Here is a 57,671-nt window from a genome sequence, read left to right on the forward strand (position 1 = left end):
ACCAATGTCAGCAATCCTAATGGTTGTGATTTCCCTTTCGACCACATCATCATAATTGAAAACATAATCGTCATTACACCAAATAACAACAATGTATTATCCAACCACATCAAAGTTGGTGTTGATTCTGGACGTTCTTCTGGTTTATTTAATATAAACTCCGTACGTTCAGCAACTGTTCCAAAGAGTTGACGTGCAGTTTTTCCGCTTTTTTGACCTTCTACTAAATATGGTAGAATTTCGTGTAACGCAAGCGTCTGTGCTTCTTCTGAAAGATTAGCAGCAACTAGTGATTTTTTTAAGTCAAAAATGTATTGTTCGTTTCTTTTGGTTAACTTTTGTTCAAGTTCACGATTTTCTGAAACGATATCTCGAAGTGTTTCTGATTCCATGTTTTGCGTCCTCCTCGCCCGTGGCAATGGGGCAGTCTTTACCTAAAAAGTATTCTACCATATTTTTTAGAGAGAAAAACAGTTTTTAGCGAATTTTTCCTATACATTGAAACGGAAAAGCATAACATCGCCGTCTTGAACAATATATTCTTTTCCTTCTAAACGAACTTTTCCAGCTTCTTTAGCTGCCTGCATGTTGCCATACGTATTCAGATCATCAAACGAAACAGTCTCTGCTCGAATAAATCCCCGTTCAAAATCAGTATGGATAATTCCAGCTGCTTGAGGGGCTTTGATTCCTTTACGGAAAGTCCACGCCCGAACTTCTTGTTCACCAGCAGTAAAGTACGTAGCTAATCCTAATAAGTCATAGGCAGCACGAATTAATTGATCTAAACCAGATTCTTCGATTCCTAAAGCTTCTAAAAACTCAGCCTTATCTTCATCATCTAATTCAGCAATCTCTTCTTCTGCTCTTGCACAAACAACAATCACTTCTGCTTGTTCATTTGCAGCAAAATCACGGACTTGCTGAACATAAGGGTTATTATCTGAATCAGACACTTCATCTTCTGAGACATTTGCGACATATAAAATCGGTTTTGCTGTTAATAGGAACAAGCTTTTTACGATTTTTTGCTCATCTTCACTAAATTCAATTGTTCTTGCAGATAGCCCTTCCTCTAAAACTGGTTTAAGCTTATCTAGAACAGCTAATTCAGCTACTGCATCTTTATCTTTCGTCTTAGCTATTTTAGCTACACGAGCATAGCGTTTCGTAATAGAGTCTAAATCAGCTAATACTAACTCTAAATTGATGGTATCAATATCCGCTAATGGATCCACACGGCCTTCAACGTGGGTAATATTATCATCATCAAAACAACGTACCACATGACAAATCGCATCTACTTGGCGAATATGACTTAAAAATTGGTTTCCTAGCCCTTCACCTTTACTTGCTCCTTTTACAATTCCAGCAATATCTGTAAATTCAAAAGTAGTTGGTACTGTTTTTTTAGGTTTCACTAACTCTGTTAAACGCAACAAGCGCTCATCGGGTACTTCAACCATTCCTACATTAGGATCAATCGTTGCAAACGGATAGTTTGCCGCCTCTGCTCCTGCTTTTGTAATTGCGTTAAAAAGGGTAGATTTCCCTACGTTAGGTAAACCTACGATTCCAGCTGTTAATGCCATTGATTATTCACTATCCTTTATCAGTTTTTTTTCCAAAATTTTTTTCATCTTTTTCTCAAAATCACGGCGTGTCATCATAACAATATGACCGCAGTTCGTACATTTTATTTTAATATCGGCACCCATTCGGATGATTTCCCAACGATTTGCCTGACAAGCATGGGGTTTTTTCATTTCTACAATATCACCAAGATCATACATTATAGACAAATCCTTTCTAAAATAGTAGTCGATATTTATGACTTGAGACATAAACATACAAGGATACAATACCATTTTTTTGCCAATCAAGCAAAAGCTATTTTTGCTCTACTCATTTTTAAATTAATAATAAATCCCAATAAATCAATATAGGAATTTACACTGCTCCTTTTTAAAATAGGATTGTATTTTCCATATTTATATTGGATAATAATAAAAAAATCAGAGGACGAGCTTTTTCTTGACTTCTTAGCTAAATAATAGTCCCTTCCACTGATATTTAAAGGAGTTTTACTGTGAGAAAATTTGACTTACTAGAAAAATTTGAAGTTTATCAAATGGACTTATTGATATATATGAGTAATGTTGGTGGCATTGCAACAAAAAAAGAACTCTTACATCATTTAGACATAGGAGAATATTTTTTATCTAAACTGATTGATAGTTTAATAACCTTAGCCAAACAAGCAGATAACCGCTTTTCCATTGTGGTAAACAAGCGTACGATAGAGTATCATACAACACCAAATTATTCTCTTCATACTCTTTATAATGAACTAATCATTTATGCACCAAAATATAGAATCTTAGAAGAATTATTGCTTTGTGGTACTATCGATGCTACTCGTTTATGCGAAAAAATTGGGATCAGTCATTCCACCTATTTCAGAAAAATCAACGAATTGAATAGCTTGTTAAAAGAATTTGACCTGTCGATTCAAAACGGCTGTCTACTGGGTTCTGAATTACAGGTTCGTTTTTTTTATGTGTCTCTTTATTTGACGACGGATCCTAACCACCAACTAAAAACACCAAATATTGATCCTAGGGTTTACGAAACAGTTAATAACATTCAGCTAATTTTAGGCAGCTCAATTTCGGTTTTATCTCAAAAAAAATTAATTATCTACTTAAGCCTTCTAAAAAGAAGACACGCTCAAAAAAGCATACAAGACTATAGCCGACAATCCCCTTTTTTTAGTAATAAAACAGATATCAATAGTCAAAAAAGATTTATACATGCGCTAAAAAATACACACCTATTTAGAAAAATCAATAACGTACTTGGATCTTTTTTAGTTTATTATTCCTTTAAGATGCTTCCTAACGAGACTATCTTATTGCTTTTGTTTATGTTGGGTAAAGAAATTATCCCTGCTGATTCTCATAGCTTAAAAGAACTCAACTTAATCGAAAGACAAAGCAATCTTTTTGTTGGAACGTTAAATAATGAATTTTTGAGTTTTTTGGAGACATGTTATCCTGGTAACTATTTGAATGAGGCAAACAGTCTCACTTTTCATTATTACCTAAATACTATTGGTTATCATCATTTACTATTCAATGGACATATTGACTATTTTTGGAATCCAAATTATACAGATGTTGAAAAAGCTAAATATTCTGAAATGATTGGTACGTTCACTAATTTCTTAAAACAAAAATACCCAGTACTTTTCGTAAACAATTCTCATGATACTATTTTAATGACAAAATACGCTCATGCAATCAGTTTTTATGAGGAATGTATCAAAACTAAACTCAGTGTTGGCGTGTTCATTGAAGGGGATTTACTATGCAAAACAAAATTTACGAATTGGTGGATCAAGCACGTAGAATTAAGAACTTTTGCACAAGCAGAACCATTAGAACCCAATAAGCTTTACGACCTGATTATTAGCAATGTCGACTGTTCCCACCTAAGCAAACGTGGAAAATATTTTTTCTTTATCGCTAATTACAACGAAAAAGTAGATATAGCTGATCTTGATCAATTGTTGTACACTATTTATTCTTCTGATATCACCCAATCATAAAGCTATAATGTTGTTATACTGCTTCATCGTATTCTAAGCTATGAAGCAGACATAATCTACTTACCCTTTATATGAATTCAAGCTTTTCTACTAGTTTACGTTCTTCTGTAAAAAATGAATTTGTATAACAATCAAGTGTCATTTTTGTTGATGAATGCCCTAAGAGAGAACTGATTGTTGCTATATTCCCTCCTGCTTCTAAACAACGTGTAGCAAACGTATGTCTTAACGAATGGAAAGAAAATTTTTCTAAGCCAATTTTTTTACGAATAATTTGAAAGCGATAGGCAATTGTTCTTGGTTCCAACGCTTTATACTTATTCGAAATAACATAGTCACTGGTTGATGTTTTTTTTAGCTCCAATAATTGCTTCTTTAAGGAATCAACAATTGGTATTTTTCGTTGTGAGTTATTGCTTTTAGGGGTTACTTCAACAATCGCAGTTTTTCTTCCAAATGCATCTTCAGTCTGTATTCTCAACAACGTTCGATTGACACCCAGCGTATTATTTTCGAAATCGATATCTTCCCATTTCAATCCACAAATTTCTCCAATTCGAAGCCCAGTCTGTAACGCAAGCATAATAGAAAAAAATTTTTGGCTGGTGTTAATTTCTTTCACCAACTTAGCTTGGTCTTTAACCGACAGCGCCTGAACGGTTTTTCTTTTCGTTTTCGGGAGTTCTATACCTGTACAAGGGTTTTCTGTCAATAGATGTAGGGATAGCGCCTTACTCAAACAGTTCTTCAACACTGAAAAAATGGACCGAATCGAGCTTGCTTTAAGTGTTTTATCCATTTCTTTGAACAAAGAATCAATATCTGCTGGTTTTAACTTTTGTAACTTGATTGATCCTATTTTAGATAATACATGAACCTCCATTTTATTTTTATAGCTGGCATATGTACTGCTCTTTACCTTAGGTTGAACGAAAGTCTCTAACCAATAATTTGTCCAATCTAACACTTGTCCTTCGTATGGAAGAAGATTCTTACTGTTGCTTACTTGATTTTGATATTTCATTAAAATAAGCTGCTGCTTTACCTCTGAATACTTGTATCCGTAGATATATCCATAATGAATTTTTCCATTTTTCTGTCTACCTTTTATGTATCGGCCTTCCCAGCGACCATCTTTTCTTTTATAAATATTTTCTCCTCTTCTTGCCATAAGTAGAATCCTTTCTAAAGTTTAATTTTACGCTTCTTAAATAAAATAAAAACTACTCTCATCCACCAATTTATTTGTTATTTTATTATATGAAAAACCAACATTTAAATAAGCTTTATTTCATTTTTAATTATTTTTTTATTATTTAATATCAATTTCCAGTTTTATTAATCCAGTATGCATTAATTTTATTTTTATTTTGTTTCAAAAATTAAGAAAAAATCAAAAATATTTGAGAGCCTTATACAATTTTATTTGTTATACCAACAAATAAAAAATACTATTACAATAAAAGGAAAGAGGTTTTATACATCTGAAACTGTTTTAGTTCCTTGTATACCACCCCTTTTTACCAAACGCCTCAGACTCATTCATCATGATTCATTTATTAGAATTGTGCTAATTGAATCGTTGGTTAACTTTAAATAATTACTTAGAAGGTTTTTCAATGCTGCATAGCCTTCCAATTTAACCAACAATTCCTCTGAGCAATACACCCAGTAATTGAAAATTGTAGATCCTAATACTACGATTTCTACAGTTTCCATGAACGGGCCTAAGTCTTTGATGAGCTCACGACAGCTTAACTTCCCAGCAATGATGATTTCATCTTTTCCTTCTAACTCTAACAACATCCATAAATAATCTATAAATTCCACTTTTGCTTTTAAAGTCAAAAATTGTTTTTTAGGTATCATTCGTTTCTTACTTAGTTCTCCGCTACCTGTGAAACACTTCAAAATTTCTAATTCGATCTTAGGAATAGGCTTTTTAAACGTTTTTTTTTCAGGTTCATCAATTTTTATTTTATCTTTTTGTATTGCTCTAATTGGTTCTTTATTTTTTATTTCTAAGGTTGTCGGTAATTGTTTTGATGGCTCAAGAATATATTTTTGAGCCAATGGACTTTCCTCTTTGGCTTCAGCTTTATTTAAAGATTCGGCATTTTTATGTGTTAATTGTCTGTCTGTTTGTTCTTTGTTTTCTGAATTTTTTTGACTCTCTTTCATTTTGTTTTCAGCTTGATTCATCTGTTTTTTGATTGTTTGGCTGACCTTCGTTAACTCATTTTTTAGCAACTCACCAGAACCTAAAACAATCGATTCATTTTTTATAAGTCTATTTTCTAATCCCTCAATTTTTTGAGTTAACTGACTGCATTTTTCTATAATGCCATGTATTTCTTCTTCTTTTCTTTTGAGCTGTGCATCTTGTTCTTGTTTGACAAACTGGTCATACGTTTCAAGGATTTCTTTCGTACACTCTTTTAATACCCGAAGATATTTGACTTGTTCCTGGTCAAAAAAACCGATCGTAAATGTTAAAACAATATACGCAGGTGATGCGAAGACATTGATTTTTTTTATAAGCAGTTCATCATTTTTTTTAGCCCAAATCTCTCGTACTCTTTTTGCAACTTGTTCAAGCTCCATTAATGATTGAATATCTTTTTTAAATATCAATTTACAAGACAGGTATGCTTCATGGGGGGTAATTAAATAGCTATTAAAAAGTTCTACTCCTAAAAGCCTCGGATTAACTTTTTGGTGAAGAATGTATTTTTTTATAATTTTTTTTTCCTGTTTTTTGGGGCTATGTTCTGTTTCCTTCATGTCCTCCAACTCCTAAAATTGGTGTGCTACAAATTTATTTCTCTTAGTTTAATAACTCTCTAGTCTGAACAACAACAATACTTTTTATATCTCTATGCCATTATCTAATAGCTCTCAATTATTTGTTCGTCCTTTTTTTCTTGAACGTCTAGAATTTAAATTTTTTTCTCTGACTTTATTCCTTTTGTTTACTTTTGGTGTTCTGATTTTTCTATAGTCTTTATTGTTTATTTCCCGTGTCTTCCTTCTATATAGCAAGGCTTCTTCATATTGCTTCTCCTTACGTTTTCTCAAGATCAGTAAAAATAATAAAGCCAAAAGAAGCAATACTAACGTAATTACACTAATAACCGTATAAAATAATATATCTTCTTTATCTGATCCAATGATAAGTTTGTTTATTTTTTTCTCTTCATCATCTTTAGTAATATCAATTTCTTTCGTCCATTTCCATTCTTGCTTAGTTTCTTTGGACTTAGCAGTCAGATGGACTTGATACTTTCCCGTTTTAAATTTTTGTTTTTCTTCTGCAATAATGAATGAAAAACTTGAATTAGGAGCCATGCGACAACCTGTTACTTTAGTTTGATTAACTATCTTATCTGAATTTTTTTCGTATGTTTTAGCTGTGTACTCAATATCTTCTAAATTGGTAGCTTGTTTATTTTGAATCATTGCTTTTATAACACTTTTATCTGATTCTTTTGAAGAAAAAATTCCCAATAAATCTAATTCTGCTTCAATAGGTGTATCTGTCTCTGTTAATTTTACAGCTACGATATAGGTCTTTTGCTTTTCGTTATTGTCTGATTCTATTAATTCATTATTTCTCTCAGAGGAAACAACTTTAATGCCTCCTAAGACCATTCCGTTAAATGAATCATCTGGCATTTTTAAATGAACTGCAGTCGTGATTTTTTGTTTAGGAGGAATCATTATTTTTGACTCAGTTGTTGCAATATCCTTGAAAGAAAGCTTCAAACTTTTGTCTCTTGGAATGCTCTTTGATCGATCAGAGTAATCTATTTCACCTACCTCATTTGTCGTAGCATCATTGATTTGCAGCGTAACTTTTTCTTCCTTATCGGAAGTATTTTCTAGCTCAAGTATCAAATCTTGTTCTTGGCCAGGTATCATTCTAAGATCATAGTAAGTTGCTTTTGAATCGTGTTGGTTCTTTGGTAAAATCGGCTTTACTGAAATAGCATACCCAACTTCAACTTGAATAATACTAGATGCCATGAAAAAAATGATTATCACAACAGTCCAACGTGTTATTTTCCATTTATTAGTCATTGCATTTTAAACTCCCTACATAAATAAAATCATATGTACATTTTTTAAGCGACACACCCTTATTACGAAAATTTTATGAATAACAGCTTTAGAAAATTGTAAAGAGTATGCCTAAGCTAACCGACTTAAAATCTCCGCTCACCTATTACTACTTTAGTAATAGGTATTACTGTTAGAAACGAGCTTTCTATGTAGTAATGGACTGGAAAAACCGACTATTTCCAATCCTCGCTATTTTTTAAAATAATCACTAGGCTCATAAACAATAAGCAATTTAAGCATCAATGATTGATTCCTCATTCAATACGATTTGTTCTAGCAAGTAATTTTCTCCCTGTATCAAATCAAAATAGGCCGCTTTATTTAATATGCTGTCATAATCCATTTTCATGATCCGAACATGAGGTTGGTGAAACCAAGATTTTTTTTTAATTTTTACTCTCGATTCAATTAACTTACACTCGTCTAAAATCAGATAAATTTCATTAGTGGAGACTGAATCTTTAAAACTTCTTACTTGTTCTCTTTCATAAGTTAATTGATTGTCCGAAATCGTCATCTTTTCAGATTTTGTAACTAACTCTTTATTCATTAGCCAAGATTGTTCCAAAAACTTGGCTTTTTGCAACAACTGAGAGTATTCTCTCAAATCAATTTTCAATATACGATCCCAATTTTCATTTTCATCATTACTTGATTGACTTAACTCTTTCATGGCTCTAGAAAGGTTTTGTCGTTCCATTTGATCAATTACAACTTCTAATTTTTTATTGGCAAGCCGCATTCTTTCTTTAGCATATCTTTCTCTACTAACAGCTTCTTCGATTTTCAGTAAGTAATTCGCATCATCATTGTCGTTGTAATCTAAAACTTCTGGTTCTTCTATTGGGATAGTATTATTATCCTGAAGTGGTTTAATAAACTTCGTTACTAATCTTTCAATTTCACCCACAAATGTTTCCAGTACATCATTACCATCATCAAATAATTGCTGATTCAACGACTCCAGTAAATTCACCATGAAGGGAAAACCTGTCTCTCTATAGGCAATAGGAACAAAATCAATGTAGTAAACTACACGTTTATCCTCTTTTTCCTTAGAACCGCCTATCCAGGCTATTTGAGGAAATGTATGAATCAGCTCATCAAGCACGGCAGACCAGTCGAGATCCACAAAATCTAAAGTAATCTCTACATGTTTAAAAAAAGAGATTATGGTATGAAATTCTTCAAAATATTCTTCTACATCTTTTTGAGGATAGGGGATTCGTTTATTTCTTTCTTGAAAAATCTCTTCACAAATATAATAAATATCCCGTAGCATATCGTCGTCAAAAAGACGCTCACCTACTGCTGGTGCAGCGGCTTGATAAATGTCAACCATAATATTTTGATAAACCACTTCTTAATCCCCTTTCTTTAATCTAGTGATTGGTCAGCTAAACGGCTAGCCTTACCTAACAAATCTTCCATAAGTACACTTGTTTCACTTTGTAGACGAAGTATTCTAGTATGGTAATTCGCTGCTTCTTGATTAATCATTTTCAATTCGATTGACGCTTCAGAAACTGCTTTTTTCGTCTCATGTCTTGCCGCTTCAACGGTTCGATCTGCTTCAATAGTGGCGCGTTCAATGATTTGTTGGGCTTTTTCTTTCGCTTCCATCAAGACTTCTGCAATTTGATTTTTCATTACGTCTTGTTGGCGTAATTGTTTTTCGTTCTCTCTACTTCTATTTCGTTCTTCTAATAATTGTTCTTCTAATTGTATTCTTAAATCTTCTGATTGCCTTTTTTGTTCTTCAAGTGAGTGGATTTTTTCTTTAGACTTGGATGAACTTGTCAGACGCATCGTTAATTGATCGATTTCTTGCTGTTTATTCTCAACTTCTGCTTTTAATCGCTCTGCCATTGTTTTTTGTCGTTGTAATTCTTTTTGAAATTGTTGGTTTTCATTAGTCAAATGTTCAATCACAGATGCTTGTTCCTGTTGTATTTCTTGCTCTTGTCTTCTCATAATAGTTTCCGAACGCTCTCTTTTAGTTGAAGTCTCTGGTCGATTTTTTTTAGGAGGATTATACGGTTCTTCTTCATATTCATCCTCATCGTACTCTTCATATTCGTCGTATTCATCAAACTCATCGTAGTACTCTTCATATTCATCATCGTATTTCTTTTTTTTTTTACTTTTTTTGTTAAATATCGCCAAATTTCCCGCTTCCCTTCTTATGCTATCCTTCTTTATTTACACACTGCCTACCAGTAGTTCTCTTATTCCTTCATCCCATTGTTCATCTAGCTCCACAAACTCTTGATTCAGATAGTAACCTATACCTTTTTTATTTAAAATAAATGGCTCAAAAATCGAGGTTTTATCCATAATTTTTTGTTTGATACGATTAATAAGATTACTCAACAAAGCCTGTTTATTTTTTTTCGTAGCATTTGTCCAAATGGCTTCACATAACGCCTGACTGGAAAAGACTCTTTGCTCCGACTTGATAAAATGTTCTAACACCTGATGCTCTTTTTTAGTCAACGGAATCAACCAATTATCAATAATCAGTGTACGGTCTTTTAATTGAAAAGAGTACTGCTTTTTCACTTTCACTCCATTTGAAAATGTCGCTCTATTTTGAGAGTAATCTTCATTTTCTACAGAATTTACTGCTCTCTCTTGTTTATTTTTATCTGTACGACTTGCAATCTCCTCAAAGATACTTGCCAACTTACTAGCCAAATCAGTGACCGATATCGGATAACGAACAAAAATTACATTAGTATTATTCATATACTTAGACTCATTGACTTGTTCTGATTCAAACGTTAAAACAACAATTGGCTTGTTCAGTAACGCTAGGTTATCTAGAAACGACTCTTTTAACCCACTATACATAGACTGTTGATAAATAATAAGATCAAAGTTTTGTAGGAAATAAAACTCTTTATCTCTAGGGTGAGTTAATATATCCTTTGAAACCATGATTTCATAATCCATATTCAACAAACTATTTTGCAACAGTCCGTTTGCACTTAATGTGTCGGTCAATATAATAATTTTTTTCCTCATAACTGGAAAATCCCCCTTTTAATGTGTACTAAGTAATGCCAACCATTCGTGTTTGTTAAAATTCCTCGGACAAATATACATCGCACAGATTTCAAATCTTGTACTATATACAAACTGTATTTCTAGACTAGTAGGAATTTCCTATTCTTATATAGAATAAGAAAAAAGATGATTCAAATACTATTGTGTATACATTTTAGTTTGTCTGGTGACGGTTAAATGACGGTCTAATAAAAAAAGGGAGCAAAAAAGAATTCTAAAAAAAGTGAATTTTAATAAAATAAATGAATCATCATTTATATATAACTATAAAAGAGGCATTTTGCTTTTCTGTCTTCTTTACTGATAAAATCGATGCTTTACAGTGATTTATTTGACGGTCTATTTGACGGCGTATTAAAATAAGTAAAGTTCCTACGAGTTATTCTTTATTAAGGGAAACTCAAAGGCCAACAAAATTTATCCTGCCTTTTACACTTTAGTAGAGCTGTCCAGCAAGGGTATATTGTTGAACACATGATTTTCCCTTTTTTATTGCTCATAATACACATTTATTAAATATATTGTTATTTTTTTATTCCTCATTGACATGTTCAAAATATTTATTGTATACTTGATTCAATAAGTATTTAATTACCTACCTATTTAACGGTATTCCTGTAGTTTGATTTAAACAATTTAAAATTTTTCTTATTTTATATAAGAATAAGAAAAATTATTTTTATTTTCTCTTTTGTTATTTTTTATAAATATTTACATTACTGAACTATCTATTTTTAGTACATAGTCCTATAAGCCATTGCGTTTATTAGTCGTAACAATCAAAATTTCCGTATAAAAAAGAGTGTGAAGAAAAACTATTTATTAGTTTTTCTTCACACTCTTTTATTCAACTATTTATCCAATCCCTCACGCTTCGTCAAAGTGAATCTCTAAAATATCTAAGATTCTAGCTAAATCTGATTGTGAAAGGTATTCAATTTCAATTTTGCCTTTACCTTCTTTTTCTTGAATAGCAACAGTTGTACCAAATTTATCCATCAAACGATCTTCGCTTTCACGGATATAGTAGGGTTTTTCTTTGCTATTTTTCTTTTCCTTTTTCGGTGCTTTCTTACCTTGGTTTTCATTTAAATCGTTAACGATTTGTTCTAATTGTCGAACCGTTAAGTTTTCTTTTACCACTCGTTTTGCCAAGGTCAGAATCAAGTCTTTGTTTTTTAAACCGAGCAATGTTCTAGCTTGTCCCATTGATAACGTTTCACCTTGAACCATCTCTTTAACTTGCGTAGGCAATGTTAACAGACGCAAGTAGTTCGCAATATATGGACGGCTTTTTCCTAGACGCTCAGCTACTTCAACTTGTGTTAATTTAAGATTTTTCATCAACATATCATAAGCTTCCGCTTCTTCAAGTGGATTTAGATCTTCACGCTGCAAATTTTCTAAAACAGCAACTTGCATCATGGTTTCTTCATCAAATTCACGGACAATTGCCGGAACAGTTTCTTTATCTGCTAATTTTGATGCACGAAAACGGCGTTCCCCAGCAATGATCTCGTAGCCCTTAACCGCTGATTTTCTAACAATAATTGGTTGAAATACACCTGATTGCTGGATTGAATTTGCTAATTCTTGCAAGGAGGCTTCATCAAATGTTTTTCTTGGCTGATAAGGATTTGGACGAAGTTCGTTTAAAGGAATTTCAAGTACTTCTTCTTTTTGAACATCTACATCTTCCAAATTAGCAAACTCTTGAAACAATGCATCAATACCTCTACCTAAACCTTTTCCTTTACTCATTATCCAACACTTCCTTTGCTAGTGCTTGGTACACTTCGGCACCACGTGAACGAGGATCATAATCAATAATTGATAAGCCATGACTTGGTGCTTCTGACAATCGAACATTTCTTGGAATAATCGTATCATACACCTTTTCACGGAAATACTTACGAACTTCTTCAACGACTTCTGCACCTAAATTTGTACGTGCATCATACATCGTCAATAACACTCCTTCAATGCGTAAATCAGGATTAAAGTGTTTTTGAACCAAACGGATCGTATTTAACAGCTGGCTTAACCCTTCTAATGCATAGTATTCACATTGTACAGGAATCAAAATAGAGTCGCTAGCTGTAAAGGCATTAATGGTTAAATGTCCTAACGATGGCGGACAGTCGATCAAAATAAAATCGTAGATATCACTAACTTCTTCTATAGCCGCTTTTAACCGAGATTCTCTAGCCATCATTGAAGTCAATTCAATTTCGGCACCAGCAAGTTGAATCGTTGCTGGAACAATGTCCAAATTTTCTCTTGAAGTTTCTTGAATAACATTTTTGATTGGCTCTTCATTCACTAATACATCGTAGACATCCGTTGCAACATCTGGTTTACGGACGCCGATACCACTTGTTGCGTTTCCTTGAGCATCAATATCGATCAGCAACACTTTCTTACCATAATAGGCAAGACAAGCACCTAGATTCACAGTGGTCGTTGTCTTACCAACGCCGCCTTTTTGATTCGCTACAGAAATTATTCGTGCCATTTGTGTCCCTCCATCTTATTTGATTGGTTGTTTGTTTGGCAAACCAGGTTTTCTTGGATATTTTTTAGGTGTCTCTTTTTTCTTTTGGATTACAACGATATGGCGCTCATCGTTTGTAATTGGCAATTCAAATGAAACTTCTTTTTGAAATTTACCACCTAAAGTCGCAATTGCAGGTTTAGCTTCGGTAATTTCTTCCTCACTTTTAGCAGCTTTTAAGGCTAAGAAAAAACCGTCTTTCTTCACTAAAGGTAAGCACAACTCACTTAGGACATTTAAGCGGGCAACTGCACGAGCAGTTACGTAATCAAAAGCCGCACGAAATGCTTCTTTTTGTCCAAATGTTTCTGCACGATCATGGTACAAAGAAACATCTGTCAAATCTAGCTCACTAACTAATTCATTCAAAAATGTAATTCGTTTATTTAATGAATCGACGATCGTTACTTCTAATGTTGGAAAAACAATTTTTAAAGGAATACTTGGAAATCCTGCTCCAGCACCAACATCACAAATTGATTTGCTGGTTGAAAAGTCTTCAAAAAAGGCTAACGATATAGAATCGTAAAAGTGTTTTAGATACACATCTTTTTCTTCCGTAATCGCTGTGAGATTCATTTTATCATTCCACTCAACAAGCAACTCAAAATAGCGAGCAAATTGCTTCATCTGATGCTCTGATAAATGGATTTCTTTTTGGCTTAATAACTGTTTAAATTCTTCTGGTGTCATATGTTTCCTTCCTTGCGTGAAACAGAAAATGTTTCACAGTTCTCTTTTCTTACTTTAACGCAAATCTGAACAACATGCAACGTTTTTAGCTATGTTTTTGCTCATCCTTAATGTGCTTATATTATACTGATTTCCACCAACATTTATTAGATATGTGTAGTAAAAACGGTTGACAATCTATTTTTTATATAAAAACAACTTGTATATAATAAATTATAACGGTATACTTTATTTGTATCTATGAATTTACAAAAAGAGTAAAATAAGTAATCAAGGGTTGTTGTTAGTTTTCTAAGAAATTAGAAAATATTACTTTTTTAACAATTGTTTTATTTGTTACTATTTAAAGAATTGCTATTTGAGACAAGGGTTATCAATAATAGTTACATTAAAAAAGGAGAGAGATATTTAATATGAAAAAATTAATTTTAAAAAGTTTTTTAGCTACAATGTTCGTTGGTATTGTTGCATTTTCTGGTTTAAACAGCGCAGATGCTGCTGAATATGTACAAGTTCAAGACGAGGTTCCTAGTGGCGTTTCTGAGTACTTTTATGGAGCTCAGTATGCTGGTGTCCGTGATAACATGGGACCTGAAGCTGTTGATTTAGTAATTACTAATTTATCTAAAAAACCAAAAGGTTCTAGATTAGTTATTGGTGAGTTTGACTTTTTTGGTGATAGAAAATTCAAAAATTTTGTAGAAGTTAATACTTACTACCCACTAACTATTTCAGGTGTTTTTGCAGTTACCAGACCAGTTACTTCTGGAAATGCATGGTTAGCTTTAGCTTACATCGATAAAGATGGTAAGATGTTAGATTATACATTCGTACAAAAATAAGTTAATTCGTCTCGAATAGAACTTTTAGTAATCAGAATATAACCGACTTTTTGAAATGATTAGATCAATTAACATAAAAGAGTCTTATTCAAGTTGAACTTGAATAAGACTCTTTTATTATGAACTAAATCACCGCTTTACTCTCTTTAATCACCCGCAGTCATTTTTACGATTTGATTATAGATCGGCTCATGTCTCATCAAATCATCGATTGTTCCTATCTTTACTCCTTTAGAATAGTAACCATCTAAAATACCAAGTTTTTGAAAAATTGTTTGTTTATAGGCAATTTCAGCATTCCATTCTACTGTGTCAAGAATTGATAAAGCTGAGTGAATAGCCTCCATTCCAGTTTCCCCACCCGTAGTAATCAGTACACCATGACTATCTAGTAAGAATTCGTGAGGTAGAGTTTTTCTCGCCATGGTCTTAATATGATTACTTACGATTTCTGCCAGTTCTTCTGAACAATTCGGTTCAAATTCTAATACTTCTATATATTCCACTTTCTGTGTTGCCTCAGTCAAGTTAGGCATATCCAAACCGCTAGTTGCCCAGAACATGCTATTTGGCGCATGAGCATGAAGAACTGCTTTGATTTCTGGATTCGCATCATACACTGCTTCGTGCATATTAATTTCTCTTGTTAGTCCCCCTTCACCAGCAACCACTTTTCTCGTGTGAGGTTCTACGACTAAAATTTGTGATGGTGAAACATGCCCCAGATAAGCCTGAGACATCATCGTAGGGGTCATGATGATATATTCTTTGCCGTTTTTATCCGTTGTTTTAAAGGAAAAATTCCCACCTGCAACGTTTGTATTTTTACGTTCAAAAATCAACTGTACAATTTTCGCCATGTCTTCTCTTTCTCGTTCAAATAAAATTCTTCCATCTGCCATGATTTATTACAACTCCTTCTTCTTTTTTAATAAGCTACCGTTATGAACCGCCTCTTTTGCAGCATTTTCTATAATTTCATATTCTTCGTATTTTTGTTTTTTTCTTTCATCGTATTCTTTAAAAAGGACTGCATTTCCGTTTCTATAGATAAAAAAAGAAAGGAGAATAACTAGAAAATATATAGGTACAATATTTATCGATAGTGCCAACAAAAAAAGGATGATATCTAAAATTAACAATGCTGTCCATTTTCCTTTTTGACTCATATCATTCCATCCTTTCTTTTTAACCATTCAGTTTAGTTAGCTATTCAATTCTTTATATCGTTCACTTGGGACTGGTTCTTTGGCCATATATTTGTATAACCACACAAACATTGCAACAAAAATGATAAACCCTACAATTGCCAATATATTCAAATTCGCTGCTTCAGCAAATAAAATTTTAAATTCCGGCCCTTCGATTGATGACCAAGTGATACTTCCACCTTTTAGATCTACTGCACCTGTTTTTTTCGCTAGACCAGTCAATACTGGTGCAAGATACGTTGCGCCATATAAATAAAGTGGTGTATAAATAATTCCTAGTGTGATCATTCGATATAAATTACCACCAGTTAAAAGTAATCCGCCAACAGCGATAGAATAGTTGATGATTCCTGCTAATGGCAAAACTTGATTGCCTGGTAAAATCATAGCGTAACCAATGAAGACTGGTACTAAAATGATTGCCGTTACCCAAATTTCAGAGCGTCCAGCTAAAATCGGCCAATCTAAACCAATATAAACTTCACGATCTTTGAATCGTTTTTTCATCATCTCTGACATCGCATCAGCTAATGGTGACAGGGACTGCATAAACATTTTGCTAATCATTGGAAACAAAGCCATTGCTGTAGCGACTTGAATCCCTAAGTTTAACGAACCAGAAACACCATACGCTGCGCCAAAACCAAGTAAGACACCTATAATAAAACCCATGACGCTATTTTCAGAAAAAATCCCAATTTTTGCTTTTAAAGCTGAAGTATCCGCTTTTTTATTGAAGACAGGGATTTTATCCATCACAATATTGACCGGTAACATCAATACAGCAGAAATATTCATTAAATGTGTTACTGTTACTAATGGAATTCCTGTTAAATCCTGAATATGCCGTTGAAACATATCCCCCATTTTCAACTCCAACACAACTTGAACGACGGCTGCAATAAACCCAGCCACCAACGATCCACTGATGAAATAGACCAAATAAGCTGTCAACGCTTTACCCCAAACATTCCACATATCAACATTCAAGGTTTTCGTCAAGTTCAGTAGTAACATAATAAAGTTAACCCCTAAAACAACTGCGAAAAAAACGAATGCATAAGACCAAGACCATGTAATACTGGCCGCACCAGTCCATCCTAAATCAAGCGCAGGCAATCGAATACCAGTATTTTTTGCCATCGCTTCAGAGGCTGGGCTTACAGCATCAGACATAAAACCGATTACCATACTCATCCCAGTAAAAGCCACACCCAAAGTAATTGCCGACATAAAAGCTTTTTTCAACGGCATGCGCGCTATCAGCCCAATAATCAGAATAATCAAGGGAACGAAAATTGCTGAACCAAGATTTAATATATAGTCAATCACAGATTGAAAAATTCCCATCACTTGTACCTACCTATCCTTTTAATTTTTTGGTATGATTAATTTGTATTAACTATCTAAGATATTGAAAGTTTCTCGATATCTATCAGCGTTCAGGTTCGTCACAATCTGAACGCTTTTTTTATTTTTTCGTATCGTTGACGATTCCTTCATAAATGTCATCAACACCCATACCTGTCAAAAACGGTACACCTGCATAAACAGAGACACCTAATTTTTCCGCTTCTTTCAACACTTCATCGTCAGGCTTAGCAATATAAACATAAATACTTGCATTAGGTAATTCCTGTAAAATGGATTTATAATCCACCGCTTCTACTGGGTAATCAATTGTATCTGCATCAAATCTACTTTTGATTTTTTCTGCTACCGTGGTACTTGTTGCGACACCGCTGCCACATGCTACAATCAATTTTCTAGCCATTTTTAACTTCCTCCCATTGTTTCATAAATAAATTGAAAACCTCTTCACTTTCTGTGATCGTCTTTAACTCAGAGACAAATCCTTCATTTTGAAATAAAATCATCAACTCTTGTAGTAAACCAACCTGTTTCTCAGGTTCTTTAATCCCTAAGAAAAATAAATCCTTCACCTCCATCTCTTGATTGTCACCCATTTGTTTGACCTTGATTGGTTTTGTTGTTCTTGCAACATAAATGAAAGGCCTTTCAATATATTCTGTGTCTGAATGAGGCAATGCAATATTGAGATACTCTGTGATCAGCCCTGTTGGAAAGATTTTTTCCCTTGATCTAATTCCTTCTAAGTATTCATTGTTTACGTACCCAGCTTGCTGTAGCCGCTTTGCGATAAGCTCAAATAATTCTTCTTCATCTTGAACAGCTACTTGTAAATCAATTAATTCTCGTTGAAACATTTCTTTTGTCTCCATCTCTTCCCTCCTGAATATAAAAGCCTAGTGGTCTCATCCGGACCTGACATAAAAATATAAAGCTAGATAATACACATATTTAAACTTTTTGTGTTCAACTTTGTAAAAATATGTTAAACTTTGTTTATACAAAAAGAATACAACTTGTGAAATGGTTTGTCAACGCTTTCTTTCGATTGTTTTTTGTTCGTTTTACGTTTAAAATGTAATAGATAAACATTTTCGAACAAAAAGGGGAACCTATTATGCTAAAAAGAGAGCGCCATGCGCATATTTTAGAATTACTGGAAAAAAGTACTTTTATGACTGTATCCGATATTGCTGCAGAGCTACATGTCTCTGAGATGACGATTCGCCGTGATATCAATGAATTAAGTGATTCAAATCAATTGGTTCGTTTATATGGCGGTGCACAAAAAATCAATCGAAAAGACAAAGAACTAGCCACCCACGAAAAAATCAATCTACATATTGAGGAAAAAGAATATATCGGAAAAATCATGAATTCTTTGATTCAGGATCATCAAGTTGTTTTTGTTGGTGCAGGAACAACCATTTTATATGCCTTACCTTTTATCAAAAAACAAAATCTGATGATCGTTACCAATAGTTTATTGGCCTTCAATTATGTTATTGAACACACTGACTATCGCATTTTATTAACTGGAGGGGATTTTACACCAATTACAGAAGAATTCATCGGTGAACATGCGGAACAAACATTTGAAACCATCAATATTGATATTGCTTTTGCTGCAACGAATGGCATCTACAATAACAATGTGACTACTTCCAACTATTTAGAAGGTGGTGTTCAACGAGCAGCTTTTAAAAATGCCAAGAAAAAAGTTGTTGTCGCAGATAGTACAAAATTCAACGTTAGTGATGTCTATACATTTTATAAACTATCCGACTTAGACTACCTCATCACTGATGATAAAATCGATGAACAAACCTTTAATTTCTATCAATCTTATGGCAAATTGTTAAACAAAAAAAGTTGACTGGGTATCGTCTGCTCTTTCACAAACCCAGTTAACTAGGTACCTGAAGGAGGAAATGACAATGATTTTAACAGTCACACTTAACCCATCCATGGATTCGATTTATTTTACAGAAACCTTTACTATAGGTGAAATGAACCGTTGTAGTAATCCTGTCAAAGCTGTTGGGGGAAAAGGAATCAATGCAGGAAGAACAGCGGCAATTCTAGGTGGAGAGGTTACAGCGATAGGTGTTTTAGCCGGAATGAACGGTGCATTTATTCGAACAGCTCTTGAGCAAGAACCCTTTAATACATTTTTTCTTTCAACTACTGGAGAGTCAAGAAATGCGGTCACAGTGATGGATCAAGAAAAAAAACAAACCGAGATCGTTGAGCTTGGACCAGAAATAACAGCTGAAACGGCAGAAAAAATAGCAGACACGATTATTGACTATTCTCTCAACCAGAAAAAAGCCCCCATCATCGCTTTATGCGGGTCTGCCAATACTAAAAATGAACACTTATACCATGACTATTTACAGCATTTAAACAATAACCTAGGCTCAGGTGTAAAAATTTTAACCGATATTTCAGGAAAACAGCTGCAACATGTGCTAAATGCAACCATAAAACCTTATTTTATCAAACCGAATATCCATGAATTCGGGGAACTACTGAATACTCCTATTACCAACAAGAAAGAAGTTATGGATCATTTAAATCATCCCATATTGAAGGAAATTCCCTTTATTTTAGTTTCCTGTGGAGGCGATGGTGCAGTCGTAAAATATAAGGAGCAGATTTTTGATGTTATCATCCCGGAAATTGACGTTATTAACCCAACTGGTTCCGGAGATGCCACGGTTGGCGGTGTTGCATTTGCTTTAGATCAAGACCTTTCAATTGAGGAAACACTCCGTTACGGTATGGCATGTGGGATGAGTAATGCTCTTGAACAAGCTGTAGGTTACGTGTCCATTGAAAACGTTGAGATGCTGAAAAATAACATCATCGTACAAGAAATATCGTAAATGTTTCACGTGTAACAATGCGTTTTAAAAATAAAATAAAGAGCAAATCTTCATTTTAAAGATTTGCTCTTTATTTATTCTACTTAACGCGACGAAAAGCTTGGTCTTTCGCCAAATAAAATGGCCGTAGATAGCCCACTGTATTTGATAAAGGAATAACCTCTTCACTTAATTCAATATTAAGTACTTCTCTGATATAAGTTCTTCTAGCAGTAATTCGGTACCATAGCTCTGGGTACTTCTCTTTGATTTCTTCTTGTAACGTGACATCGGCTAAAGCTACACATTCTTCCGCACTTACACCAGTATAGCCCGCTATTGAAGGAATGATATCAATCTGTAAGATCATGCCGCTTTTCAGCGTTTCCTCAGATTCAGCGTAAATTGGTGAAGACATCCATTCTTCATCTGAAACCAAATGTCCCGGATTTAAATGCCAATGATACTTCTCTTTAGGGAAAACCTTTTCTATTGTTTGATACAACTCTTTTCCTTTCATACCAATTTTTATCGTTTCCAGCCAAGTCACAACCGCTTTATAATAAGGTTTTGCTACTCGTTCTAGGTAATCTTGCTGCCCTTTTGGAAGTTGTGCCGCATTTTCTATAACAAAACCAGTTCTGCTGGATAACCCACCTTTAAATGCTGTCGTTAAAGATAATGGATCACCTAGCTTTACTTTCTTATGTGTAGGATAAACATTTGCATATTCAAAACGCTGCCCAGTTGCTGCAATCGTGACAACTGTATTCGTTTGTCCTTCTGCAGTTAACTCATTTCCTAATACCGCTTCCGTTACACCAAGTTCAACAGTATCCAGTGCTTTCAACATACAATTAGAAGATAGATTTGCTCCATATTCATAATGAGCGATTTCATTGGCATTATTCACCGTGCGTACGCCTTTGTCTCCCCTAATAAACAGATGAGCTGCATTTTTGATTACAGTTTGTTTACCTTTACTCGCTAAAAGAGCCTGAATAATAAAATAAGGAAGATCAAAGTAGGCTTCATTATCCGATTCAGTTGTAGTAAACATTTTCCAACCTACCACACCGATTTTACCCTTTTCAGACAAACCAATCTTTTCAAAAATACGTTCTAATCTTGCTTCATTATCCATGGGCTGATTAGGTAAAGAAAATAGTGGAGAATGAATCAATTGGTTTTCAATTCGAGAAACTTTCGCCATCTTTAAATTTTCATTTCCAAGAATCAATGTACACTCCCCTGTGACATCTAAAACTAGAAGTCCTTCTTCAAAACGCGGAATAAAACCTGTTAAATACTCAAAATTTCCTCCATGCTCTTTGTCTGCGTAGATTACTAGGCTATCATATTCTTCTGACTTCATATTTTCCAACACTTTTTGCTTTCTTTCACTCATCGTTTCATCTGTTAAAAAAGTTGGTGCAACATCATTAAAAACCCTTGGCTTAGCAAGTTCTGCTAACTGAATTTCTGACTTTATCATTTTATTTACTTCCTTCCTATCATTATGTTTAAAACTCATTCAGGTGTTTTTTTTGTTCCCCATCAGCCGTAAAATTCGATTCAGCTAACCATGAATATATTCGTGATTTTATTGTTGGCCACTCACTGTCAAGAATAGAAAACCATGCCGTGTCTCGATTTCTATTTTTATACACTACTGCATTACGGAAAATCCCTTCAAAAGTAAACCCTAAGCGCAATGCTGCGTTTCTAGAAGGGGCATTTAACGAATCACACTTCCATTCATAACGACGATAACCTAACTCATCTAGCGCATAACAGGCTAAAAGATACTGCGCTTCTGTAGCAACTCGAGTCTTTTTCAACTGATCAGAGTAGATAACATACCCGACTTCTATAGACCCATGCTCTCTATCTATTCTCATAAGTGCTAACGTACCAAGTGCCTTGCCAGTATCTTTGTCAATAATCGCATAATGAAATGGATCTTGTAATTGACTATTTACCTCTAAGTATGTAGAAAATTCTGCTTTATTTTTGAATGAAACCATTGGTATATAGGTCCAATTTCTAGGGTTACTTTCAGGTCCATAGACTTGATATAAGTCTTCAAGGTGCTTGTTTGGATCTACTTTTTCTAAACAGCAATAGGTTCCTTCCAATATCATTTTTACTGGGTGGTTTCTGACAGACCAGTCCTTTACTGGATGGCCAATCGGCTGATTATATTGATTATAATTTATATTTTCTTCCATCAGATTCCCTCCTACTACGTTTCCTTAGTCTACCTAAGAATAACATTTGCGTATAAATTATAAAACGGTTTTCCTGATAACTATTCAATTAATAATATTATGATTATAGAAATTATATATATTTTTTTGACAATATCTGCTAAAAAGTATGCTATTATAATAATTAGTGATATTGATATAATACATATTGCCATACATTTAATCTTAAACTCAAGGGAGATGAGCGATTGAAGATTGCCTTGTGTGATAATAACCAGCGAGAAATGGGAAAAATTGAATACTCTTTAAATTCTCAAACCTATGAATTTGATCTCTTCAGCAACGGTGAAAAATTATTACGACACCTCAATGAAATAGACACAAATTATAATATATATTTCATCTCTATTGAATTGTCTGAATTGGACGGCATTGAATTAGCTAAGAAAATACGTACATTTGATTTAGAAGCACTTATTATTTTTATATCTGATGACAATCAACACATGCCAAATGTTTTTCAAGTTCAAGCGTTTGATTACTTACTGAGACCAGTTTCTCATGACTGCCTGTTAAAAACAATGGATAGAGCCAAAAATTACTTTAATGCCATACACGCCTATTTTGAATTTTCTTTTAATCGAAAATTGATTATATTACCAATGAATGAAATTGTATATATTGGAAAAAGCGGCCGTGTCGCATACATTCATACAACTGAAAAAGTCTACAAAACTTATATGACGATGGCAGAAATTATGGATAAGTTGAACAAGGATTTATTCACTAGAATACATGGCAGCTACATAGTCAACTTAAACTATATTATTGAAATTACAAAAAATGAAGTCTTTGTAAAACGATTTGAAGAGAGTGTACAGCAAGAGAATGGCATATCCTTGCCCATGAGCAGAAAATTTAAAGATGAATTAAAGGAGAGCTATGCTGCGTTTCTCAGAACAAGGAAACGCTAGCTAGCTGTTTTTTTCTGTTTCAGTGACTTCTGATTACTACAAAAATTTGCATTTTTTATTTTTCATACTTATAGTTCTCAATAAATACCAAAAGAAGAAAAAGAGCATTCTTTAAGGTAAGTTATAATTTTATTTAACACGCTATTTTTTACTTAAAACACGCAACTTTTTACTTTAAGTGCTTTTCCGTTCTTTTTTTATGGTAACTTTTATATATCTGGCAGGCATTATTAATGTCTTCTAAATAAAAAATTGGAGGAATGAAAAAATGGCAGGCGATAGAATTAAATTATCCCCACAAGAACTAAGAACTTCCGCAACAAAATATATGGACGGTTCACAACAAGTACAAGACATTTTACAGAAATTACAATCTGAACAAGACACAATCAGAGGCAACTGGGAAGGTAGCGGTTTTGATAGCTTTGACGATCAATTCAATGCTTTAAAACCAAAAGTATCTGAGTTTGCTGAATTATTAGAACAAATCAACCAACAATTAAACGAAGTTGCCAATATTATGGAAGAAACAGACCAAAATATCTCTTCAGCAATCGGAAGAGGTTTATAAGAAACACATAACTGAGGAATAGGGAGGGCACTTGCTCCTCGCTGTTCCTCTTTTATTTAGGAGAATGATAAATGAACAGTAAAAAACTATATTATATGTTGAAGTCTGTTTGGATGGTTGTAATATTACTTGTTATGCTTATATTTATGAATCGAGATTTCACCGATATCTCTGCAAATAAAGCAAAAGAAGAGCAAGATATGCGCTTAAATATTGCGTTGGTAAATGAAGATAACGGGATTAATAAAAATAACATAGACTATAACCTCGGCGCAGATTATGTAAAGAAAATCGAAAAAGATGCAACATATAACTGGTTTACAGTTAGTCGAGGCATCGCCGAAAATGGTTTAAAAACCGGTACTTATAACTTACTCGTAACGATTCCAAGCAATTTTTCAAGTAAACTTTTAGAACTAGACAGCGAAGCACCAGAAAAAGTGCAAGTTAACTATAAAATCAATGCAAACGGTAATGCTACATTAGAAAACGAATCTAGAAGCGTTGGACGAAAAATCGTGAATGATTTAAATCAACAGCTGGTAGATTTGTATGTTGTCAGTATTATTGACAATTTATATACCGCTCAAAAAAATATCGAAAAAGTCTATACGAATCAAACCGCTTCAGTTGGCGAATTCCAGAATATTCTTTATCAGCCGACGATTAATTTTAAAGATTATTTACCAGGTATCACTTCACAATCACAAAGTGCTTTACAAGCAAATGATTTACTCACGAATACCTTAATGGAATTCATCAAAAATCCTGAGTCACTTGTTAGTAGTCACCAAGATTTTTCTTCTTTACTAGAACAGCTATTAAAACAACGTGCAGACGGAAAAATGACGTATGAAGATTTTGTAAAAGATTTAACATCAATGGATAGCAGTGTGCTAAGTTCAGAAACTAGTAAATTATACAGCACATTAGAAAGTCTGAATCAATCATTACAAGAAGAGTTTGTGGCTTCTAAAGATGGTGACGGACGCTACATCGAGCAGATGAATGAATTAAATGAACAATTACTTGCTTCTAAAGCAGATGTTGAAAAACAGGTAAATGAATTAGAAGAAATCAAAGAACGGTATTTTGATACCTACAGTAAAGAATTCTTTAAACAATTTAGAATAAATGATCCAGATGAAGCATCTAAAGTAACATTTGGTACTGTTTTAAAGAAAATGAACTATACATCGTCCTTAAATAACCTTGGCACCTTCAATGATGAATACCTGTCACGGATACAAGGTCGTTTAAATAGTTTACCTTATAAAATCGATACTGAAGAAATCGATGAAATGAACGAAATTTTTCAATATGCAGGTGCTCCTTACAACGACAATGAGCCGCTTAAGAGCATCAGTCGCAAAACGGAGCAAATTCAAGCTCAGGTAGATCGAGTAAATGAAAAAATTGAAAGAGCTAATGAAAAAATCGAAGAAAATAACGAGCAAAATGATGATAATGCTAAAAAGATTGATCCGCTAGTTTGGGATACTGATCCAGAATTTATTAAAGAAAATAGTTCTTATTATACTGATCTCAAAGAAGCTTATACTAAGCTGCAAGATGCTAAAAAAGAGATTCTAGATACAACAAGATACAACAATCGAAAAAGCTTCCAAATAGCAACGAACAATTTTAATGGAGGAAAATTCAGTATCTCTAATATAGAGGAACTCAATAACTTAGGGATCATTAATATTAGCTTCGATAGAGACGGATTCTCTCCTGTGGGCAATCAAGAATATGATATCGAACGAAAAAGTGACAGAACAACGATCTATTATAGTTTTTCTGATACGTATGATGAATACTCTACAACAGCCCCTTCTTTTGATGTTCTATTGAAAAAAGAAGTAGAACCAGACAAAGAATTAGTTGTTCCAACAACTACTGTCACTACTAACCCAGTTTTTAAATCACTCACTAATGAACAAGAAAGCAGTGAGAACGCAGTATCAGAAAGTACCACTACTTCTGAGAGCATCGAACAATCAGATGAGAGCGAACCTGAATCAACGCAACAAACCACTCATCCTGAAACAAAACAAGTTCAACCCGTTCCAAATCAACCAGATTCACGTACCGCAACTCTTTATGTAGCTGAATGGAATCAGGCAGTAGACACAACTCTATTTCTAAATAGAAATTACCAAAAAACCAAAAGATACTATTCAGAAGAAGTTGGAAAAGTACAAGAACTATACAATAACGTGTTGGAAGAAACTAGAAACTTTAATAAGTATCCGTTTGATGTTTTCAACAACTTACTAGATATGAACATGACTGAAATGTTCAAGCAAGTTCTAAACGGAACATTTACTGCAGGTCATTATAAAGATCAACATGACAAGCTTGTATCTCTAAGACGCCAAGCAGACGATATCGATCGTCAATCTGGCAGAATCGAAGAGAAACTGAAAGACATTCAAGGAAACACTGTAAACTTAAATGAAAATGTCCAAAATCACTTAACTCAAATCGCAGACTGGCAAAAAAATATGTCTGAAATCACAGCTTCAGAAATGAAAGTCTCTTCTGACAATAGTGCCACAGATACAGAGATATCAGCGGTTGATAAAATGCTGGAATCCGTTAAGAAACAAGCGGAAATGCTCAAAGAAGCATCTGATATGAATGTGAAAGAAGCTGAAAATGTTAAATCAGTCTTCACTTCATTCGATAAAGAAGTCCAAACTGCTCAGAAAAACGGTGAAGACTTATCTACTAACGCCGATGTCATCATGGACAATCTAAACAAAGAATTAGCTAACAACAATGATTTCGTTTCAGCGTTTATCAAAGTATTAAACAATGCCCACAAAGACGGCGTGCCGAACAATACTTTGCTGCAATTTATTGCAAATCCTGTCAACGGAAAATCAGAAGCAACGATCAAAACAACCGAAATCAATGAACCATTTACGTGGATTTTGATTATGTATACCTTAAGTTTGTTTGTCGCTTACCTATTTGCCACTCAACCTGTTGTCAGAAAAGTAAAAAACAAATTCAAACGGGAAAAATTATGGCTCAAAGACAATATGCTGGAAACAATGCTTATTAGTATGAGTGCCATTGGTATTGGTTTGATTTTAGCTATGTTAAGTATCAGCGAATTAGCCATTGTAAAAGAGTCCCAAATCGTTTGGGGCATGATGATTGTGCTGTTTATGCTGATTTTCTCATTACTAAATCACTATGCATTGAAACAATTCCATATCGCTGGATTTGCCTTAAGTCTCTTCTTATTTATCAGTTATGTGTTTGTCACCAACGCCATTGGAAAAACCAAAGGTAATAATCCGATGGTGGACATTATTCGTTCCATCAATCCATTGTCGATTGGCGAAAACAACTTAGCAGATATTTTGGCAAATAATGCGTTAAACATTGTTCATATTATTTTATATCTTTTAGCGATCGCAGCATTGATTGTGTTTAACATCTTTATTTGGAAACCTAGACGGAAAACGAAGGAAGTGGCAGTGAAATGAAAAAGTTAATGTTCTTATGTTTACTAGGAATAAGCGTCTTTTCTTTTTCTGATACAGCCAATGCAAACGAAACCTTGCTGGATAACAACTTAGAGTTACAAACAGATCGATTAAACAAAGAACAAGTCGACGATGGCAAAACCAAAAGCTTTGTTGCAGAAGACCGCTTGTTTGAAGAAGAAATGATCCAAAAAATCACCAATGCAAAAAAAGTGGAAGAACATCAAAAACAAGAAGACTTGTCTAAACTCTTTCTAGCTAAAACAACCAAAGTAAAAGAGTTTGATACTACTAAGCTATTTGCAGGAAATGAAAAGAGCCAAGCAGCAGTAAAAAGAGAAGAACCTGTACCAACAGTTTCTTCTCCTCCTTCGCTACTCCCATTAATTTTAGGACTAGCGCTAGTGACTGTTGTTACACTACTTTTGTATCACAATAGAAAAAGAGGACAAAATCATGGCGGATAATACAGAACACATCAACGTAACGTTGATGTATCAGAAAAATAAAGAAAAAATGGTGGATTTAAGAATCCCAAATAACATTACCGTTTACCGATTTATTCGAGAATTAAATCAAATATTCGGAAAAGGACAAGACGTCAAAAAATACCAAATCAAAGTGTTGAATAAAGGACTTCTTTTAGATGAAGAGAAAAAATTAAAAGATTTTCCGATTACTAACGGAGATATCATTGAAGTGTTGGGGGAGTAAAAAATGGAAACAATAAAGGAAACAGTTGTAGAAGTAATCATTGAAAAACATACGTATGAATTTAAAAAAACCATTGAAAAATGGGAGCTTGCCTTAAGAAAATCAGAAGTTCAAGTGAATGAAGAGAAGGATTTAGCTTTGCTGAAAGTCACTCACCCACTATTGATGGAGACAAGTATCCATTGGGAAGAAGATGCAGTGACCTTTACCTACGAATTACCAAAAGAACGGATCACTTTCAGCGAATTAAAAGCTGGGTCAAAAGAAGACAAACTACGTGCCATGGCAAATATGGCTTCTGTTGAACAGCTATTAGACTTACCACTAACTTTTTTCATCCATCCAGAAAATTTGCTGTTTGATTATAACTTACAGCCGAAAATCGCTTACCGCGGATTAGAAGGAAAAATGCCGCCAAAAGTCACAAACAACGACTTATTATTAAGACAATACAAAAGTTTGATCATCGCTTTATTTGAAAAGAAAGATGATTTTACCAAACTCTATGAAGGTCAACTAGAAATCAAAAAGGGCTCTGAATTCATTCAAACGATCCTGAAAACAGAAAGCTTTGAAGAAATCAGACAATACCTTGTTCAAATGTACGATCAAACAGTGGAACATGCCGCCAAAACAACAAAAAAAGTCAGCAAAACCAAATTCCAAGTGATGAAGCAACTATCAATCTGGATGACTGTGCTATCTGTTGTTTTAGTGATCCCTCTCGTTTATTTGCTATTTTTCCGTTTACCATTCTTAGATCGGATGCAAAATACCGATACAGCTTTCTTGAAAAATGACTACGAAGCCGTGATCACAACGTTAGAACCAGTCAAAACAGCCAAAATTCCTTTTACACAAAAATACGAATTGGCCTATAGTTTCATTCAAGGAGAAGCCTTACAAGAACAACAGAAAAAAGCCATTTTAAACAACGTAACCCTACGTTCTAACGAAAATTATCTGGATTACTGGATCGAAAACGGCCGTGGAAATCTGGACGAAGCGCTAGATGTAGCGAAAAACTTAGAAGAGTCTGATTTGATTTTATACGGAATCACTCAAAAAATTGAACAAGTCAGAAAAGATACGAAAATGTCTGGAACTGAAAAAGAAGAAACTATTGGTAAGCTAGAAGCCGACTATAAAAAATACAAAGAAAAACGTGACGAAAGTGTAAATGCTGCTGAAGAAGCTGAAAAGACACAAGGATCGACAGCTCAGGAGGGAAATTAGATGACCAAGACACAAGCCATCCTCTCCCTTCAAGGCTATCGGTATCAATTAATTCTTGATGAAGAAAAAACACAACAAATCAGCTCAGATAATCAAGCCTCTCTGCACTTACCTTTACTGACAGAAGCAGATGCGTTAACTATCGAAAAACAAGACGAGTGGATCATCACCCACCAAGATCAAGATCATGTCTTATCCCTTGGCTCTCCCCTCACCTTGCCATTATCCGATGACCAAGAAATAACGGTCATTTTAGCTCCTGTGACAAAACTGCACGTGTTTGACCTATTAGATAAAAAAGAATTGATTTTAAGCACAGATAAAGGCGCAACCCTTGAATTGGCAAATGACCATTTGGCACAACCTCTTTCTGCAATTTTGAAAAAACAAGAGGATCAATGGATCTTAACCCTTCTTTCTGGTGAGCTGATGATCAATAATCAGCTGTTTAACGGCACTGACTATGTACTTGGTAAAGGAGACGAACTGTCTTTTCTACATCATACATTGAAAGTCTTTACTCATGAAATTCATGCGACAGAAGGCACCATTGTGAAATCAGATTTGTGTGAGATTTATACTTCTCGTTACGATGTGTATGAAGATTACCCAGATTTCCATCGTTCACCACGGATCATTTACCGTGAACCTGAGGAAAAAATAACGATCAATGCCCCAAGTGAGCCAAACAATAAGCAACAAGATCAACTGATCAAAACGATTTTACCACCTATCGTCATGCTGATGGTAACGGTGGCTATGGCCTTTTTCAGACCTAATGGCTTATTCGTTCTAGCCAGTGCGGCGACGACTTTGATTACGATTATCTTCTCTATTACAAATTATTTTAAAACGAAAAAAGAACACAAACAAAGCTTAATTGACCGTGAAGTCAGTTATAAAAAATATTTAGTGGATAAATCGGTGGAATTACACCAATTGAACCAAGAACAAAAACAAGGACAGCTGTATCATTATCCAACGGTTTCAGAATTATTGGATATGACGAAAACCTACAGCCCAAGAATTTATGAAAAAACGCCGTTACACTTTGACTTTCTCTTCTACCGTTTAGGCTTAGGGACACTTCAATCGTCAAGTGAGATCAACTACTCTAACAAAGAGCGCGGCAAAGAAACGGACGATTTAGAAAAAAGCGGGTATGAACTTTATACGAAGAGTTTAGAGTTAGAAGATATGCCTATCGTTGCCAATTTGGTGAATGGACCTGTTGGGTATATTGGCCCAAGAAACTTGGTTTTGGAACAGCTTCATTTATTGGTAAACCAATTATCCGTTTTCCATAGTTACCATGATTTACAATTTATCTCGATTTTCCCAGAAGCTGAAAAAAACCTGTGGGAATGGATGCGTTGGTTACCTCATGCAACGATGCAGGATGTGAATGTCCGTGGGTTTGTGTATAACCAACGAAGCCGGGATCAGGTGTTGAACAGTTTGAATCAAATCTTGAAAAATCGCAAGAATTCTCTGGAAGAAAACCGTAATAGCCGAGATAGTACGATCTTCTCCCCTCACTATGTGGTGATGATTACCGATGAGAAGTTGATTTTGGATCACGTCATTATGGAATTCTTCAACGAAGATCCAAGTGAATTAGGCTGTAGCGTGATTTTCGTGGAAGATGTGATGAGTAGTTTATCCGATAATATCAAAACCGTTATTGATATTCGTGACCGGAATACTGGGGTTCTCTTGTTGGAAGAAGGGAAATTGAAAAACACTACCTTCCAATTGGATCACTTCCCTACTGATTTTAGTAAAGAGGAACTGCCTCGTTTATTAGCACCATTGAATCACTTACAAAATCTAAAATCTAGCATCCCAGAAGCTGTGACCTTCTTAGAAATGTACGGCATCGAAAAATTTGAGGAATTTAATGTGACCCAACGTTGGGCAGAACATTCCCCTCATAAAACCTTAGCTGTGCCATTAGGTTTACGTGGAAAAGACGATATTGTCTATTTGAACTTACACGAAAAAGCCCACGGTCCTCATGGATTAGTCGCTGGGACAACAGGTTCTGGTAAATCTGAAATCGTACAAAGTTATATTCTAAGTTTAGCTGTGAATTTCCACCCGTATGACGTAGCCTTCCTACTGATTGACTACAAAGGTGGCGGAATGGCCAACTTGTTCCGTAATCTCCCTCACTTATTAGGGAGTATTACCAACCTAGATGGCGCTCAAAGTATGCGCGCCTTGATTTCCATCAATGCCGAGCTAAAACGCCGTCAGCGCCTTTTCTCGGAGAATAACGTGAATCATATTAATCAGTATCAGAAATTATATAAAAATGGCGATGTAGAAGAACCAATGCCTCACCTCTTCTTAATTAGTGATGAGTTTGCGGAATTGAAATCTGAACAGCCTGAGTTTATGAAAGAACTCGTTTCAACGGCTCGTATTGGACGTTCGTTAGGGATTCACTTGATTCTAGCCACGCAAAAACCAAGTGGTGTGGTGAATGATCAAATCTGGAGTAACTCGAAATTTAAATTAGCCTTGAAAGTGGCGGATAAAGCCGATTCGATGGAAATGTTAAAAACACCAGATGCAGCGGAAATCACTCAAGCAGGTCGTGCCTACTTGCAAGTGGGGAATAATGAGATTTATGAATTGTTCCAAAGTGCTTGGAGTGGCGCGGATTATCAGCCAGAGAAAGATGACCAACAGATTGAGGATCATACGATTTATTTGGTTAACGACCTTGGTCAGTATGAAATCCTTAGTGAAGATTTAAGTGGCTTGGAAAATGCGGATGATGTGAAACAGATTCCCACAGAACTGGATGCCATTATTGATGGGATTCATGAGGTGGCAGAACGTGAGAATATCACGCCACTACCGAGACCTTGGTTGCCACCGTTGGAAGAGCGAATTGCCTCTTCTACTCTGCATCCTGTGAATTTTAAAGAAGAATGGTTAACGGAGAAACAACCGTTAGAGCCAGTTCTTGGTGTAGTGGATGTGCCGAGTATGCAGGCGCAAAATACCTTGCGTTTGAATATGACACAAGAAGGTCATATGTTGGTGTTTAGTAGTCCGGGGTATGGGAAAAGTACATTTATGCAGACGGTTGTGATGGATTTGGCACGTGTGCATAGTCCTGAGCGGTTGAATGTTTATCTATTGGACTTTGGGACGAATGGGTTACTTCCGTTGAAAAAACTGCCTCATGTGGCGGATACTATGAGTATTGATGAAGAAGAAAAAGTTGAGAAATTTGCAAGACGGATTAATGATGAATTGAAACGTCGAAAGAAATTGCTTAGTGAATATTCTGTTGCTAGTTTAGACATGTATGAACGTGCTAGTGGGAAAGAAGAACCAATCATCTTTATTCTATTAGATGGTTTTGAAGGATTAAAAGATGCAAAATTCAATGATATTCTTGAAAAAGTCATTACCCAAGTAGCTCGTGAAGGAGCTGGGATTGGGGTTCATTTACTTCTTTCTGCAGGACGTCAAAACTCATTGAAAGCTATTCTTTCAAGTAATATCAAGACACAAGTCGTGTTGAAGATGATTGATGATTCAGAACCAAGAGCGATTGTTGGACGGACGACGTTGACGATTGATGATTTACCTGGTCGTGGGTTGATTAAGTTGGACGAACCTGAGTTGTTCCAAGCAGCGTTACCAGCGGATGGTGAAGATACGTTGCAGATTATTGAGGCGATTCAAGAAGAAGTGAATGAGATGGATGAGCATTGGACTGGTGAAAGACCTGAGCCGATTCCTATGGTACCGGATGTATTATACTTTGAAGAATTTAGACAAATGAAACAGGCACAACAACTAGTATTAGATGGATTGTTACCAATGGGCTTAAATTATGACACAGTTGAACCTGTAGCCAAATCATTAGACGCTTATCAACAATTAGCCGTCTTTGCCCCTAAATATGAACGCATCATTAGTAGCCTAAGTAGTATTCAACAATTTCTTAGCATGACTGGTAAATATGAGTATGTCATTTTAGATGATCAGGAAGAAAATTTCATGAACCTTGGATCTGGTGCAAAACGTTATAGCTCCAATAAAGAGGACTTCTTACCTATCTGTCAGGAAATTATTGAACTGATTGAAGACAGAGAAGATGATTTTGATGATATGAAGGAAGATGGCGAAGTAAGAAATCTCAAAGAGTATCTGACTACCATCAAACCACTAGTCATCGTTATTCCGAATATTTCTTATTTCTTAACTGATATGAACGCTGATGTAGAAAAACAATTTACTAAAATCTTACAAACTGGTTCTCAGATGGGCATTTACCTGCTCTATGGATCACTATTCAACGCCGTAAGTGGATATGACGAAGTAAGTAAATTACTCAAAAAAGTGGATAAAGGTCTTGTACTTGGAAAAGTTGGCGATCAAGGTCAATTAAAAGCTTCAAATATCGGTTACAGAGATCCAACACCAGATGATACAGAAGGTTACTTTATTGAAAATGATTTTGCGGAAAAAATCAAAGTATCCTTATCACTATAAAAAAGGAGGATAAACATGGACGATAGCAAAGAAAAAGCACGGGAGCAAGCAAGAAAAGCGGCTGAACAAGCGGAAAAAAATAGAAGACGCCAAGAGCTTCAAATAAAAGCAGAAAAGGTTAGAGGAAAAATTTCTAAGGCTGATAGCCTTATCTCTAGCTTTCGATCCAAACAAAGTGAGTTTGATCAAGCCATTTCTCAGATAGAGCAGAAAAAAAGTTCTGCTTTATCGAGTCAAATTGTATCCCAAGTGAGAGTCTCCAAAGTATTCGAAGGGGTTATCGCAGAAAAACAAGCTTCTGAGTTACCAAAAGGTATTGAAGCGATGGATAAGAACATAAAAAAAGCAAAAAAAGTGGCTGAAGGCATTGAAGATCAAATAAAACAGCTAAGCACCTATCAAGATACACAACAAGACATTTTATCTAATATCATGGCACAAATAGCCAGTATTTAAGTAAAGGAGAGAGAATATGAGTGGGAAAATAGCAGTAATCAATCATGAATTTGAACAAACCACATCAGAGTTAAAAAGAAGTCACCAAGAGATCATAGATTCTTATAAAAAAGTAATTGAACTGACAAAACAACTAAGTTCAGGCTCTTTAAACACTGAAAAATTATCTCCAAAAGTTCAAGGTTTGATGGACGGTGTCAATTCAGATGTCATTTCTAGACTAACAGAGCTATTCAACCAAACGGAAAATGTAATTAAAGACTATGAAACAGTCATCGTAAACGTAGATACTAGTTGCTAATTATTAAGGAGGAAAAACAATGGGAAAAATAGATATAAACTACGGTCAAGCACGAAGTGAGATCAACAATATAGAAAATCAAATCAACTCTTGTTTATCTTCTGCTAAGAGTCAGGTATCAAAATTATCTTCTTTACTCAATGAATCAGAAGGTGCATTTGTAACAGAAATCAAACAACAATTCAAAACAGAAGAACAAATTATTAGCGCATCAGAAGGATTCTTCAAAGAAATGTGTCAAGCTTTACTAAGTGCTGTGGATACCTATGAAGAACAAGATCGCAACATTTCTAATAGTATGGATAAAGCAATTTCTTAATAATAAGAGATAAAAAGGAGGAAAAAAATGGGTGTAGGAAAAGATCGCGTGTTTCTCTTATCGGCTATCGTCGAATTAAAAACACAATATGAAACACTCTTCAAAGCGGCAGAACAATTTAGTCAAGAAATGGAATCAAAAGTATCCAGTGTCCGATCGTTAGAATCTCAGGTTCCTTCAGAAGCTAAAAGTGGTCGTTTGTCAGGAGCGACTAGCGGCTTTCGATTAGAGAAAGATAAATTTCAAGAATTACTACAAAAACTTCAACGAGATGTGGAAAAGCTTCAAAATGACTTACCCGCACTGGATAAAGCTGCTGCAAGCAATGTCTCTGAACTCACAAGTGCATCAAACGAACTAGCGAATCTATTTAAAGAATACCAATCCTTTATCCAAGGAGGCTTTACCAGTCAAAGTGTGGATGCATTTAAAAAATCACTGTCTAAAATGCGCTTAAAAAATGGCATGTCTATGTCAAAAGTAGATAAAACGTTGAAACAAGTGATGGAAATGTCCAAGGGGTTAGCTGTTGTTAGTGCAATGTATAGTAAAGATCCTGTTAACTTAACAACCGGAAACTTTAGTGCAGATAAAGAAGACTTACTGATTCACGGTGACACTCCTCTAAGTTTCAAACGTACCTATAATGCCATGGATGAGTATAAAGGCTCTTTAGGAAAGAATTGGGTTCACTCGTTTGAAGTCTGTGTGATAGAAGAAGAGAATCAGCTAAAAATCATGATGGAAGATGGTCATGTTGTTTTCTATGAATTAACAAAAGAAAACAACTACCACTCTGCCCTTTTCCCTAGCCATATTGTGACAAAAGAAGAAAATGGCTATCAATTAGTAACAGAATCTCAAATTCGTTACCAATTCAACACACGTGGGCAATTGTTCAAAACATTAACAGAATCTAGACAAGAAGTTCGTCTATCCTATAATTCAGATCAACAATTGAAAAAAGTAGAAAGTTCAAGTGGTTCCATTCGTTTTCGTTATGATGAAGCTGGATTACTCACAAGCATCAAAGATCAAGCTAAACGAAAAGTGACCTTCTCATATGAAGATAAGTGCTTGACCGAAGTAAAACTACCAAATAAAATGATCGTAAGTTACGGATATGAAAATGGCAAATTAACGACAACGACAAATCCAAGAAGCATTGATTTAGTCAAAAATGAATACGACTATCTATCACGAATCACGAAACAAACTTTCCCAGATGGCGGAGTGATGACATATGAATACGATGACGAAGCGAAAAACATTGTCGTAACTGAACAAAATGGATTAAAAGTTACCTACTACCGAGACAAACACTATCGAAATACAAAAGTTGTTTATCCGAACGGTGAAGAAATCACTACCTACAATGAACAGAATAAACCTACTTCTGTCACGGATAGAAAAGGAAACAAAACACAATACAGCTATGATGAACAAGGAAACCTGATCAACGTAACGAATCCATTAGGGGAAGTTATGACGATGAGATATGATGAGCAGAATCACCCCATTTATATGAAACAACCAAATGGCGCTGAATATACCTTTACCTATGAAAATGGCAACTTATTAAAAGTGGAGAATCCATTAAACTACTCATCCGAAATGACTTATGATGATCAAAATCGTCCAATACGTGTGAAACAACCTGATGGTAGTCAAATGGTCTTTCACTATGATGAGCGTGGCAACCTATCAAGTATCCAATACCCCAACCAAGGAACTACTCATTATGTATACGATAACCAAAACCAAGTGATTGAAACAACCAATCCAACGGGAGCCGTAACGAAATTTGAGTACGATATAAAAGGTAATTTAACGAAAGTCACGAATGATGAAGGCAATACACGAGAATATACGTATAATGAAATCAACAAGGTGACTACGGTTAAAGACTTCGATGGGACAACAATCACGCAAGAATATAATGAATTAGGGAAAGTTTCGTCTATTACCAATCAATCTGGTCAAGTTACTGAGATGGATTATGACTTGATGTGGAATATCTCCAAAATTAAAGAACCAAATGGCGCAGAAACGGCCTATTTATACAATCAGTACAACCAACTAAGTCAAGTTGTCAACGCTAAAGGACACAACGTTCACTATGACTATGATGAAAATCAAAATGTGACAAGTATTCGTTCTCCAAAAGGAGAAGAAACAACGTTTGCGTATGATGCCTTAAACCGACGGACAAAGATGGTTGAAGCAGATGGCGCAATTACCAGATATACCTATAATAAACTAGGAAAAGTCGCAACGATTACCGATGCTTTAAATCATACAACTATCTTTGAATACGACTTGTTAGGGCAATTAGTCCGCCAGACAGATGCCTTAGACAATGAAATCACCCTTTCTTATACGTCACTTGGACAATTGGAAGCTGTTACGGACGCAAACGGCGGGGTCACATCTTATGAGTATTATCCTGGTGGAAACTTGAAGCAAGTCACTTACCCTGCCGGTGAAACAGAACGATATGTCTATGACTTGAATGACAATGTCATTGAAAAATGGGCAGGCGAAGAAAGTAAAATCACCTATACGTACGATACCTTAGATCGTGTAACAGCTATTACCAACCCATTAGGAAATACTCGGAAATTTTCTTATGACGCTGCTGATCGAATTGTTTTGTATCAAGAGGAAGCGGGAGCCATTACAGAATACGATTATTCTTCAACAGGAAATCTTACTCTGGTCAAAGATGCTTTAGGCAATGAAACTCACTATGATTATGATACTGTAGGCAATCTAACTACCATTCAACAATACGGATTAATCGATGCCGAGCTGGAAAAAGTGTCCGAACAAAACCGTGTGACACAATATCAATACGATTTACTAGGAAACGTGACTACTGTCACGGATGCATTAGGGAATCAAGAACACTACGTTTATGATGAAAACAATCAATTAATTAATAAAACTGATAAAGATGGTTATCAAACAAATTTAAACTATAACCAAACAGGACAAGTTCAGAAAATCCAGTATTCAGATGGCAAAGAAGTCTTGATGCAGTATAATCCATTGCGTAAATTGGAAGCTGTAAAAGACTGGTTAGGCACCACTCAAATGACATTAGATGCTTTAGGCCGTGTGGAAGAAGTTCAAACGCCCGATCAACAAATCACCAAATATGGTTGGGATGGTCAAAGCAATCGAACAAAATTAGTTTATCCAGATGGCAAGGAAGTACAATATGTTTACAATCCATCAAATAAACTAACCGAGCTACACACTGGCGATCAGGTCTATCGTTATCACTACGATACCCAAGGACGCTTGATTGAAAAATCTTTACCAAATCAAGTGACCACACACTATGAATACACGCCTGCTTATCAACTAAGTGCCTTGATCCATCAAAAAGAGCAAGAAATTCTGGAAAAGTACCAGTATCAGTATGATAAAGCTGGGAATAAACAAGCCATCGAGAAACAACGTCAAGGCTTGACCGAAGACAGCGGACACTACCAGTATCAATATGATGCCTTACAACGTTTGACACATGTCTCAAAAGACCAAGAAGTTTTACGTCAATATACCTATGATGCATTTGGTAATCGAATAAGTAAGCATGAAGGAAATCAAACAACGAATTACCAGTATAATTCCTTGAATCAGCTAATCAAGCAAGATACACCACAAGAAACCAAACAATTTAACTACGACCAACGTGGAAATCTTGTGGAAGAATTAATCAATAATCAAGTCGCTAAAGCCTTTACCTTCGATGCGACAAACATGATGACACAAGTGACTACTGCCTCAGGTGACAAAGCAACGTATCAATACAATGGTCTACGAAATCGTACGGGGCAAACGATTGAAAAATCAAATGAACCATTGAAGCAGATTCAGTATATTTTAGATTTAACGAAGCCCTATAACAATCTTTTGGGGCGAAAAGTGAATGAAGACAAAGAACAGTATTTATGGGATAATGACTTATTGGCAAAGAATGAAGAAGAGTACTTCTTGTTAGATGATTTAGGCAGTCCGTTACGTCAGTTAGCGAATACTGGACAGTCTCTTGAAGAGTATAGCTATGATGAATTTGGACAGAGTCTATTCAATACGCCAACTAACCAACCTTTTGGTTTTACTGGGTATCAACAAGATGAAGTTAGTGGAATGAATTATGCGCAAGCGAGATATTATGATCAAAATCAAGGTAGGTTTTTAAGTGAAGATGGTATTAAAGGAGTATTGACTTCCCCTATGACGTTAAATCCATACACATACGTTTGGAACAGTCCTTTAGATTTGGTGGATAAGGATGGATATTTTCCTTCATTAGGCGATATTGGAAAAGGAATTTCAGATTTTTGGAATAATAATATTAAAGGTGAGAGTGTAACTACAGAAGTAGTCTATCCAGATGGAACTAAGCACGTCACTAGTGGGACTAAGGGCGGAAGCATAATCGTAACTTCTGCTAAAACATCTATTGACAAAGCTACAGGAAAAAGTACTGACACTGCTGGAATAGGAATAAATATCCCTATTAATATATCTATTCCTACTCCTTGGGGAAAAATAGGTTGGTCTAACAAAACCAGTATTTCTGCAGATTCGAGTGGTCTTTCTTCTATTAAGGCTTCGCAAGAACAGAAAGCCTCTTTCACAGATAAACAAGGAAATACCTCTGATCTTCATAGGAATATTACTATCAGCAAAGTCCCATCTATTACTCTCGGTGCAGGAACTAAATCATCAAATGGGAACTTAAATGTAGCTGATTTTGGTTTTGATAAAAATGGTTGGACTGGAACGGGTACAACTGGTATGAGCAAAGGAAAAATGACAGATAAATGGATTAAATCTATTAGCTCAAAAACATGGAAAGAATTATTTGAATACGCCAAAGTACCATTCATGGCTATTAGCGCAGTTGCTCTTACAGCACTTATTGCTTATCTTGTCGCAAATGATGCAACTGGTATAGGAGTTCTTGATGATTTCTTAATTGGACCAGCTGGAGCAGCTCTTTCACAACTACTTCTTAAATTAGGAGATATGTTTGGCAAAAATCCTCAGTTTGCATCTGCTATGAGCTGTAATTTAGCATAAGGAGGGAACTATGAAAAAAATACTTGCTTTTCTATTATTAGGTGGATGTATCCTCAGTTTGCAAGGGTGTATTAGCTTTGGTGATGAGGATAATAATACAACCAAAGTAGAAGGCATCACTGAACGAGATTCAGATTTTAATGAAGACGACTATATCAATAATTATTATTCAACGATCAGCGAAGCAATCAAACATAACAATTTTGCGGATGGAAAAAAAGCTGATTTTACACTAAAACAAACTATAAAAATTATTGAAGATACTAAAAGCTGTAACTTTTATGGTACTATCATTCAACCTGGCGGGGAAGAAATTTTTGTGGTTATGCGATTTAGATTAAAAATAACGGAGGGCAAGAAAAATTATTCAAATCCTCTAGCCTATAGTCCATCATATGATTTTATTAATAATACGTTGTACAAAAATAAAAGTATTATTGAAGAACAAGAAATGTTTTTACCTATAAATAATGACCCTTACGCTATAAAAAGTGTAGAAAAGTATCCTAATTTCATTTGGTCATTAACAGCTAAAAAAGATGTGAAAAAAATGAAAGTAAATAATCAAAAACCCACTGAAATCATTCCTTTCAAAATAGGGAAAGATCAGCTATATTTTTATTACTTCGATGATTTAAAAAATAATGGCGAGTTTACTGTAACAAATTAAAAGATAGAGTGAAAAAGTGTACTTATCGATAATGAGATATTTACACTTTTTTTGCTTGAATACCGCAAAGAACTAATTAAAGTGGCTCCTCACCGTTGCAACCTACGATCATACAAGTTTTCTAACATACCTACTATGAGCTACAATCTAGCATAAGGAGGGAACTATGAAAAAAATATTCACTTTTTTACTATTAGGAGGGTTCATCCTCAGTTTACAAGGATGCATCAGCTTTGGTAATAGTGAAGAAAATGATACAACAAACTTACACGTCAGCCCTCCTATGGTGTAAGCATTAACCCGAAGGTAAAAAAACTAAGTGTTGATGGGAAAGAAGCAGATTCAGTATATTTTAGATTTGACAAAACCATATAATAATTTATTGGCACGTCAGGTAAATGAAGACAAAGAACTGTCTTTATGGGATAATGAATTGCTGGCAAAGAATGAAGAAGAGTACTTTTTGTTAGATGATTTAGGTAGTCCGTTACGCCAGTTAACAAATACCGGGCAGACTATTGAAGAATATGGGTTTGATGAATTTGGACAATCTTTATTCAGTATGCCTACCAGTCAACCTTTTGGCTTTACTGGGTATCAACATGATGAGATCAGTGGGATGAATTATGCGCAGGCGAGATATTATGATCAGAAGCAAGGGCGTTTTGTATCTTGGGATCCAGTTTTAGGTATCTTAACGATGCCGGAAAGTATAAATCCTTACTCATACTCCATGAATACCCCTACAAACAAAACAGACAAAAGTGGATTGTGGTTTGGGTTAGATGATGCAATTGCTGCAGGAGTTGGAGCAGTGGTCGGAGTAGTTTCGCAAGGTGTAAGTGATGTAGTTTCTGGAGTTGTGACTGGAAACTGGGAAATGTCTTCTATAGAAACTTACGTAGGAGCTGCTGGAGGTGTTTCTACCCTGTATGTTGGCCCAATAGCTGGAGCTCTGCCATCGGCTCAGGGACGTCTACTTTAGTTGGGCAAGGTTTGGAAAAAGCAACTGGGAAAGTAGACCGCACTTGGGGAGAAATTGGCATGAATACAGGAGTTAGCTCATTTATAGGTGGTATTATAGGCGCCATACCATTCCCCGAGGTTAAAATTCCTGGAATAAACTCAGGAAGAAATAGTTTTACTGCGGTATACAAATCCGGAATGACTAAATTAGCCAACGGAACTGCTGGCAAGATGAGTGCCAAAGTTATATTTAAAGGTTTGTCTGTGTCACTTATTGAAGAATTTGGATTGGCATTTCTACTTTCTGAATTAGCAAATATGGGGTATGATAAATTTAAGGAAATGTATTTGAGTAATTCGGAAGACAATGATATAGATATTGACGAAATAGATTGTATTGTATAGATTTACTAAGGAGAATTTTAATGAATAAACCGTATCTTACTATAATTTATATTCTGGTTCTTCTAAGCATAGGGGTTAGCATCTATGGAGGAATCAAAATTATTCGAAATGAAAATTTTATAAAATATGAAAATGCAGCCCCATCTAAGCAAGAGTTCATGAAAAAAAATGAAAAAAAATTTGACATCGTCTTTAAAAGTTTATTTATAATTATTATGTTAACTATGTTTGTAGGGTATGTATTTCCAGAAATAATGGATCTACCCAATGTTATCAATAATAACTATCAATTAATTGATGGCATTGCAGAAAATTCTGCTACGCAAAGTAATAGAGCATTTCCAAAAATTGTGACCGTGAAATCCAAATCAGGACAAGAAATTAGATTAAGATTCTACTCTAAATACTCTATAAAAAAAGGAGAGAAGTTAAAAATAATTTATTTGCCGCATTTAAAAAGAGGCACCTTATTAGAGCATAGATAATAGTCCAGAGAAAATGTTAATCTATTTTGAAAATAGAGATTAACAATCACAAAGCGGTCATAAAAGTAGTAAGAACCCATAAAACTATATTCGTAGTTTTATGGGTTCTTACTACTTTGTTACGAAAAAATTGTATTCTAGTATTATATAATTTTTTTATTATGAGTAGGCTATTTTTCTTCAGGACCATTATCCACTCTTCAATTCCAACTAACCCTTCACTGCAAACAATGCATTCGCAATTCCAGGAACACTGCAAGGATCACCGTAATTCTTATGTGTTTGAATCACCGTATACTTTTTTCCTTGATAGGCTACCTCTTCACCTTGGTAATACTGGATAGGTTTCAAATCAGTTCCCAATTTAAATTCAGGTGTAGAAATAAAGCGACCAAGATAATCAACACTTGCATCATATACTCCTGGTACACCTTCAAATTCTACTTGTGAACTCCATTGCCATCCAGCTGTATCTGAGTACAATAAATTTTCACTTGATGGTGTTTTTGGCCATTCTGCGACCCAGCTATTTTCTTTACCCAAGACATCGAATTCTAGGTAATTTTCTGTAAACCAGCTTGCCATACTATAATGAATCACATTGTTAAATCCACGTTTGTTCAATTGGTTTTTGAAAGCCATTGATGTGATTGTCACATCTGCCGGGATCATTTCCCCTTCTTCTGCATCATTAACCATTACTGTATCAGGGCTTAAGCCAAGTTCTTCAGCAAAATCCGCAAAGTAATTCGCTTCATCAACTGCTTTTTGTTTATCTACAAACCAAGAATAGTGAAAGGCAGAAACTGTTAAACCAGCCTTCTTCGCATTTTCAATTTGAACCTTAGCTAAAGGGTTTGTATAGGTTGTGAACTCAGTTAATTTTACTACTACACCTTTAACACCTTGTGCCTTCATTTTTTTATAAGATTCTACAGATATTTCACCACTCCAAGAAGAAATATCGATAAAATCAGCTCTTGGAAGTACTTTTGGTGCATAAGGTAATACAACTGATTGATTTCTTTTAAAAGCTTCTTCCTTTTTTAAATTGTTTCCCATGACATGGTTATTTTCTTCTGTGATAGTTACATTTTCAGCAAAAGCTTGCGTACCTGCAGCAAATAATGTTGCACTTCCCATACATACGAACAATAGATTTAATAACACTTTCTTCAAATTACTAACCACTCTTTCTTTAATTTTTTGATAGGTTAACCTAACTACTTCTTTACACTAACATAACTTTAAAGAACCTTTCAATCAAAATAGTAGTTATTTTGTCATTTTTTGACTTATATTAAAATAACATGTTTTATTTAAAAGGAAAGCAAAAAAAACAATGATAGTCTCCTGAGTTAAAGGTGAACTTCATTATTTTTTATATTGCTATTCAAACAACTACATCTAATATTCTCTCTCATGTTTCAACAACCATTTCTTACGTTCCACACCGCCACCATAACCACCTAAACTGCCATCTGTCTGAATTACACGATGACAAGGAATAATGATCGCTAGTTGATTAGCTCCGTTTGCGTTACCTACTGCTCGCATGCCATTGGGATTTCCAATTGTTGTTGCTAATTCTTTATATGACGATGTTTGACCTCGTTCAATTTGCGTTAGTTCCTGCCAAACACTTTTTTGAAAATCAGAGCCTATACACATATAAGGTGTTTGAAATTCATCTAACTTTTTCTCGAAATAAAGCCCCAATTCTTCTTTGATCTGCTCATTGATCTTTGTTTTTCCTGGAACAATCGACGCATTCAAACGATTCCGCAGCCGCTCTACTTCTCTTTCCAAGCCACGACGATCAACAAATTCCAGTAAATATAAATACTCGTCGTCCGCAATACTCATCATTGGGCCAAGAATCGTATCAATCCAATCGGCAGATAAGATTTTGATCTCTTGGGATTGTTTTGGATTTCTACCCATGATTTTTGAAAAAGCATCGTAGAATCCACTGGAAGAATCATACCCTGCATCTAATTGCGTATCGATTCGTTTTTCACCATTTTTGATTGATTTCAAAGCCATTCCCATCCTTCTTGAACGCGCATATTGAACAAAGGTCATGCCATAGACTTTTTTAAATTGTCTTCTGGCAGTCATTGAGTGAATCCCTAATTCAGCAAAATCTCGATCTTTCCAACGCTTTTCTGGATTTGCTTCTACTAATTCCACCATCTGCTGAACTAAAGGGGGGATTTCTCTTGGAAAAGATAATGGTTTGCATCTTTTACAAGGTCGATAGCCAGATAAGAGAGCTTCTTCTGCGGTTTCGTAAAAGGTACAATTTTCATATTTTGGTTTTCTGGCTGGGCAGGTTGCATGGCAGAAAATGCCTGTTGATTTGATACCTACAAAGAAAATACCGTCATACGTGGGATCTTTTGCTAGTAAAGCTTTATAATAATGCTTTTTTTCTTTTTCGCTAATCATTGGAAGCATCCTTTCTACTTTATTTTAAATAATTTTGTTTATACTATTTAGCTGAATCCATCAGTAATTTGGACTATAAGTGACCTCATTTTTTTCCTCTTCACTTAGTTAGATTTTCTGTAAAATCATCTTTTTTGATATTTAGTATCCAGTGAATTGATACTATTACTTCAATTGCAATTTCTTTTTTTCAACTCTGGTATAAAAATACCATCGATTCCTGTTTTTTCATAGGCTTTGATTTAAGTAAATAGTAGCTTAAAACTTTTTCGTTGTGATTATGTTTAGTGATATCTCTGTATGATGCCTGTCTAAATTGCTCTACTTCCCTTCGTTATTCATCATCTCTTCCAATATTCTATATTTTTATTTTACTGCTGATGTAAAAAGGATTCATTCGAAAAATGAACATCAATTTTTTATTTTGTAATAATCCTTAATTGAGAAACAAAAAAGCACTGCTCATGATATAAGAGAAATGCTTTTTGACGCTTCTTGATAACGATAGTAGTAATGATAAATTTCAGCTATTTTATTTTTGTTTCCTCATCCCTTCCAATTCCTTTTTCCACCATTTCATGTCCCCAATTGTTAATGATTTCTAATGCTGGAATCAGTTCCTTACCTTCTTCAGTCAAAGAATACTCCACATGAGGCGGAGTGACATCAAATTCTTTTCGATAAATCAATCTATATTTTTGTAAGTCTTCCAAAGCTCGATTTAAAGTTGTATTGGTTATTCCCTCAAGTTCCCGTTTTAGTGCGTTATATCTAAGAACTGAATGGTACGAAAGTTGCCAAAGAATTTCAATTCTCCACTTTTTTCCAATGATTGATAATGATTTTGTTACACCACAGGCTGATTTTTTTTCTTGCATTTGACTCCACTCCTTTTTACAAACACAAAAATGTGCGTACTTGTTTCTACCGATTATAAATAATAGAATTACTATAACACTTGATCAAGTGAAAAATAAAGAGAAAGTTGGTACTCCCAATGACGGGAATAACGCAGTTTTTAATTAGTCGAAAATCAATCAGAAACTTTGATAAACAATTTGAAATGACAAATAAAGAAATCAATGAAATACTCGAAGAAGCATCATCTGCTCCATCTAGCAATAATTTACAACCCTGGAAAGTCATTGCAGTAAAAAATAAAAACATTCAGGAGAAATTGTCCAAGTTAGCCTTTGATCAGCCAGCAATCAAAGAAGCCTCAGCGGTATTTATCTTATATGCTGACACAACTCAATACAATCATATCGAAGAAATCACTAAGCGCATGGTTGAGCAAAATATTTTCGATGATGAAATAGCATCAAAACAAATTAAGACGGTCAAAGATTTTTTCACTTTACACCCAAACGATAAGCAAGAATTTGGTGCGGCTCTAGACTCTGGTTTATTTGCAATGCATTTAATACACATTATTCGTGCTCATGGTTATGGTACAGTTCCCATGAGAGGAGCTGTCTTCTCTAAGATTCATGAACTTCTAAATGTTCCTGATCATTGGATTCCAATCATGTTATTACCAATTGGTAAAGCTTTGAACAATGGTTACGACTCTATTCGCTACACCGTTGATGAATTTTCTACTATTATAGAATAACTAAACAACAAAAAGACCCGCTCTTTTGGGGAAAGAGCGGGAAAAGGAGTTAAAAAATGAAAAAGTGTTTTGTTAGGGTTGTTTGTTTGGTATGAATATATAATAACCTGAAATTGTGACTATTTTGTGGTGAAAGATTGGTTTATTTTTTACGATTTTCTATTAAAAGTTAGACTTTTTCTTTGAGATATCTCTCAAGTTTATTAAAATTTTCTATATCGATTTCTACTCATTAAAGAAAATCCTAGGGTTCCTGCAATCATCATGATCCCCATGAAAATATATTGTTCCGTTTTTTCACCTGTTCTTGGAAACTTGGATTGATTTGAATAGCTGCTATTATTTTTTCCATTCGTTCCTTTAGTATTTCCATAACTCCCACTTGTGTTGTCAATACCACCGCTGTTTAGCTCCTCACTAGAACTTGTACTGCCGCTTTCTTTTCCGCTTGTTGACTCTTCTGGCTTAACAGGATTAGGTTTTTTCTCCGGGTCAGTAGCATCACCAATATACGTATTTGTAATTGTAAATGCGGCATTGTCCACTTCGCTGGTATAGTTCTTCGGCACATCAACTTCTTTTATTGTATAAACATATTTTTGATTACTTTTTGGTTGATACTCTGGTAGACCATCTAAAGAAAATACCCATTCATCTGTCTGATTGTTTTTAACTGTAAATGTCTTACCGTAAACCTCCCCATCTTGAAACACTTGAACATTAATTGATTGAGGTCGTTGATTTTTTTGATTTTGATCACCTTTCCAAACTTTCTTACCTTCGATACTGGTATATGTCGGCAAATCAAAAACTAAACCTAAATCCCAATCGGTGTTCACTCCTTTTTTTACTTCGATTGCATCTGTTTTTCCGTTGTTATTAAATCTTGAATTTTGTTTTTCAGTTACTTCTCCCTTAATGGTCGCAGCATATTCGTCAGGAATTTCTGCATGTATCTGGTAGTTTCCTGGTTGGATTTGAGAACCGTTAAAGTAATATTTTCCATTCGCTCCCGTTTCTACTGTTTTAACCAAAACTTCCTGTCTTGTGTGATCCATGCGATAAAGAGAGACTTTAACATTACTTATAGGACGTTCACCTGCAGATTGCAATCCATCACGGTCACTGTCATGCCAGATATATCCATCAATAGTTGTTGGTTCTGTATAGCCGCCATCAATGTTCAATGGATGTGATTCAGTAGGTAAATCAACATAGGTTTCCCCAAACTGTTTGTCTGTATCTAGTTCTAGAAAATCATTGTCGATTGTTTGATCAGAGCCTGTCTGATAGGTTGTTAAATTCAAAGTTGAATTGATACGTTTTATTGTTACACGATATTTTTTATTATAGAGATGATTAAATTCATATGAACCATCTGCTTTTGTTTTTGTTGTGCTAACTAAATCATTATTCCAATCATAGAGATTAACTTCAGCGTTGGAAATTCGTGCTTCTGACTCTTCTCTTAGTCCATTAGCATCTTCATCTGACCATAAAACACCTGCTATTTTTTTAGTCGGCTCTTCTTTTCCTAGATAAACGCCAGATTTAACTGGTTCGCCAACTTCTAAAGTTGCATTGGTGGCGCCATCTGTATAGCTGCCTCCTACAGCAAAGCTATTCCAAATCGTCTCTAACTCACTTTCAATCTCAGGAATATGATAAGAAAGGTTAAAAGAAGCAGTTTGTTGACTATCTAAGCCATCTTTTTTTATGATTTTAATTGCTGTCGCAGATTGGTCTAATGGCGTCTGTCCATCCCAAACTTGCCATGTAGACTGATCATTTGTTAATTTTTGTAACTCTGTTAAATTATTTTCAGCAGTCGTATTCGTTGAATAATAAAGCTCATAATTCCCACCTAAAGCAGAACCATCTGCCAAAGCAATTGCTTTTAATTGTCCTCCAATTGTAGAATGACGACCACTGTCTGAAATTGTCATCGTATCACTTTTACTTGGGAGATTATCAATGATATGTAGTTCATTGATTTTGATAGCACCATTGTTTGGTACTGTTAAACGATACGTTACATCAGTTCCTCCACCTTGATTTAAAAGGTTGGTAACACGAGAGAAAGTGACACCATCTTTAGAGATTTCCTTTTTACTATCTAAGCCTACTGAACGATTGAAATGAACTTGACGATACTTAGACATGGCCGCTACAACGCCACCAACGCCTGGAACACCTGAAACCCAATCAGCTCCGCCATCATAATTTTGTTTTTTATCTCCAGATACCAAGTAATTGTTAAACTCTTCTATTTTTCTGACTTTTTCAGAACCATTAGCGGTAATTTTTACGGCATGATTATCATTATATCCTTCATTATTTCGCCAATCATTATTATAACGAATGGCCACTAATTGTGTATTGTCATCAACTTGTTTAACCTCAATTTGTGCGTTAGGATCACTTTGAGGTTTCACTAACTCAACGTTTTCAATATTAATGGTGATAGGTATTGTAATATACAAAATCGCATCTTTCAATGCACCCGAACCATAAACATTATTTACATTTATTTGATAGACAAATGTAGAACCAATATCATTGATTTTTGGAGAAAATGGCTGTTCCCAATTAGAATAGCCTGGATACGCCCCTTCACCAGTAAAAATCGTTGTTGCCTTTTGCGTATTATTAGTATCATCCTGATTTGCTTCATAACCGCCCTTTACAAAAGCTTCATACGAACTTTCAGGAGCATTTGCATGTTTGCGATCTCCATAAATATGCAACGTGTTGGTCAAACCATCTTTTAAGGAAAGATCAGGGTTTTTGACGCCATCCATCGTTTTACCAATCGCTGAGATTGAAACTTTACCAGCATCTTTCGGTATTTTTTTTGACCCTTGATAAGTAAAGATATATTTAACTGTCGTGACATAATCTCCTTCGGCTAAACCTAGACTAGATACTTGCACTGTATTAGCCAGACTTGTTGTCCCCATTGACTGCCAATTGCGATTATTTTTCGTTTGATATAATAATTCTGTACTAACCAACCCTGTGATTGCAGGGTTTTTACTCTTTTGGGCAGACCAAGAAAATGTTTGATAACGGAATCCTTCAAAGAAATCTGGTTCGCTGGTATTTCTAATAGGATCATCCACCAAGTAAACATCCCGCATGTCTAACCTTGGCGCAAACGTCAACGTATAGGCCAAGGTTTGATCTTTTTCTTTAAGAAGTTTTTCTGGAGCTGTTTTTGTAAAAAATTTGATTCCAGGATAACCAGATAAATTTTCAATTGCTGGAACTGTTTCTGGCAAAATCGCTTCATCGTTTACGAGTGTTCCATCCAATCTTTCCCCTGTCAAAGTCGCTTTGATTTCATGGGTTTTAGAAGCCCCTGTGGTAGAGTATGGGTACTCATAGGTCAGCTCGACTGCTGTTGTAGCATCGGCTACATGAATATCACCCACTAAAATATCGACAGTGTATACACCATTTGTAGGTCCACTAACAGGATAATTTTTTCCTTGATACGTTACACTATATAACTCAATATCCGCTGGAAATTCAATATGCAACTTGCCATTTTTTATATTCACTCCGCCGATGTCGTTTTCAGGAATGATTTTTATTTTCGATGTATGAACTTCGATCGGCTCTGTATCAGGAGCTTTTTCAGCAATCAAATGATTGGTTTGATCATTGATTTTCGGTTGAATGACTTCTAATCGTTTTTCTTTCCCCTTGGCATTACTTGCAGTAACTTTGAGTAAACCATTCAGTGTCGTCTCGGGTAAACTAATTCCTTTTTTAAAACGTAACCCAAATGGCACATCTAGCATTCTACCGACTGGCAACTCTTTTAAATAGTCGATGGTTACTTGTGTTTCTAACCCAATTTTTTCGGTCTTTACTCTGTAGTTATTACTTGTAGGTAATGAAATAATATCAACACTATCGGGTAATGTGACCACAATCTGAGTATTCTTTATAGAGTCCTCAGACTCTCCGATACTGCCACTGTTTACCCGTACTGTCATATCAAAATATTCACCTGCAAGCGGTGTAACATTAGAATAAACTTCTGAGATAGACAGATTAGCTATCATTTGACTCTTGTTTTTAACACTTGCTTCTTCACTATTTGCAATGGGTGCTTCTACAAGTTGGTTGTTGTCTTCTGGTGTCTCTACTGCAACTTGATGATCTGTAGGAAATGTTACTGATAAGGCTAATTTTTGTGCCTCTTCTTTATTTCCTGCATATATTAAATGAATGGAATCAAATAAAATAACATTGTTTTGATCCATTTCGTCTTTCAATGCTTGTTTTTCGATTACTACATCAATCTCTTCTTGGTACTTCGTTTGTGCCTCATAACTAATGATTTCCCATTGACCTTTTTGCGGAAGATTACGAATTTGAAGGGATGGATTTTTACTAGAAAGTGTTCCATTGAAATTACTACCCATATCAATAATATAGCGTAACTCATTTTCAGAGTTATTTCCTTTTACACGTAAAGTTCCTTTCCAATAATCTTGTTTAGACGTTTCGTTCAAATGGTGAGTTTCTGTTCCATCTGCTGAAACCCATGAAAGATTTAATTGGTTCTCCTGAACTGACTCAACGATGGTAATTTCACTCTCACTAGTTGTTTCTTCAGAAACATCCGTTGTTGCAAAATCTGTAAATTGTTCCTGACTTGTCGATGAACGTTCAGATTCTGTTTCAACTGACTTTTTCACCTCTACTAATGCATCTGCTGATACACTATAAGCATTCATCGGACCTAAAAAAACAGGCGCTATCAGACAGACCAGCATAAATAAAGTTGTTATCTTTTTTTTCATCATCTCTCTCCTCTTTTCTATGAAAATACTATTTGCTCAATAAATCACATTTAATTAAACAGACCAAAAGACAATTTTTCGTCCCTTTTTGTCCGTTTCGCATAAGGAATATTAACATTTTTTACATAAAAACACAAATATATTTATATAAATATCAAAATTGTACTATTTTGTTTTTATACTGATGAATAAGTGCTTATAGCTAAACGTAAACGTGAAAAAGCTGAGATGAAGGATTATAGAAAACTACAAAAAAAGACCCACTCTTTGGGGAAGAGCGGGAAAAGGAGTTAAAAAATGAAAAAGTGTTTTGTTAGGGTTGTTTGTTTGGTATGAATATATAATAACCTGAAATTGTGACTATTTTGTGGTGAAAGATTGGTTTATTTTTTACGATTGTTTGGTGAAAGTCTGAATTTCTTTTAGTTTTCTATATACATGATTTAACAGATTACTTTCCATATCACACTTTTTCAACTCTGCAATATGTTAATTAAAGAAACCTTTTCCCCACGTTGTATCCGTCTGACCATCATCTGGACCTACTGCGACATAGCGTCGTTTGCCATCATAATTCATGTAACTGATCCAGACATAGCCGTTACTATGAATATAGTGATCGTAATTAATACTCATTCCAGATAAATAATAATCGAGTGCTGGACTGATTTTATCATCTGGATTCGTGTCCTTACTGACCGCCAATTGTCTATCTGGATAAAAGGTCCCTTTCAAAGGAATCAATCCAGACTGTTGTTCTTGAGGCACGGGTTTTGGTTTAGTTGGTTGTGGTTTTTGCGGATTACTTTCATTTTTGTCATAGCGATAAATAGTAATAGGCGGGCAGCTATTTAACTCCCAGATCGTGTCATGATTATTTATTGTGATACCGTTGTAACCATAATTACAGTGAATAATAGTATCTTGATTATCAATAAAAATTCCAGTGTGTCCTGCTGCACCACCAGAAGAACCACGGTTTCCCCAAATAAAAATATCTCCTTTTTTAGCTGGATAGCTACCGGATGCATCAGCTTTCACCTGATCCCATCCAGCTTTTTCAAGATGAGCAAAAAGTGTATCTGTATTACCCATGGTGCCATTTGGCAAAAATCCGCCACTAATTAAAGATAAATACACAGCACTAGAACAGTCATAACTATTGGGACCTAGACGTGCATTCATTGAGTAAGTGATCTTTCCTTTGCGATCAGTCATCCATTTAATTATTTTTTCTAAATCATTCATTGTTTAAACTCCTTTACTATTGAACTTATTTTATCTAGTTATTCTTAAAATGCCCGTTACTAAAAGCATTTCTTAAATAATCGTCCTAGCTATTTCTTGAACTTTTTGAACCGTTTCTTCGTTCTCCATCCAATCATCTTGTTGAATCCACTTATGAATCAAAGCCATTTTCTTTGGCGTTTCTGGGTCTTTATTTAGGAGAATATCTGATTCAAGCAACTGATACGCGAACGTGTTCATGATGTCTACATCTAACTTTTTTTGTATTTGAAGAATATACGTTAGTGGAGGATTCCACTTTTTACTAGCTGCTAGTTTAGCCTTCCCACCGACTAATTCAGACCAGTTTAATTGCTTTTCTATTCTTATTTCATCGATTACTTCCCAAAAATCGTCGATTGTTTTTATTGTACGCATTTTTTGCTCCTTTCTTTTTAATTTTTCTTTATGAGTTGATTTTACTGTAAAAATTCCTCTTAATACTGTTGATATTCTCCCGAAAACCTTTCATGTTTGTTTGATGATTGATGTAAAAAAAGACTCTAATGACTATGCATTAGAGTCTGATACCGCCTATTATTAATGCTATGTTTGAAGATGAAATGGTTGACTGTTTTATTTAAATGTTTCACATGAAACAAAAAAACCGAAAGAAAAATATTCTTTCAGCCTCTATTTTAACTATTTACAGATTTCAGTCATAGATTTATTAATTAACGTATTTGCTTTATTTTGTAGTGTTATCTTCTCTGTAGAAAACTTCCTATGTATAAGTCACTGTGCTACTAGATAATAAAATACCACTAAACAACAATCCTAATACTTTTAATTTTAGCCTTTTTTCATTTGACCCATTTACCTCCAATTTTTATATTTGATAATGAGTTTACTGCTACTTTGCGGTCTGATACTATTTCATTGGGACTTACCAATATTTCAATATGAGATTTTGGCTCTATATTTTTCACAAAACTGAGTAATTTTTTCTTGGCAGCTTTTTCTCCTGACTGGTCAAACGATGTTTTTTCAAGATCAATTTTTACTAACGAATTCACTGCAATTTCATCTACTTCACTAGAAGTAATCTTTATTGTAAAATCTAAATCATCTTTTGAAACAACATCTCCAATAACCAACATAGGTGGAATTGAATTCGCTACATAATTTTGAGAAGATATTCTTCTTTTTTGATACATATATCCTCCCACTATAAATATAAAAATAATCAGAATTGCCAAAAATTTCCATTTCATTATATACAATCCCCCTCTTAAACATTAAAAAACTATTCATAAACTCATAAAACTAATTATATTTTAATGTATATAAAAAATCAATTTTTTCTTATATTTTATAAAAAACAATAATCACAATCACCACTCTCTTTGAGATAAATGGCTATAAAGTCCTTTATCAATTCAGAATAGTTGGAAATTGGAACAGGTTTAATCTCATTAGACGAGTTAAATCAATTATCCAAATCAATCATAAGACTTTCTATTATCCTCAGAGTATAGAAAAACCACATCATCCAAGAAAAGTTATCTCTAGGTATTAGAGATGAACATTTCGAGAACAACATGGTATTTAGCAACTATGTTTTATATCAAGAAAAATAATATCTTTATAAAGCTTATCCAAATCATGTAATAGAGCGAGTACATGGCTTTTTAAAAACCCTATTCAATACCTTATTCAAAATTGATTTGGTTTATATTGAACAGCTTGTAACCATTGGTACATAAGTATTCTAACGCTGTACCTTTGCTATCTTCCCTTGTTCGATGTAGTCTCAATACCTAATATCAATAGAGTTCAAAGCAAGTTATATGGCAATAAAAATTAAGAAATGGCTAGTTTAAATAGTCATCTAAGTGCAACTAAAATCAATAAGACGGAGTCAAAAAACACCCGCTGAGAATCTGAAGAGCATCGAATTTTTAATAATTTTGATGCTCTTTTTCTACTAGCCGTGAAATAAAATATAGTTTATTCAGAATCTTCTTCAACCTTCGCTTCACTTTCCTTATCTTTTAATAATTTTGAAAATATATCTTCTCCTTTGAATTGTAAAGCTATCTGAACAATAACAGATACAAATATAAATATAAAAATCATAATGAAGAATGCAGTTACTTTATTCGCTTGGAATATATATACTGAAGCCGCCCATATTGCATATAAACCTATTAAAAAATATCTAAAGATTTTATATAATCTAGTTGCTTCATCCGAGATAGTTTTGTTCTCAAAGATTTTTGCATTAGAAAAAATAGCAATAAAATTTTTAGGATCAGCTACCCAAATTATCCCAGCGTAAACTATACTCACTACAGCAAAATTATCTTTATTAGTGTTTAAAAAAATAACGACTGCTAAACTAAAAATAAATAAAATAGAACTTTTAATCAATAATCTTAAAAACTTTTTCATAAGTGGAACATCCACTTTTTGCAATGATTTCGGCACCATCATGTTTAACAAAAGAGAAATACCGATTATTTGACTGAAAATTATCATATTCTGACTAAGTATACTCACAGAGTCTATTGAATTAATAATATTTTTTTCTAAATCTAAGAAAAGAGATTGAGACTCCGACAGTAAATACACACTAATTAAGTTACTTAGATTACCAAAAAATACCGACAGCCACGCAAGCATAAGTAACAAAAATGCAGTTACAATTGATAGAGATAGAAACCCCAACATAAAACGTTTATTTTTGAAATAGGAAATCATCTTTTTTGCATAACACTTGAAAAAAAGACCACTAACAATAGCAAAACAAAAAAATTCTAACATTTTAAAAAAAACAATTGAAGACTGTTTTAACATTAGAACTTCAATAGATGTAATAATCATAGGTAACACTATAATGAAACAGTAAAATATAGCAAGATAATGTTCTGAATCTATACTCCCATCAGAAATTATTTTTTTTATTTTATAAGAAAACTCTTTCAATATTCAACGACTCCTTTAAATTAAATAAAGAAGCATTGGCAATATAATACATACCAATACTTCTTTGACGTTATGTTACTAAACATCCTTCGGGCAATTAGGGTATTTAGTAACATAAATTTATCTAAAACCTTTGGTTACAAATTCTGAAAACTTTCTTTGAATGTAAGTCATATCATCAACAGTAGCATCGATGTTCTCTAGTTTATTAAATAATTCTAAAAGTGAATAGGTATTCTCTGAGACTTCTTTAGACATCTTATTCAGTTCTTGTTTAGCATTCATACCTAATCCTTTGGTTCTGGCTCCGGCTAGTTTATCAAAAATAACACTCAACTGATCTGCATCTAATTTCTTAGCAAGTCTTGCTTCATCAATTCCACTTATCAAGTCTTTTGACAATTTTTCCAAATTATTAAAAACTTTCATACGGTTTTTGACTGTACCAGCATTTAAATTATGTTTTACTTTAAGTACACTATCTCCTATTGCCGTAGATTTAATTCCTTTTCTGTCTATAATAGTATAAACTAATTCAAATAGAACTACACCTTCACGAATTTCACTATTTGAAACATTTATGCCAATTTCCACTTGATATTTTTTCCCTAATGGTATCGTATTTTTTAGTTTAACGCTCATAACCAAACTTGAATCCGTGATAAAAGCTCGGTCGATATACACAGGGTTTTTCATTCTCTTTGAATATTGATGCATAGCGTTTAATGATAAATATATTACTATATTATTATCGTAATTTCTATATTTTGAAGATGTAAGAGCTCGCAAGTATACTTCTCCATCTTCCTTACCTTCAATAAACCTATACTGATTTTTAATTTCCTTTGAATTTTCAAGAAGATATTTTATATTATCAATTAATAAGTCTTTTTGATCAGTACCTAAACAATATCCTGAAAATTTATCCAAGCAAAATAAATCATCTAGGAATGCACTACTAAAAGAGTATATCCCCGTTGCTGTATAAGCAATCTCTTCTGGATTGTCTATATCAGTAAATCCAAGAACTATTTGTTGTTTATCATTAAACCCTATTAATCTAACATTTTTAGTTGAAATATCTTCATCATACTTTTTATTTTTTATCTGTTTAAAAAGTTGTATTACTTCTTTTGAGCCTTCTACATTACACTCTTTTCCAATGAAATCGATTTCATCTTTAACTGAATTAGATATTTCATCCGTTCCAAGTATACTTAAAACTTGCGCTCTCGTTGCTGAACTGCCCGGGTCTTGAAGTGAATTATAACTCCGGGTTTCTATAAATTTTGTCATTTAGCTCCTCTTTTCTTCAATATGGATTTAATCCAATTATTAAGAAAATAAGCAGGTATCAGGAACTACATTATATATAGAAAAATAATTTTCGAACCTAGGTTCTCTCTTTTGTTTTTTTCACCGATATGGTAGTATTATCAACATATGATATTAATTATTAAGTCCTATGCTTGCCCGTATAGAACTGATACCCTAACAATGAATTTGCAGATTCATTGTTTTTTTATTTTCTCAGGATATCATATCACACGAACTGTTAATCCACAAATCCATCGTCATAAAACAGCTCTAAAATCCATTTTAAGCTGTTTTACCTGGAATATCGACCGGGATTTGATAACGTATGTTTAAACGCTTGTTATTAGCTTACACAACCTATTGACTTTTTCGGTAAAACAAGATATTGCACTTTTAAAATGAAAAGTCAATAGATTTTAGACTTGAAAACGGAATGTTTATTCGCAAAAAGAGAAGTAGAAAATTCTACTTCTCTTTACTCTAATTGAT

The 57,671-nt window shown here is 34.4% G+C and carries 48 protein-coding genes (1 of these 48 cut by a window edge); 20 read left to right on the forward strand and 28 right to left on the reverse strand.

Annotation, left to right across the window (positions count from 1 at the left end):
* The 3 genes from AC4BB2_RS13310 to AC4BB2_RS13320 form a co-directional block, all read right to left on the reverse strand.
* Positions 1-392 carry the 5' portion of a DUF1129 domain-containing protein gene (locus tag AC4BB2_RS13310; protein ID WP_490473373.1) on the reverse strand. 292 nt of this gene lie to the left of the window's left edge, so the window shows 392 of its 684 coding nt (coding positions 1-392); its start codon is at positions 390-392; its stop codon lies off the left edge, out of view.
* A 99-nt stretch (positions 393-491) separates the two neighbouring features.
* Positions 492-1,592 (reverse strand): redox-regulated ATPase YchF, encoded by a 1,101-nt coding sequence (gene ychF / locus AC4BB2_RS13315; RefSeq protein WP_490473374.1) that lies wholly within the window; start codon positions 1,590-1,592, stop codon positions 492-494.
* Positions 1,593-1,595: 3 nt separating this feature from the next.
* Positions 1,596-1,793 carry a DUF951 domain-containing protein gene (locus AC4BB2_RS13320; protein ID WP_025870734.1) on the reverse strand — a complete coding sequence of 66 codons (198 nt, stop codon included), beginning with the start codon at positions 1,791-1,793 and terminating at the stop codon, positions 1,596-1,598.
* 296 nt (positions 1,794-2,089) lie between these two features.
* On the opposite strand from AC4BB2_RS13320, the gene AC4BB2_RS13325 reads away from it, so the two are divergent.
* Complete coding sequence (locus tag AC4BB2_RS13325; RefSeq protein ID WP_490473375.1) at positions 2,090-3,610, forward strand: helix-turn-helix domain-containing protein; 1,521 nt, start codon at positions 2,090-2,092, stop codon at positions 3,608-3,610.
* Positions 3,611-3,677: 67 nt separating this feature from the next.
* Here the strand turns inward: AC4BB2_RS13325 and AC4BB2_RS13330 are convergent, their stop codons facing one another.
* From AC4BB2_RS13330 to rsmG, 9 genes are all read right to left on the reverse strand, one after another.
* Positions 3,678-4,781: a tyrosine-type recombinase/integrase gene (locus AC4BB2_RS13330; RefSeq protein WP_490473376.1), complete on the reverse strand. Its 1,104-nt coding sequence runs from the start codon at positions 4,779-4,781 to the stop codon at positions 3,678-3,680.
* Positions 4,782-5,155: 374 nt separating this feature from the next.
* Positions 5,156-6,394, reverse strand: coding sequence for a hypothetical protein (locus AC4BB2_RS13335; RefSeq protein WP_490473377.1), 1,239 nt, complete (start codon positions 6,392-6,394; stop codon positions 5,156-5,158).
* A 114-nt stretch (positions 6,395-6,508) separates the two neighbouring features.
* Positions 6,509-7,690, reverse strand: a complete 1,182-nt coding sequence (locus AC4BB2_RS13340; RefSeq protein ID WP_490473378.1) for a WxLIP family cell surface protein — start codon at positions 7,688-7,690, stop codon at positions 6,509-6,511.
* A 274-nt stretch (positions 7,691-7,964) separates the two neighbouring features.
* A complete protein-coding gene (locus AC4BB2_RS13345) occupies positions 7,965-9,092 on the reverse strand; it encodes a hypothetical protein (RefSeq protein WP_490473379.1) in 1,128 nt (375 codons plus the stop codon).
* A 17-nt stretch (positions 9,093-9,109) separates the two neighbouring features.
* A complete protein-coding gene (locus AC4BB2_RS13350) occupies positions 9,110-9,898 on the reverse strand; it encodes a hypothetical protein (RefSeq protein WP_490473380.1) in 789 nt (262 codons plus the stop codon).
* Between the two features lie 36 nt (positions 9,899-9,934).
* Positions 9,935-10,759 carry a helix-turn-helix domain-containing protein gene (locus tag AC4BB2_RS13355; protein WP_490473381.1) on the reverse strand — a complete coding sequence of 275 codons (825 nt, stop codon included), beginning with the start codon at positions 10,757-10,759 and terminating at the stop codon, positions 9,935-9,937.
* Between the two features lie 909 nt (positions 10,760-11,668).
* Positions 11,669-12,562 carry a ParB/RepB/Spo0J family partition protein gene (locus tag AC4BB2_RS13360; RefSeq protein WP_490473382.1) on the reverse strand — a complete coding sequence of 298 codons (894 nt, stop codon included), beginning with the start codon at positions 12,560-12,562 and terminating at the stop codon, positions 11,669-11,671.
* Positions 12,555-13,316, reverse strand: coding sequence for a ParA family protein (locus tag AC4BB2_RS13365; RefSeq protein WP_490473383.1), 762 nt, complete (start codon positions 13,314-13,316; stop codon positions 12,555-12,557). Before AC4BB2_RS13365 ends, AC4BB2_RS13360 begins: the two co-directional genes overlap by 8 nt.
* A 15-nt stretch (positions 13,317-13,331) precedes the next feature.
* Positions 13,332-14,048 carry a 16S rRNA (guanine(527)-N(7))-methyltransferase RsmG gene (rsmG, locus tag AC4BB2_RS13370; protein ID WP_490473384.1) on the reverse strand — a complete coding sequence of 239 codons (717 nt, stop codon included), beginning with the start codon at positions 14,046-14,048 and terminating at the stop codon, positions 13,332-13,334.
* 413 nt (positions 14,049-14,461) lie between these two features.
* On the opposite strand from rsmG, the gene AC4BB2_RS13375 reads away from it, so the two are divergent.
* A complete protein-coding gene (locus tag AC4BB2_RS13375) occupies positions 14,462-14,890 on the forward strand; it encodes a hypothetical protein (protein WP_490473385.1) in 429 nt (142 codons plus the stop codon).
* 146 nt (positions 14,891-15,036) lie between these two features.
* Here the strand turns inward: AC4BB2_RS13375 and AC4BB2_RS13380 are convergent, their stop codons facing one another.
* The 5 genes from AC4BB2_RS13380 to AC4BB2_RS13400 form a co-directional block, all read right to left on the reverse strand.
* A complete protein-coding gene (locus AC4BB2_RS13380) occupies positions 15,037-15,792 on the reverse strand; it encodes a class II aldolase/adducin family protein (protein ID WP_490473386.1) in 756 nt (251 codons plus the stop codon).
* 6 nt (positions 15,793-15,798) lie between these two features.
* A complete protein-coding gene (locus AC4BB2_RS13385; RefSeq protein ID WP_490473387.1) occupies positions 15,799-16,059 on the reverse strand; it encodes a hypothetical protein in 261 nt (86 codons plus the stop codon).
* Positions 16,060-16,095: 36 nt separating this feature from the next.
* Positions 16,096-17,451, reverse strand: a complete 1,356-nt coding sequence (locus tag AC4BB2_RS13390) for a PTS galactitol transporter subunit IIC (RefSeq protein WP_490473388.1) — start codon at positions 17,449-17,451, stop codon at positions 16,096-16,098.
* 121 nt (positions 17,452-17,572) lie between these two features.
* On the reverse strand, positions 17,573-17,875 hold the full coding sequence (locus tag AC4BB2_RS13395) for a PTS sugar transporter subunit IIB (protein ID WP_490473389.1): 303 nt from the start codon (positions 17,873-17,875) through the stop codon (positions 17,573-17,575).
* Positions 17,868-18,344, reverse strand: a complete 477-nt coding sequence (locus AC4BB2_RS13400; protein WP_490473390.1) for a PTS sugar transporter subunit IIA — start codon at positions 18,342-18,344, stop codon at positions 17,868-17,870. The genes AC4BB2_RS13395 and AC4BB2_RS13400 overlap by 8 nt, the downstream gene beginning before the upstream one ends.
* A 245-nt stretch (positions 18,345-18,589) precedes the next feature.
* On the opposite strand from AC4BB2_RS13400, the gene AC4BB2_RS13405 reads away from it, so the two are divergent.
* The gene (locus AC4BB2_RS13405) at positions 18,590-19,348 is read left to right on the forward strand and encodes a DeoR/GlpR family DNA-binding transcription regulator (RefSeq protein ID WP_490473391.1); all 759 of its coding nucleotides are present in this window, start codon (positions 18,590-18,592) and stop codon (positions 19,346-19,348) included.
* A 61-nt stretch (positions 19,349-19,409) separates the two neighbouring features.
* Entirely contained in the window at positions 19,410-20,360 is a 951-nt protein-coding gene (locus AC4BB2_RS13410) for a 1-phosphofructokinase family hexose kinase (RefSeq protein ID WP_490473392.1), read from the forward strand.
* Positions 20,361-20,439: 79 nt separating this feature from the next.
* Here AC4BB2_RS13410 and AC4BB2_RS13415 read toward each other — a convergent pair whose 3' ends face one another.
* Together AC4BB2_RS13415 and AC4BB2_RS13420 are read right to left on the reverse strand one after the other, a co-directional pair.
* A complete protein-coding gene (locus tag AC4BB2_RS13415; RefSeq protein WP_490474705.1) occupies positions 20,440-21,831 on the reverse strand; it encodes a M24 family metallopeptidase in 1,392 nt (463 codons plus the stop codon).
* A gap of 31 nt (positions 21,832-21,862) precedes the next feature.
* Positions 21,863-22,570 carry a GNAT family N-acetyltransferase gene (locus tag AC4BB2_RS13420; RefSeq protein ID WP_490473393.1) on the reverse strand — a complete coding sequence of 236 codons (708 nt, stop codon included), beginning with the start codon at positions 22,568-22,570 and terminating at the stop codon, positions 21,863-21,865.
* A gap of 227 nt (positions 22,571-22,797) precedes the next feature.
* On the opposite strand from AC4BB2_RS13420, the gene AC4BB2_RS13425 reads away from it, so the two are divergent.
* From AC4BB2_RS13425 to AC4BB2_RS13495, 15 genes are all read left to right on the forward strand, one after another.
* Positions 22,798-23,523: a LytR/AlgR family response regulator transcription factor gene (locus AC4BB2_RS13425; protein ID WP_490473394.1), complete on the forward strand. Its 726-nt coding sequence runs from the start codon at positions 22,798-22,800 to the stop codon at positions 23,521-23,523.
* A gap of 268 nt (positions 23,524-23,791) precedes the next feature.
* The gene (locus tag AC4BB2_RS13430; RefSeq protein WP_490473395.1) at positions 23,792-24,094 is read left to right on the forward strand and encodes a WXG100 family type VII secretion target; all 303 of its coding nucleotides are present in this window, start codon (positions 23,792-23,794) and stop codon (positions 24,092-24,094) included.
* A gap of 71 nt (positions 24,095-24,165) precedes the next feature.
* Complete coding sequence (gene esaA, locus AC4BB2_RS13435; RefSeq protein WP_490473396.1) at positions 24,166-27,597, forward strand: type VII secretion protein EsaA; 3,432 nt, start codon at positions 24,166-24,168, stop codon at positions 27,595-27,597.
* A complete protein-coding gene (locus tag AC4BB2_RS13440) occupies positions 27,594-28,064 on the forward strand; it encodes a type VII secretion EssA family protein (RefSeq protein ID WP_490473397.1) in 471 nt (156 codons plus the stop codon). Before esaA ends, AC4BB2_RS13440 begins: the two co-directional genes overlap by 4 nt.
* Complete coding sequence (locus tag AC4BB2_RS13445; protein WP_490473398.1) at positions 28,054-28,311, forward strand: EsaB/YukD family protein; 258 nt, start codon at positions 28,054-28,056, stop codon at positions 28,309-28,311. The genes AC4BB2_RS13440 and AC4BB2_RS13445 overlap by 11 nt, the downstream gene beginning before the upstream one ends.
* Before the next feature lie 3 nt (positions 28,312-28,314).
* Complete coding sequence (gene essB / locus AC4BB2_RS13450; RefSeq protein ID WP_490473399.1) at positions 28,315-29,547, forward strand: type VII secretion protein EssB; 1,233 nt, start codon at positions 28,315-28,317, stop codon at positions 29,545-29,547.
* Positions 29,548-34,068, forward strand: a complete 4,521-nt coding sequence (essC, locus tag AC4BB2_RS13455) for a type VII secretion protein EssC (RefSeq protein ID WP_490473400.1) — start codon at positions 29,548-29,550, stop codon at positions 34,066-34,068.
* 15 nt (positions 34,069-34,083) lie between these two features.
* Positions 34,084-34,524: a hypothetical protein gene (locus tag AC4BB2_RS13460; protein ID WP_490473401.1), complete on the forward strand. Its 441-nt coding sequence runs from the start codon at positions 34,084-34,086 to the stop codon at positions 34,522-34,524.
* 16 nt (positions 34,525-34,540) lie between these two features.
* Positions 34,541-34,825, forward strand: a complete 285-nt coding sequence (locus tag AC4BB2_RS13465; RefSeq protein ID WP_490473402.1) for a hypothetical protein — start codon at positions 34,541-34,543, stop codon at positions 34,823-34,825.
* Positions 34,826-34,844: 19 nt separating this feature from the next.
* Positions 34,845-35,144: a DUF5344 family protein gene (locus AC4BB2_RS13470; protein WP_490473403.1), complete on the forward strand. Its 300-nt coding sequence runs from the start codon at positions 34,845-34,847 to the stop codon at positions 35,142-35,144.
* A gap of 27 nt (positions 35,145-35,171) precedes the next feature.
* Positions 35,172-40,241, forward strand: a complete 5,070-nt coding sequence (locus AC4BB2_RS13475) for a DUF6531 domain-containing protein (RefSeq protein ID WP_490473404.1) — start codon at positions 35,172-35,174, stop codon at positions 40,239-40,241.
* 10 nt (positions 40,242-40,251) lie between these two features.
* The gene (locus AC4BB2_RS13480) at positions 40,252-40,911 is read left to right on the forward strand and encodes a hypothetical protein (protein WP_490473405.1); all 660 of its coding nucleotides are present in this window, start codon (positions 40,252-40,254) and stop codon (positions 40,909-40,911) included.
* A gap of 325 nt (positions 40,912-41,236) precedes the next feature.
* Complete coding sequence (locus AC4BB2_RS13485; RefSeq protein ID WP_490474706.1) at positions 41,237-41,896, forward strand: RHS repeat domain-containing protein; 660 nt, start codon at positions 41,237-41,239, stop codon at positions 41,894-41,896.
* A gap of 11 nt (positions 41,897-41,907) precedes the next feature.
* Entirely contained in the window at positions 41,908-42,282 is a 375-nt protein-coding gene (locus AC4BB2_RS13490) for a hypothetical protein (RefSeq protein ID WP_490473406.1), read from the forward strand.
* Between the two features lie 20 nt (positions 42,283-42,302).
* On the forward strand, positions 42,303-42,767 hold the full coding sequence (locus tag AC4BB2_RS13495; protein WP_490473407.1) for a hypothetical protein: 465 nt from the start codon (positions 42,303-42,305) through the stop codon (positions 42,765-42,767).
* Between the two features lie 210 nt (positions 42,768-42,977).
* Here the strand turns inward: AC4BB2_RS13495 and AC4BB2_RS13500 are convergent, their stop codons facing one another.
* The 3 genes from AC4BB2_RS13500 to AC4BB2_RS13510 all read right to left on the reverse strand — a co-directional run bounded on the left by AC4BB2_RS13500 (position 42,978) and on the right by AC4BB2_RS13510 (position 46,096).
* On the reverse strand, positions 42,978-43,937 hold the full coding sequence (locus tag AC4BB2_RS13500; RefSeq protein ID WP_490474707.1) for a GH25 family lysozyme: 960 nt from the start codon (positions 43,935-43,937) through the stop codon (positions 42,978-42,980).
* Positions 43,938-44,174: 237 nt separating this feature from the next.
* Positions 44,175-45,218, reverse strand: a complete 1,044-nt coding sequence (locus tag AC4BB2_RS13505) for a bifunctional transcriptional activator/DNA repair enzyme AdaA (RefSeq protein WP_490473408.1) — start codon at positions 45,216-45,218, stop codon at positions 44,175-44,177.
* Positions 45,219-45,745: 527 nt separating this feature from the next.
* A complete protein-coding gene (locus AC4BB2_RS13510; protein WP_490473409.1) occupies positions 45,746-46,096 on the reverse strand; it encodes a winged helix-turn-helix transcriptional regulator in 351 nt (116 codons plus the stop codon).
* Positions 46,097-46,215: 119 nt separating this feature from the next.
* On the opposite strand from AC4BB2_RS13510, the gene AC4BB2_RS13515 reads away from it, so the two are divergent.
* Entirely contained in the window at positions 46,216-46,833 is a 618-nt protein-coding gene (locus AC4BB2_RS13515; RefSeq protein ID WP_490473410.1) for a nitroreductase family protein, read from the forward strand.
* A gap of 203 nt (positions 46,834-47,036) precedes the next feature.
* On the opposite strand, the gene AC4BB2_RS13520 is transcribed toward AC4BB2_RS13515, so the two are convergent.
* From AC4BB2_RS13520 to AC4BB2_RS13545, 6 genes are all read right to left on the reverse strand, one after another.
* Complete coding sequence (locus AC4BB2_RS13520) at positions 47,037-51,650, reverse strand: SdrD B-like domain-containing protein (protein WP_490473411.1); 4,614 nt, start codon at positions 51,648-51,650, stop codon at positions 47,037-47,039.
* A gap of 489 nt (positions 51,651-52,139) precedes the next feature.
* Positions 52,140-52,898, reverse strand: a complete 759-nt coding sequence (locus AC4BB2_RS13525) for a peptidoglycan amidohydrolase family protein (RefSeq protein ID WP_490473412.1) — start codon at positions 52,896-52,898, stop codon at positions 52,140-52,142.
* A gap of 72 nt (positions 52,899-52,970) precedes the next feature.
* The gene (locus tag AC4BB2_RS13530) at positions 52,971-53,315 is read right to left on the reverse strand and encodes a hypothetical protein (protein WP_490473413.1); all 345 of its coding nucleotides are present in this window, start codon (positions 53,313-53,315) and stop codon (positions 52,971-52,973) included.
* A 425-nt stretch (positions 53,316-53,740) separates the two neighbouring features.
* Complete coding sequence (locus tag AC4BB2_RS13535) at positions 53,741-54,151, reverse strand: hypothetical protein (RefSeq protein ID WP_490473414.1); 411 nt, start codon at positions 54,149-54,151, stop codon at positions 53,741-53,743.
* A 736-nt stretch (positions 54,152-54,887) separates the two neighbouring features.
* Entirely contained in the window at positions 54,888-55,865 is a 978-nt protein-coding gene (locus tag AC4BB2_RS13540; RefSeq protein ID WP_490473415.1) for a hypothetical protein, read from the reverse strand.
* A 120-nt stretch (positions 55,866-55,985) separates the two neighbouring features.
* On the reverse strand, positions 55,986-57,161 hold the full coding sequence (locus AC4BB2_RS13545; protein ID WP_490473416.1) for a hypothetical protein: 1,176 nt from the start codon (positions 57,159-57,161) through the stop codon (positions 55,986-55,988).
* Between the last annotated feature and the right edge of the window lie 510 nt (positions 57,162-57,671).

The sequence above is a fragment of the Enterococcus sp. AAFC-DPL-5146 genome (assembly GCF_058216635.1).

Bases quoted from the DNA above. Each gene is read 5' to 3' on its own strand.
- ychF (WP_490473374.1), bottom strand. From the start codon at position 1,592: ATGGCATTAACAGCTGGAATCGTAGGTTTACCTAACGTAGGGAAATCT.
- AC4BB2_RS13320 (WP_025870734.1), bottom strand. From the start codon at position 1,793: ATGTATGATCTTGGTGATATTGTAGAAATGAAAAAACCCCATGCTTGT.
- AC4BB2_RS13330 (WP_490473376.1), bottom strand. From the start codon at position 4,781: ATGGCAAGAAGAGGAGAAAATATTTATAAAAGAAAAGATGGTCGCTGG.
- AC4BB2_RS13335 (WP_490473377.1), bottom strand. From the start codon at position 6,394: ATGAAGGAAACAGAACATAGCCCCAAAAAACAGGAAAAAAAAATTATA.
- AC4BB2_RS13340 (WP_490473378.1), bottom strand. From the start codon at position 7,690: ATGACTAATAAATGGAAAATAACACGTTGGACTGTTGTGATAATCATT.
- AC4BB2_RS13355 (WP_490473381.1), bottom strand. From the start codon at position 10,759: ATGAGGAAAAAAATTATTATATTGACCGACACATTAAGTGCAAACGGA.
- AC4BB2_RS13360 (WP_490473382.1), bottom strand. From the start codon at position 12,562: ATGAGTAAAGGAAAAGGTTTAGGTAGAGGTATTGATGCATTGTTTCAA.
- AC4BB2_RS13365 (WP_490473383.1), bottom strand. From the start codon at position 13,316: ATGGCACGAATAATTTCTGTAGCGAATCAAAAAGGCGGCGTTGGTAAG.
- rsmG (WP_490473384.1), bottom strand. From the start codon at position 14,048: ATGACACCAGAAGAATTTAAACAGTTATTAAGCCAAAAAGAAATCCAT.
- AC4BB2_RS13375 (WP_490473385.1), top strand. From the start codon at position 14,462: ATGAAAAAATTAATTTTAAAAAGTTTTTTAGCTACAATGTTCGTTGGT.
- AC4BB2_RS13380 (WP_490473386.1), bottom strand. From the start codon at position 15,792: ATGGCAGATGGAAGAATTTTATTTGAACGAGAAAGAGAAGACATGGCG.
- AC4BB2_RS13385 (WP_490473387.1), bottom strand. From the start codon at position 16,059: ATGAGTCAAAAAGGAAAATGGACAGCATTGTTAATTTTAGATATCATC.
- AC4BB2_RS13390 (WP_490473388.1), bottom strand. From the start codon at position 17,451: ATGGGAATTTTTCAATCTGTGATTGACTATATATTAAATCTTGGTTCA.
- AC4BB2_RS13395 (WP_490473389.1), bottom strand. From the start codon at position 17,875: ATGGCTAGAAAATTGATTGTAGCATGTGGCAGCGGTGTCGCAACAAGT.
- AC4BB2_RS13400 (WP_490473390.1), bottom strand. From the start codon at position 18,344: ATGGAGACAAAAGAAATGTTTCAACGAGAATTAATTGATTTACAAGTA.
- AC4BB2_RS13405 (WP_490473391.1), top strand. From the start codon at position 18,590: ATGCTAAAAAGAGAGCGCCATGCGCATATTTTAGAATTACTGGAAAAA.
- AC4BB2_RS13410 (WP_490473392.1), top strand. From the start codon at position 19,410: ATGATTTTAACAGTCACACTTAACCCATCCATGGATTCGATTTATTTT.
- AC4BB2_RS13420 (WP_490473393.1), bottom strand. From the start codon at position 22,570: ATGGAAGAAAATATAAATTATAATCAATATAATCAGCCGATTGGCCAT.
- AC4BB2_RS13430 (WP_490473395.1), top strand. From the start codon at position 23,792: ATGGCAGGCGATAGAATTAAATTATCCCCACAAGAACTAAGAACTTCC.
- esaA (WP_490473396.1), top strand. From the start codon at position 24,166: ATGAACAGTAAAAAACTATATTATATGTTGAAGTCTGTTTGGATGGTT.
- AC4BB2_RS13440 (WP_490473397.1), top strand. From the start codon at position 27,594: ATGAAAAAGTTAATGTTCTTATGTTTACTAGGAATAAGCGTCTTTTCT.
- AC4BB2_RS13445 (WP_490473398.1), top strand. From the start codon at position 28,054: ATGGCGGATAATACAGAACACATCAACGTAACGTTGATGTATCAGAAA.
- essB (WP_490473399.1), top strand. From the start codon at position 28,315: ATGGAAACAATAAAGGAAACAGTTGTAGAAGTAATCATTGAAAAACAT.
- essC (WP_490473400.1), top strand. From the start codon at position 29,548: ATGACCAAGACACAAGCCATCCTCTCCCTTCAAGGCTATCGGTATCAA.
- AC4BB2_RS13460 (WP_490473401.1), top strand. From the start codon at position 34,084: ATGGACGATAGCAAAGAAAAAGCACGGGAGCAAGCAAGAAAAGCGGCT.
- AC4BB2_RS13465 (WP_490473402.1), top strand. From the start codon at position 34,541: ATGAGTGGGAAAATAGCAGTAATCAATCATGAATTTGAACAAACCACA.
- AC4BB2_RS13470 (WP_490473403.1), top strand. From the start codon at position 34,845: ATGGGAAAAATAGATATAAACTACGGTCAAGCACGAAGTGAGATCAAC.
- AC4BB2_RS13475 (WP_490473404.1), top strand. From the start codon at position 35,172: ATGGGTGTAGGAAAAGATCGCGTGTTTCTCTTATCGGCTATCGTCGAA.
- AC4BB2_RS13480 (WP_490473405.1), top strand. From the start codon at position 40,252: ATGAAAAAAATACTTGCTTTTCTATTATTAGGTGGATGTATCCTCAGT.
- AC4BB2_RS13485 (WP_490474706.1), top strand. From the start codon at position 41,237: ATGGGAAAGAAGCAGATTCAGTATATTTTAGATTTGACAAAACCATAT.
- AC4BB2_RS13495 (WP_490473407.1), top strand. From the start codon at position 42,303: ATGAATAAACCGTATCTTACTATAATTTATATTCTGGTTCTTCTAAGC.
- AC4BB2_RS13505 (WP_490473408.1), bottom strand. From the start codon at position 45,218: ATGATTAGCGAAAAAGAAAAAAAGCATTATTATAAAGCTTTACTAGCA.
- AC4BB2_RS13510 (WP_490473409.1), bottom strand. From the start codon at position 46,096: ATGCAAGAAAAAAAATCAGCCTGTGGTGTAACAAAATCATTATCAATC.
- AC4BB2_RS13515 (WP_490473410.1), top strand. From the start codon at position 46,216: ATGACGGGAATAACGCAGTTTTTAATTAGTCGAAAATCAATCAGAAAC.
- AC4BB2_RS13520 (WP_490473411.1), bottom strand. From the start codon at position 51,650: ATGAAAAAAAAGATAACAACTTTATTTATGCTGGTCTGTCTGATAGCG.
- AC4BB2_RS13525 (WP_490473412.1), bottom strand. From the start codon at position 52,898: ATGAATGATTTAGAAAAAATAATTAAATGGATGACTGATCGCAAAGGA.
- AC4BB2_RS13530 (WP_490473413.1), bottom strand. From the start codon at position 53,315: ATGCGTACAATAAAAACAATCGACGATTTTTGGGAAGTAATCGATGAA.
- AC4BB2_RS13535 (WP_490473414.1), bottom strand. From the start codon at position 54,151: ATGAAATGGAAATTTTTGGCAATTCTGATTATTTTTATATTTATAGTG.
- AC4BB2_RS13545 (WP_490473416.1), bottom strand. From the start codon at position 57,161: ATGACAAAATTTATAGAAACCCGGAGTTATAATTCACTTCAAGACCCG.